General features: G+C 42.9%; 41 protein-coding genes. 25 read left to right on the top strand and 16 right to left on the bottom strand.

Annotation, left to right across the window (positions count from 1 at the left end; genetic code table 11):
- Positions 1-176: 176 nt before the first annotated feature.
- The gene (locus A7D14_RS02640) at positions 177-1,328 is read right to left on the bottom strand and encodes a Gfo/Idh/MocA family protein (protein WP_067029646.1); all 1,152 of its coding nucleotides are present in this window, start codon (positions 1,326-1,328) and stop codon (positions 177-179) included.
- A gap of 143 nt (positions 1,329-1,471) precedes the next feature.
- Between A7D14_RS02640 and A7D14_RS02635 the strand changes: the two genes are divergently transcribed.
- The 12 genes from A7D14_RS02635 to A7D14_RS02580 all read left to right on the top strand — a co-directional run bounded on the left by A7D14_RS02635 (position 1,472) and on the right by A7D14_RS02580 (position 16,037).
- Positions 1,472-2,959 carry a S10 family peptidase gene (locus A7D14_RS02635; RefSeq protein ID WP_067029644.1) on the top strand — a complete coding sequence of 496 codons (1,488 nt, stop codon included), beginning with the start codon at positions 1,472-1,474 and terminating at the stop codon, positions 2,957-2,959.
- 348 nt (positions 2,960-3,307) lie between these two features.
- Entirely contained in the window at positions 3,308-3,940 is a 633-nt protein-coding gene (locus A7D14_RS02630; RefSeq protein WP_313790796.1) for an SGNH/GDSL hydrolase family protein, read from the top strand.
- The gene (locus A7D14_RS02625) at positions 3,930-4,868 is read left to right on the top strand and encodes a PD40 domain-containing protein (protein ID WP_067029641.1); all 939 of its coding nucleotides are present in this window, start codon (positions 3,930-3,932) and stop codon (positions 4,866-4,868) included. Before A7D14_RS02630 ends, A7D14_RS02625 begins: the two co-directional genes overlap by 11 nt.
- 125 nt (positions 4,869-4,993) lie before the next feature.
- Complete coding sequence (locus tag A7D14_RS02620; protein ID WP_067029639.1) at positions 4,994-6,778, top strand: tetratricopeptide repeat protein; 1,785 nt, start codon at positions 4,994-4,996, stop codon at positions 6,776-6,778.
- 82 nt (positions 6,779-6,860) lie between these two features.
- Positions 6,861-7,640 carry a sterol desaturase family protein gene (locus tag A7D14_RS02615; protein WP_255307368.1) on the top strand — a complete coding sequence of 260 codons (780 nt, stop codon included), beginning with the start codon at positions 6,861-6,863 and terminating at the stop codon, positions 7,638-7,640.
- A gap of 11 nt (positions 7,641-7,651) precedes the next feature.
- Positions 7,652-8,104 (top strand): hypothetical protein, encoded by a 453-nt coding sequence (locus A7D14_RS02610; protein ID WP_067029637.1) that lies wholly within the window; start codon positions 7,652-7,654, stop codon positions 8,102-8,104.
- A 38-nt stretch (positions 8,105-8,142) separates the two neighbouring features.
- Entirely contained in the window at positions 8,143-9,150 is a 1,008-nt protein-coding gene (locus A7D14_RS02605) for a glycosyltransferase (RefSeq protein ID WP_067029636.1), read from the top strand.
- Between the two features lie 138 nt (positions 9,151-9,288).
- Entirely contained in the window at positions 9,289-11,211 is a 1,923-nt protein-coding gene (locus A7D14_RS02600) for a BatA domain-containing protein (RefSeq protein ID WP_067029633.1), read from the top strand.
- Positions 11,208-12,461 (top strand): dihydroorotase, encoded by a 1,254-nt coding sequence (locus tag A7D14_RS02595; RefSeq protein WP_067029631.1) that lies wholly within the window; start codon positions 11,208-11,210, stop codon positions 12,459-12,461. Before A7D14_RS02600 ends, A7D14_RS02595 begins: the two co-directional genes overlap by 4 nt.
- A gap of 4 nt (positions 12,462-12,465) precedes the next feature.
- Positions 12,466-12,789 (top strand): hypothetical protein, encoded by a 324-nt coding sequence (locus tag A7D14_RS02590; RefSeq protein ID WP_067029629.1) that lies wholly within the window; start codon positions 12,466-12,468, stop codon positions 12,787-12,789.
- Positions 12,790-12,798: 9 nt separating this feature from the next.
- Positions 12,799-13,458 carry an alpha/beta hydrolase gene (locus tag A7D14_RS02585; protein WP_067029627.1) on the top strand — a complete coding sequence of 220 codons (660 nt, stop codon included), beginning with the start codon at positions 12,799-12,801 and terminating at the stop codon, positions 13,456-13,458.
- A gap of 734 nt (positions 13,459-14,192) precedes the next feature.
- Positions 14,193-16,037, top strand: a complete 1,845-nt coding sequence (locus tag A7D14_RS02580) for a BspA family leucine-rich repeat surface protein (RefSeq protein ID WP_067029625.1) — start codon at positions 14,193-14,195, stop codon at positions 16,035-16,037.
- Positions 16,038-16,398: 361 nt separating this feature from the next.
- On the opposite strand, the gene A7D14_RS02575 is transcribed toward A7D14_RS02580, so the two are convergent.
- The 4 genes from A7D14_RS02575 to A7D14_RS02555 form a co-directional block, all read right to left on the bottom strand.
- Positions 16,399-16,701 (bottom strand): HigA family addiction module antitoxin, encoded by a 303-nt coding sequence (locus A7D14_RS02575; RefSeq protein ID WP_067029623.1) that lies wholly within the window; start codon positions 16,699-16,701, stop codon positions 16,399-16,401.
- Between the two features lie 11 nt (positions 16,702-16,712).
- The gene (locus tag A7D14_RS02570) at positions 16,713-16,994 is read right to left on the bottom strand and encodes a type II toxin-antitoxin system RelE/ParE family toxin (protein WP_067029621.1); all 282 of its coding nucleotides are present in this window, start codon (positions 16,992-16,994) and stop codon (positions 16,713-16,715) included.
- A 350-nt stretch (positions 16,995-17,344) separates the two neighbouring features.
- Positions 17,345-17,839 carry a hydrolase gene (locus A7D14_RS02560; RefSeq protein ID WP_067029617.1) on the bottom strand — a complete coding sequence of 165 codons (495 nt, stop codon included), beginning with the start codon at positions 17,837-17,839 and terminating at the stop codon, positions 17,345-17,347.
- A 5-nt stretch (positions 17,840-17,844) separates the two neighbouring features.
- Positions 17,845-18,621: an MBL fold metallo-hydrolase gene (locus A7D14_RS02555; RefSeq protein WP_255307367.1), complete on the bottom strand. Its 777-nt coding sequence runs from the start codon at positions 18,619-18,621 to the stop codon at positions 17,845-17,847.
- A gap of 77 nt (positions 18,622-18,698) precedes the next feature.
- On the opposite strand from A7D14_RS02555, the gene A7D14_RS02550 reads away from it, so the two are divergent.
- Positions 18,699-20,150: a nicotinate-nucleotide adenylyltransferase gene (locus tag A7D14_RS02550; RefSeq protein ID WP_067029615.1), complete on the top strand. Its 1,452-nt coding sequence runs from the start codon at positions 18,699-18,701 to the stop codon at positions 20,148-20,150.
- Between the two features lie 409 nt (positions 20,151-20,559).
- Here the strand turns inward: A7D14_RS02550 and bcp are convergent, their stop codons facing one another.
- Positions 20,560-21,018 (bottom strand): thioredoxin-dependent thiol peroxidase, encoded by a 459-nt coding sequence (gene bcp / locus A7D14_RS02545; RefSeq protein ID WP_067029613.1) that lies wholly within the window; start codon positions 21,016-21,018, stop codon positions 20,560-20,562.
- A gap of 55 nt (positions 21,019-21,073) precedes the next feature.
- Between bcp and nth the strand changes: the two genes are divergently transcribed.
- Positions 21,074-21,736: an endonuclease III gene (nth, locus tag A7D14_RS02540; RefSeq protein WP_067029611.1), complete on the top strand. Its 663-nt coding sequence runs from the start codon at positions 21,074-21,076 to the stop codon at positions 21,734-21,736.
- A gap of 249 nt (positions 21,737-21,985) precedes the next feature.
- Here the strand turns inward: nth and A7D14_RS02535 are convergent, their stop codons facing one another.
- Positions 21,986-22,567 carry an RNA polymerase sigma factor gene (locus A7D14_RS02535; RefSeq protein WP_067029648.1) on the bottom strand — a complete coding sequence of 194 codons (582 nt, stop codon included), beginning with the start codon at positions 22,565-22,567 and terminating at the stop codon, positions 21,986-21,988.
- A gap of 250 nt (positions 22,568-22,817) precedes the next feature.
- On the opposite strand from A7D14_RS02535, the gene uvrA reads away from it, so the two are divergent.
- The 8 genes from uvrA to A7D14_RS02495 all read left to right on the top strand — a co-directional run bounded on the left by uvrA (position 22,818) and on the right by A7D14_RS02495 (position 40,272).
- Complete coding sequence (gene uvrA / locus A7D14_RS02530; RefSeq protein WP_067029608.1) at positions 22,818-25,595, top strand: excinuclease ABC subunit UvrA; 2,778 nt, start codon at positions 22,818-22,820, stop codon at positions 25,593-25,595.
- 310 nt (positions 25,596-25,905) lie between these two features.
- On the top strand, positions 25,906-28,767 hold the full coding sequence (locus A7D14_RS02525; protein ID WP_067029606.1) for a gliding motility-associated C-terminal domain-containing protein: 2,862 nt from the start codon (positions 25,906-25,908) through the stop codon (positions 28,765-28,767).
- Between the two features lie 40 nt (positions 28,768-28,807).
- Positions 28,808-29,761, top strand: a complete 954-nt coding sequence (locus A7D14_RS02520; protein ID WP_067029604.1) for a type IX secretion system membrane protein PorP/SprF — start codon at positions 28,808-28,810, stop codon at positions 29,759-29,761.
- Positions 29,762-29,771: 10 nt separating this feature from the next.
- Complete coding sequence (locus A7D14_RS20480; RefSeq protein WP_067029602.1) at positions 29,772-31,697, top strand: OmpA family protein; 1,926 nt, start codon at positions 29,772-29,774, stop codon at positions 31,695-31,697.
- 289 nt (positions 31,698-31,986) lie between these two features.
- Positions 31,987-36,030, top strand: a complete 4,044-nt coding sequence (locus tag A7D14_RS02510) for a gliding motility-associated C-terminal domain-containing protein (RefSeq protein WP_067029600.1) — start codon at positions 31,987-31,989, stop codon at positions 36,028-36,030.
- A 38-nt stretch (positions 36,031-36,068) separates the two neighbouring features.
- Positions 36,069-37,028 (top strand): type IX secretion system membrane protein PorP/SprF, encoded by a 960-nt coding sequence (locus tag A7D14_RS02505; RefSeq protein ID WP_067029598.1) that lies wholly within the window; start codon positions 36,069-36,071, stop codon positions 37,026-37,028.
- Between the two features lie 13 nt (positions 37,029-37,041).
- Entirely contained in the window at positions 37,042-38,985 is a 1,944-nt protein-coding gene (locus tag A7D14_RS02500; protein ID WP_067029592.1) for an OmpA family protein, read from the top strand.
- A gap of 117 nt (positions 38,986-39,102) precedes the next feature.
- The gene (locus A7D14_RS02495) at positions 39,103-40,272 is read left to right on the top strand and encodes a hypothetical protein (RefSeq protein WP_067029591.1); all 1,170 of its coding nucleotides are present in this window, start codon (positions 39,103-39,105) and stop codon (positions 40,270-40,272) included.
- Positions 40,273-40,324: 52 nt separating this feature from the next.
- On the opposite strand, the gene A7D14_RS02490 is transcribed toward A7D14_RS02495, so the two are convergent.
- The 4 genes from A7D14_RS02490 to A7D14_RS02475 are packed head-to-tail and all read right to left on the bottom strand — an operon-like array spanning position 40,325 to position 45,770.
- A complete protein-coding gene (locus A7D14_RS02490) occupies positions 40,325-41,785 on the bottom strand; it encodes a lipopolysaccharide biosynthesis protein (RefSeq protein ID WP_067029589.1) in 1,461 nt (486 codons plus the stop codon).
- Positions 41,785-43,053, bottom strand: coding sequence for a glycosyltransferase (locus A7D14_RS02485; RefSeq protein ID WP_067029587.1), 1,269 nt, complete (start codon positions 43,051-43,053; stop codon positions 41,785-41,787). The genes A7D14_RS02490 and A7D14_RS02485 overlap by 1 nt, the downstream gene beginning before the upstream one ends.
- Positions 43,053-45,485 (bottom strand): YfhO family protein, encoded by a 2,433-nt coding sequence (locus A7D14_RS02480; RefSeq protein ID WP_067029585.1) that lies wholly within the window; start codon positions 45,483-45,485, stop codon positions 43,053-43,055. The genes A7D14_RS02485 and A7D14_RS02480 overlap by 1 nt, the downstream gene beginning before the upstream one ends.
- Before the next feature lie 24 nt (positions 45,486-45,509).
- The gene (locus A7D14_RS02475; RefSeq protein WP_067029581.1) at positions 45,510-45,770 is read right to left on the bottom strand and encodes a DUF4834 family protein; all 261 of its coding nucleotides are present in this window, start codon (positions 45,768-45,770) and stop codon (positions 45,510-45,512) included.
- Between the two features lie 86 nt (positions 45,771-45,856).
- Between A7D14_RS02475 and A7D14_RS02470 the strand changes: the two genes are divergently transcribed.
- Together A7D14_RS02470 and A7D14_RS02465 are read left to right on the top strand one after the other, a co-directional pair.
- A complete protein-coding gene (locus A7D14_RS02470) occupies positions 45,857-46,840 on the top strand; it encodes a transporter (protein WP_067029579.1) in 984 nt (327 codons plus the stop codon).
- Between the two features lie 66 nt (positions 46,841-46,906).
- Entirely contained in the window at positions 46,907-48,025 is a 1,119-nt protein-coding gene (locus tag A7D14_RS02465; protein ID WP_067029577.1) for a GTP cyclohydrolase, read from the top strand.
- A 91-nt stretch (positions 48,026-48,116) separates the two neighbouring features.
- On the opposite strand, the gene A7D14_RS02460 is transcribed toward A7D14_RS02465, so the two are convergent.
- The 3 genes from A7D14_RS02460 to A7D14_RS02450 form a co-directional block, all read right to left on the bottom strand.
- Positions 48,117-49,376, bottom strand: coding sequence for an aminotransferase class I/II-fold pyridoxal phosphate-dependent enzyme (locus tag A7D14_RS02460; protein ID WP_067029575.1), 1,260 nt, complete (start codon positions 49,374-49,376; stop codon positions 48,117-48,119).
- Positions 49,377-49,497: 121 nt separating this feature from the next.
- Positions 49,498-50,538 carry a PLP-dependent cysteine synthase family protein gene (locus tag A7D14_RS02455; protein WP_067029573.1) on the bottom strand — a complete coding sequence of 347 codons (1,041 nt, stop codon included), beginning with the start codon at positions 50,536-50,538 and terminating at the stop codon, positions 49,498-49,500.
- A gap of 72 nt (positions 50,539-50,610) precedes the next feature.
- Complete coding sequence (locus tag A7D14_RS02450) at positions 50,611-52,746, bottom strand: S9 family peptidase (RefSeq protein ID WP_067029571.1); 2,136 nt, start codon at positions 52,744-52,746, stop codon at positions 50,611-50,613.
- Between the two features lie 61 nt (positions 52,747-52,807).
- Between A7D14_RS02450 and A7D14_RS02445 the strand changes: the two genes are divergently transcribed.
- Entirely contained in the window at positions 52,808-53,134 is a 327-nt protein-coding gene (locus A7D14_RS02445; protein ID WP_067029569.1) for a YbaB/EbfC family nucleoid-associated protein, read from the top strand.
- Between the two features lie 53 nt (positions 53,135-53,187).
- Here A7D14_RS02445 and A7D14_RS02440 read toward each other — a convergent pair whose 3' ends face one another.
- Together A7D14_RS02440 and A7D14_RS02435 are read right to left on the bottom strand one after the other, a co-directional pair.
- Positions 53,188-54,213, bottom strand: a complete 1,026-nt coding sequence (locus tag A7D14_RS02440; protein ID WP_067029567.1) for a threonine aldolase family protein — start codon at positions 54,211-54,213, stop codon at positions 53,188-53,190.
- A gap of 184 nt (positions 54,214-54,397) precedes the next feature.
- Positions 54,398-56,763, bottom strand: a 2,366-nt coding sequence (locus A7D14_RS02435) for a zinc-dependent metalloprotease (RefSeq protein ID WP_067029565.1), incomplete at its 5' end; no start/stop codon positions are given.

Raw genomic sequence — 56,763 nt, 5'->3', positions numbered from 1 at the left:
AAGAAACAGCACGACCAACGTAGGAATTATAAGTTTTTTCATATTACATAAGATTTGTTAGTACAAAAAAACTTAAAATTTTCAGAATTTACATGCTTACAATGCTATTTTTTTAAATGGTAAGTTTTGGTTTTGAGCATTTTAGAGAACACTTTATCGCCAACGCCCTAAAATTTTCACGATGTTGGCAATCCCCCAAAGCCGTATCCGGGTGCCAAGTCGAGTGCTATTTTTTGACCGCCTTTGGCGATGGATTCATAGATGGCTTCACAAATGATCATATCACGCTTGCCCATTTCACCGGGGGCAATATTGGGTGCATCAAAAAGTACATGTTTGGCAAAATCATCCATCTGTAATTTTTGCTGACGCTCGTGTGGAAACTCAATCACATCTCCTTTTGAGGTTTTTCCACTCAATGGGCCGTAACTATTGGCAGGTTGCAATTGAAACCACCCCGATTCGGCGGACACATACATGCTGTTGGCATTGATATTATGTGATGTCATGATGTTCCCCACAGCTCCGTTGGGAAACTCAAATTGGGCCGTAATGGTCTCATCGGTGTCCTTAAAATATTCTGGACGCGTGCTGTATTCCTGCGCAGTGACCGAAATGGGATTCTGTCCTGAACCATAAATGGTACTTTGGATGGCATAAACGCCCATGTTGAGCAAAGCACCTCCTCCGGAAAGTTCCTTGTTCAAACGCCACTGATCAGGATTTCCACCTGAATGATACCCAGCATCCGCCGAAACATACCTGATATTGCCAAACGTTTTCTCACGCACAAAACGTTTCACCTCATTGGTGTAGGGCTCAGACTGTAATCGATATCCAACACCCAGTTTCACACCAGCTTCTTTGCAGGCATTGATGATGGCATCACACTCCTCAACACTTACTGCCATAGGTTTTTCACAAATCACGTGCTTTCCAGCCTTGGCGGCACGTATGCAAAACTCGGCATGCATACTGTTGGGAAGCACCACATAGACCACATCAATGTCATCATTATTGGCGATATCATCAAAATTCTGGTAGTTGTAGATATTTTTCTTTGGGATGTTGTATTTGTCGGCCCATATTTTTTCCTTTTCCGGGGTTCCCGTTACAATTCCCGATAGATAACAATGTTCGGTATCTTGCAAGGCCGGAGCCAATTGATAGGTACTATAGCTGCCGAGGCCCACCAATGCGATTCCCAATTTCTTTTTGTCCTGTCCGCTTCCCATGGCGCAGGCCAATGGTGTGGTTGCCATAATGGCGGCAGTTCCCATGCCTTTGGCCATTAAGGTATTGAAATTTCTTCTAGATAAGTTTTTCATTGATCATGTGTTTAGTCAGTGTATCATAAAGTTAAAAATAATGCTTGTATGGACAGGATTTTCTACGTTTTTACAATTCTTTTAACAAAAAAAGAAATTTCAAAATACTTACTTTTAGCCTTAGACTAATTCAACTTGATACTATGAGAAAAATTTATCTTGCTTTAGGCATAGTTTTATGCGCTTCCCTAACCATTGCCCAAAACCGAAAACTACCTGTGGATACCACAGTGACCACAAAGCACTCGGTCACTATAAAAGGTGTCAACATTAACTACACGGCCACAACGGGAACCCAACCTGTATGGGATGAAATGGGAGAACCCATTGCTTCGCTCCATTATACCTATTATACAAGGGACAATGTGAAGAACAGGGCCGAACGTCCTCTATTGATTTCCTTCAACGGCGGTCCAGGTTCCGGTTCAGTTTGGATGCACTTGGCCTATACCGGCCCCAGAATCCTTAAAATTGATGAGGAGGGCTATCCTGTCCAACCTTATGGAGTGGACCACAACCCCTATTCCGTATTGGATGTGACCGATATTGTTTACGTGAACCCTGCCAATACCGGATATTCCCGTACCATCCCAGAGACAGGTGAAAAAGTACAACGGGAAAAGTTTTTTGGAATCAATGCCGATACTGAATATTTGGCCGAATGGCTGAATACTTTCGTTACCCGAAACAACCGGTGGAGGTCACCCAAGTACATTGTTGGTGAAAGTTATGGAGGAACCCGTGTGATGGGACTTTCCTTGGCACTTCAGAACCAGCAATGGATGTACCTGAACGGCGTTATTATGGTATCCCCAGCCGATTATAAGGTGTTCCGCGACAACGACCCTGTTTCCAGCGCATTGAATCTTCCCTATTTTGCTGCTGCTGCTTGGCATCACAAGGCTTTGCCATCAGCATTACAGAGCAAGGATTTGCTTGAGGTCCTCCCAGAAGTGGAAGAATATACCATCAACACCTTATTGCCTGCCATTGCCAAAGGTGGGTTCATTCCTGAGGCAGAACGTAATGAGGTTGCCAAACAAATGGCCTACTATACGGGACTGAAAGAAAAGGACATCGTAGACCATAATTTGGTTGTGCCCACCCAATTTTTCTGGAAAGCACTTTTAAAAGACAAAGGTGGGTATACCATTGGGCGATTGGACAGTCGCTATTTGGGAATTGACAGACAACTATTTGGTGATAGCCCCGACTATGCCCCTGAGTTGACGTCTTGGTTGCACAGTTTTACTCCTGCTATAAATTATTATTTGCAGGAAGAACTAGGGTTCAAAACGGATATAAAATACAATATGTTCGGTCCGGTACATCCTTGGAACAACGATGATGACAATGTTAGGGAAAACCTTCGCCAAGCTATGGCCCAAAACCCGTATTTGAATGTTTTGGTCCAGTCTGGATACTATGATGGAGCCTGCACCTATTTTGCGGCCAAATATACCATGTCGCAAGTAGATCCCAGCGGACGTATGAAAGACCGTTTTGATTTTAAGGGCTACCGCTCTGGACACATGATGTATTTGAGAAGGGAAGACCTTCAAAAAGCCAATGATGATATCCGGGATTTTATCATAAGAACCCAAACCAATGGGAAAAGTGCGAAATATTAAATTGATTTAGAACAAAATCTGAGAGGTCTAAAAAGCTCGTTAGCTGTCAGGTTGAGCGCAGACGAAACCCATTGATTACCAACATGTTTTAGGTTCTCGACTGCGCTCGAACTGACAAGTTCAAACTTTTGTTGCTTTTTAGACACCCTCTTTTTTGTTTTCAGCATTCCCTAACCACCTTTTAAAAACATTCTAACAAAATTGGGATGGGATTTCGTTATCATTTCTTATTCACTTTATGATAAGGGTACAATTTCTTATTTTTAACAAAAACAGCACATGTTAAAAAAACAAACGATACTCTGGCTTATGCTTTCTTTTTTAGGATTGTCGACCTCTACAAAAATTATGGCCCAAGACTGGCCCAATTTGGAAAAATATAAGAAAGCCAATACTGCGTTGTCTACTCCTACGGAAAACGAAAACCGAGTGGTGTTCATGGGCAACTCCATTACCGAAGGTTGGTCCAACGCCAATCAGGATTTCTTCACGGACAACCCCTACATCAATCGAGGAATCAGCGGGCAGACCACACCACAAATGCTGTTGCGGTTCCGACAAGATGTTATCGACTTAAATCCAAAAATTGTGGTCATTTTGGCGGGAACCAACGATATTGCGGGCAATACTGGCCCCATGACCTTGGAACAGATCAGGGACAACATCCTTTCCATGGTGGAGCTGGCAAAGGCCAACAATATATCTCCCATTGTTTGCTCAGTACTTCCGGCATATGACTACCCTTGGCGACCGGGTCTTCAGCCCAATATTAAGATTCCCAAGCTCAATACGCTGCTCAAAAACATGGCCAGTGAACAGGGGGTGATGTATTTGGATTATTTCTCGGCAATGGCCGATGACCGCAACGGACTTCCCAAAGCATTGACCACGGATGAAGTCCATCTGACCAAGGCTGGCTATGCCGAAATGGAAAGATTGGTCCAAAAAGCTATCGCCCAAGTCATCAAAAATGAAAAATAGGCTGTTCCTTATATTTTTTACTTGCACACTGATTGCTTTTGGGCAAAATGAAATTACCGTGCATCCTGCAATGGAGGTTTTAAAGGAATTTGACAAGGTCAGGGATTTTACCATGGATGCTTCGGGTTCTGAAGCCTATTTTACCATTCAGTCCCAAACCGAGGAGGTTTCGGTGATTTCCACCTCATCCAAAAATGGTGATGCGTGGGGAACTCCAATGGTTGCTCCCTTTTCGGGAACCTATAAAGACATGGAACCGTTTTTGTCCCCAGATGGGCTGCGGCTCTATTTCGTATCAAATCGCCCGTTGCATGATTCCATTTCAGGAACCAAGGATTATGATATTTGGTATGTGGAGCGGTTATCAAAAACATCGGCTTGGTCCCAACCCATTAATATGGGAAAACCCATTAATTCTGAACATAACGAGTTTTATCCCACCGTAGCCCAAAATGGCAATTTCTATTACACGGCTGACCGACCTGAGTCCAAAGGTGAGGATGACATTTTTTTCAGCGAATTCAAGAATGGAACCTACTCAGAACCCATTTCTTTGGATGAAAACATCAATTCCAAAGGGTACGAATACAATGCCTACATCTCAAAAGAGGATACGTACTTGATTTTTGGTGGATATAACCGTGAAGATGGACAAGGAAGTGGCGATTTGTACATCAGTTTCAAGAATGCATCAGGAGAATGGTCCAAGGCCCGGCCTCTTCCCCAGCCCATTAATTCAAAACAAATGGATTATTGCCCTTTTGTGGATGAAACCAACAACATACTGTATTTTACAAGCCGAAGAACCTCAAATCCCGATGGCCCGATTCTAACTATGGAATCGTTGGTGCAATTTCTCAATTCCTATGAGAATGGAAACAGCAGGTTGTACAAGACCGGAATAAAACCTATGCAACTTCAACCATAATTACAGGATTGCAGACCATATATATGCCCATATCACCAAAGCATACAAAAACAGCAAAGGCATGCACCATGTTTTATCCATCATAGGTGATCTTTTGTATCTTTGACATTCAATTGTATTTTTAGGTGGAACTGGTTGGTAATAAGGAGACTACAATTGCTGTATTGCCCTTTCAAATTATTGGGGCAGAGAATTCCATGAGCCCTATCATAAAGGGTTTCACCGAAGACCTCATCATTAATTTCTCAAAGTTTATTGGCCTATCGGTCATTTCCCAATATTCTACCTTGGGTATTTCAGATATTGCAGATACCGAATCTATTGGCAAATTAGGGGCCGACTACATCATTACAGGAAGTTTTAGACCCATTACCGAAGGGTATAGAATTGGAATTCAGCTCATCAGGACCAAGGATAACAGAGTGGTTTTTGCCGGAAATCATGATGAGGCAATGGAAACCATCCTAAATGCACAGGATACCATTACCCAACAAATGGTGAACGTGCTGCAACAACAGATAGAACATGACCTGCTCTCCTACTCCTATAAAAAAGAATCCGTTGAGCTTGCGGCCTATGAAAATTGGCTTTTGGGGATAAAAGAGTTGAAAAAAGGCACGGTTGAGAGCGATTTGGCCGCTCGGGAATATTTTAAGGCCGCCCTAAAAATCGATCCTTTGTTCGCAAGGGCATACACGGGTATTTCCCTTTCCTATTTTAACGAATGGAGCTGCCAGTTGTGGGATCGGTGGGAAGTAAGCCAAAAAGGAGCGCACGATTATGCCCTCAAGGCCATAGAATTGGATGAAAACGATTATATTTCATTGGCCGTTCTGGGAAGAACTTTTCTTTATTTGGGAGATTATGACAAATCCGAACATTTGCTCAGAAAGTCATTGCGGATGAATCCCAATGATGCCGGAAATTTGATCCTGATCTCCAACTGTTTTGTTTGGTTGGGATATTTAGAGGAAGCCGAAAATTGGTACATCAAGGCACGTAATCTAAATCCGTTGCACCCCGAACCCTATCTGCCCATCGGCATGTTGGTATATTTTGAAAAGGGAGATTACAAAAAGGCGATTGAATTGGGTGAAAAGGTGGCCAACCTTTCCATTTGGACCGATTTTACAGCATATTTGGCCGCGGCCTATTACCATCTTTCCCAGTATGGGCAGATGAATGCGTACTGGAAGAAATATCTGGAACTATTCAAAAGAAACATCAATGAAGGAAAAGAGGCGACCAACCAAGAGGCCGTGGATTGGCAAAAAGTGGTCAATCCCTATAAGGTAAAAAGCAACTTGGAACCCTTTTGGAATTTTATGTTGGGTGATTCCCCAAAGAAAACCGTTCAATCCATTGTTCCACGCGCAGAGGCCGTTACAAAGGGAAAATTTATTCATAACGGGGATTTATGGGAACTCTCCTATTTGAATCTATCTGTGGCCATAAAAGACTGCAAAGGCCTACATGACATAGCCAAATTGTTGGAACAGCCTGAAAAACAACTGAATTGCTCCGAACTCATGGGCGTTGTCCTGGAAACTTCGGGAACTTCAATGATCGATGATCAGGCCATGAAGGAGTACAAAAATAAGATTAGGGCATTGAAGATTGATATTGATGATGCCCAAGAAATGGGAATGCACCAAAAGGCCGACCAGTTAAGGGGCGAATACGAGACATTGGTGGAACACTTGTCAAAAGTTATGGGACTGTCCAATAAGATCCGGAAAACAGGATCATCAATGGAAAAAGCCAGGGCGGCAGTAACATGGCGTATTCGGAATGCCATCAAAAAAATTGAGAAAGTACATCCCCAACTGGCCAAACATTTGGCCAACTCCATCAAGACAGGAACCCATTGCAGCTATGAGCCCGAAATTCCACATGAGTGGACCGTTTAATACGACTTACACCACTTTCCTTACAATGTAAGGCGAAAACTTTAGCCTATACGATTGAACAACAATCAAAAACAATATAGAAATGCTAGAGATTATTCAAAATTTGCCAAACCCTTGGGCGGTACTTACCGACCCAATTTCTCTCATTGTGCTGGGAATGTATGGGGCATTGATGATTTGGGAAGCCCTTTTTCCAGCCAGGGAATTGCCAAAAGTTAAGAATTGGAAACTACGGGGGCTGGTTTCCTTTGGAGTGTTTTTTTATCTGTCCACCTATTTCCCATTGATTTGGGACACCTATTTGGTGGATTACCAAATTTTTGACCTGACCGCACTAGGAGCGGGTTGGGGAGCCTTTGTAGCTGTCATGATCTATGAGTTTGCCCTATATGGTTGGCATTATACCATGCACAAAAACGATAAGCTATGGAAAGTATTCCATCAAATGCACCACAGTGCGGAACGCATGGACAGCTACGGTGCCTTTTATTTCAGTCCCATGGACATGATCGGGTTTTCGTTATTGGGAAGCCTTTGTTTGGTGGTCGTTGCAGGATTCACTCCCGAAGCCGCTACGCTCTTTATTTTGATCACCACGTTTTTGGGCATCTTTCAACATGCCAATATAAAAACACCAAGGTGGATTGGTTACATCATTCAACGCCCTGAAGCGCATACCGTCCACCATGCCAAGGGAATCCATGCCTATAATTATTCAGACATCTCTCTTTTTGATATCATTTTCGGAACCTTCAATAACCCAAAGGGTTATACACACGAAACTGGATTTTACAACGGTGCCTCAAGAAGGGTTTGGGATATGTTGACCTTCAAGGACATCAGCAAGGATCAAGCATTATAAAATTCGAGTTTATGTCCTGCACCAATCCAAATCTATGGTATGGTAAAAATCATACCCATCACTCACAATTCAGTGACTCAGAATTTGTGGAAGCTTTTGAAAACGGAAATCTAAATCCCAAGCTGTTTGACCATGAAGCCCATTTAAGAATGGCTTGGGTCTACATTCAAAACCATGGGGAACAAAAAGCAGTGGAAAAGGCATGTTCCGGCATCAAACATTTTGATGTTGTACATGGCAAAGGGAATAAATTCCATACCACGATCACTGTGGCAGCGGTAAAAGTGGTACATCATTTTGTCAAAAAATCTTCTTCATCCACCTTTTCTGATTTTATTGAGGAGTTTCCCCGATTGAAGGTTGCTTTCAAAGAACTGTTGGACCAACATTATGGATTCAATATTTTTTCTGACGAAAAGGCGAAGGCAAGCTATGTACCACCAGATTTACTGTCTTTTGACTAAGATCATGTATTTGCCTTGGGATTTAGTTTCTTTGTACCATGCAAAATCCCAAGGTCAGTATTTGTATTCCCTTCAAGGATACCGCGCATTTTCTTCCCGAATGTCTGGACTCCATCCTGAATCAAACCTATCAGAATTGGGAAATTCTTGCCGTGAACGACCACTCCAGTGACCATAGTTTTGAAGTGCTCAACTCATACACTGAAAAAGATTCGCGCATAAAAGTGTTCAACAATGTTGGCGTGGGCATCATTCCCGCTTTGCGAACTGCTTATGCCCAAAGTTCCGGGGAGTTCATCACACGAATGGATTCAGATGACATCATGAAGCCGAATCGGCTGGAGGTCATGGTAAACTCACTTTTGGCCTCTGGGAAATGGCATGTCGCGGTGGGACAAGTTCATTATTTTTCGGACCGAGGCATCAGCAATGGTTACGAACGCTACGAAGCTTGGCTGAACCAGTTGACGGCCACGGGAGACAATTACAGTGAAATTTACAAGGAATGTGTCATTCCCTCTCCCTGTTGGATGGTATATCGGGAAGACTTTGAAGCATGTGGTGCATTTCGTCCTGACAAATATCCTGAAGATTATGACCTGACTTTTCGGTTCTATGAGAAGGGATTGAAAATAATTCCCTGTGATGAAGTCTTGCATTTATGGCGCGATTATGACACCAGAACCTCCCGCACCCATGAGCACTATGCGCAAAATTATTTCTTGGACATCAAACTCCATTATTTTTTAAAACTTGATTTTGATGAAAATCGACCTTTGGCCATTTGGGGGGCGGGTTTTAAAGGAAAAACCATTGCACAGAAACTTTTGGAACAACAAATCGATTTTACGTGGCTGTGCGACAACCCTAAAAAAATTGGAAAGAAAATATATGGTGTGGAACTCGTTCATTTTAAAGCATTGAAGGATTTGGACAACCCACAGAGCATTATAACCGTGGCCAACGAGGACGCCCAAAAAGAAATCAGGGCCCATTTTAAAGGATTGAAGCAACAACCCATGCACGATTATTTTTTCTTTTGCTAAATCCCCATCACCCTTCACCCTTTACCCCTCACCCATCACCCTTCACCCATCCTCTTTTTACTTTTACCACTCCCTTAACTATGAAATTGATAGCCCTGCACTATTTTAATCGCTATATTTGTTCAATCAAAGTTGGGAATGCAGTTTAAACATCCGGAAATTCTTTGGGCCCTCGCACTACTCGTCATTCCTGTCCTCATTCATCTTTTTCAATTACGTCGGTATAAGAAAACGCCCTTTACCAATGTGGCCATGCTGCAAAAGGTGGTTTCCGAATCCCGAAAGAGCAATACGTTGAAGAAATGGTTGTTGCTGTTGACACGATTGTTATTGATGGCCGCCCTCATCATTGCCTTTGCACAGCCCTTTTCTTCCACCGAAACCGCCCTAAAAGAAAAAGAGACGGTGGTGTATTTGGACAATTCGTTCAGTATGCAGGCCAAGAACAACGGACTTTCCTTGTTGGAAAAAGCGGTGCAAGACCTTATTCGGAATGTGGAAGGCGAAACGGTTTTTAGCTTGTTTACCAATGAAAGTACCTACAATGGCGTTACTATAAAAGACATCCAAAATGTGCTGCTGTCACTCCCCTATTCCCACAAACAACTGAATCTTGATGAAATCCGACTAAAAGCTGGTACGCTCTTTTCCAAATCGAACAGCAGCGTAAAGAATTTGATCATCATATCAGATTTTCAACAACAAATCGCCTCAAACAATACTGTATTGGATTCCATTTTCACTCCATATCTGGTGTCCATCCAGCCAAGGGAGGCACAAAATGTGGCCATAGATTCGGTTTACCTTCAGGATGAATTGGCGGAGCAGCCGACCCTTACCGTTTTGCTTTCTGGAGGTTCAGAAGAACAAAATCTGCCCATTTCCTTATTCAACAATGACACGCTCATTGCCAAATCTGCTGCCAAGTTCACCTCCAACGGCACTGCCGAAGTGGTCTTTTCCATTCCGGGAAATCAAAAAATCAATGGAAGACTGAGCATTACCGAAAATGGATTGGGGTACGATAATCGATTCTATTTCAACATCAATGAAAGGGAAAAAATAAAGGTCCTTGCCATCAGTAACTCAGAAAATGACTATTTGGAACGATTGTATCCGGATAGTGAGTTCGCATTCCAAAAATTTTCTTTGAACCAATTGGATTATAGCGCTTTGGATGAGCAAAATGTAGTGGTATTGGACAATCTCCAATCCATTCCCAATAGTTTGCAACATGTGCTTCGCACCTTCAAGGACAATGGAGGCACCATCATTGTGGTACCTTCAAACGAGAGCGATGTAACCTCCTATAATTCATTTCTGTCCAACTTTTCGGCAGGCCAGCTAACAGAAAAAGTGGCCAACAGCACCAAAGTGACTTCCATATCCTTTGATCATCCGTTGTACAAAAATGTGTTTGAAAAAGAAGTCACCAATTTTCAATACCCCACCGTAAAAGAATATTTCAAGGTGCAGTCGCGACTGTCCAAAATTCTTGCTTTGGAGGGAAATGATGCCTTTTTGGTCGGGAATGATGGGTTTTACCTTTTTACCGCCTCCCTGGAAACGGACAATTCAAACTTTAAGAACTCCCCTTTGATCGTGCCTACGTTCTACAATATGGCCATTTCCAGTCTCCAAAGTCCAGATATTTACCATTCACTAGGAGAAATCAGTGCAGTTGATATTTCCACAAATTTGGGAAGTGATGATATTTTAAATGTTTCAAAGGCGGATTACAATTTCATTCCGTTGCAACAGACCTTTCCAAACCGTGTGCGATTGACTTTTGATCAAAATCCAACTTTGGATGGCATTTACACCATCAATCAACAGGGGCGGCCTTTGCAAAACATCAGTTTTAATTATCCCAGAACCGAAAGCAAACTTAATTATCTGGATGTTGAAAGCTTGCCAAATGCCAATACCCAAGATACCATTGCATCGCTTTTTGAATACTTGGAAGCCGAAAGCAATATTACCGCATATTGGAAATGGTTTGTTATTTTAGCGTTGCTTTTGGCGTTGACCGAGGTAATCATCCAAAAATTCATTACATGAACATTCTGCTGAAGTCTGCAAAAATCGTGTGCCCAGGGAATAAGGAGCTGCACTTGAAAAAGCGGGACATCCTTATTAAAAAAGGGATTATTGAAAAGATTGCCACCTCCATTGAAGCACCTTCCAACACGAAACTGGTCGACCTAAAAAACCTACATGTCTCCTTAGGCTGGTTTGATAGTGGTGTGAGTTTTGGCGAACCCGGCCATGAAGAACGGGAAACCATTTCCAATGGACTTTATGTGGCCAGCAAAAGCGGATTCACGGACATTGTGCTGTACCCCAACACCTATCCTGTTCCGGATACCAGCTCTGATGTGGTGTTTTTGAAAGAGCGCAGTTTGGGGAAACCGACCAACCTACACCCGTTGGGAACGCTGACCAAAAATGCTGAGGGTATTGACCTGGCCGAGTTGTACGACATGAAAAATGCGGGGGCTGTGGCCTTTTACGATTTCAAACAACAGATTACCAATCCCAATCTCTTAAAAATTGCCTTGCTGTATGCCCAAAATTTTGATGGATTGGTATTTTCCCATCCGCAGGATGTCCATATAAAAGGAAAGGGCATTGTACATGAAGGAGAGGTTTCTACCCGATTGGGACTTAAAGGGATTCCCGCTTTGGCCGAAGAGCTTCAAATTGCAAGGGATTTGTTTATCCTTGAATACACGGGCGGAAAATTGCATATCCCTACCATTTCTACTGCAGAATCCGTGAAACTGATTGCCAATGCCAAGAAAAAAGGCTTGGATGTAAGTTGCAGTGTGGCCATCCATAATTTGGTCTTTACAGATGACTCATTGGAAGATTTTGATTCGAGTTTTAAGGTATCCCCTCCCCTTCGGACCAGACAGGATGTCAAGGCGCTGATCAAAGGATTAAAGGATGGCACCATAGATTTTGTGACCAGTGACCACATCCCAATCGATGTTGAAGGAAAACGGGTGGAGTTTGACAACGCCCTGGATGGCACCCTTGGTCTGGAAACGGCCTTCGGCAGCCTAAACCCCATTTTTGGTGTGGAACAAACCATTTCACTTTTAACGAAAGGCAGGGAGCGTTTTAGTCTGAAAACCCCAATTTTAAAAGAAGGTGAGAAAGCATGCTTGACCCTATTTGATCCAGACGAAGAACGTAACTTTACGCTGGAAAATATTTTGTCCACGTCCAAAAACAGTATGTTCTTGGGAGCGCCGCTCAAGGGTAATGCATATGGTGTAATCAATAATAACAAAACTTCAATCTAATATTTTGAGCCAATCCAATCCCGGAAGAACAACAGCCATTGTAGCCTACATCACCATTGTGGGGTGTTTGATCGCCATTACCATGAACATGGAACCCAAAAATGCCTTTGCCCGCTTTCACATTCGGCAAGCTTTTGGCATTCACCTTTTGTTCCATGCGTTGGCCATAGTGCTCACCTTTATGGGAATTGTTTATCTATCCATCCCGCTGTACCTTTTTTATCTTGTGCTTTGGGGCTATGGATTCATGCAAGCACTCAATGAAAAGACCAAGCCCTTGCCTGTTTTGGGCATGTATTTTCAAAAATGGTTTACCTTTATTTCTTAAAATTCTATAATGTCCCCAACCTCATTGTCTTTGGAATACCTTGTACGCCCATCATCCCTAACATCTGGAAAAAAACCGGCCCTGTTTATGTTTCATGGGTATGGAAGCAATGAAGAAGACCTTTTTTCCTTTGCTTCTGAACTTCCTGAAGAGTTAGAGGTGATTTCGGTTAGGGCTCCCTATGATCTGGATCCTTTTGGATATGCTTGGTATGCCATAAATTTTGATGCCGAGTATGGGAAATGGAGCGATGACGTGCAAGCCAAGAAATCCCGGGACAAAATTGCGGATTTTATGGATGAAGCCATTGAAACCTTTAATTTGGATGAAGAAAACATCACCCTTTTGGGGTTCAGCCAAGGGACCATATTGAGCTATGCCGTTGCCCTTTCCTTTCCTGAAAAAGTGAAGAATGTTGTAGCATTGAGCGGTTATATCAATGAAGGCATTTTGCGGAAGGACTATGCCAAAAAAGACCACAGCAAACTCCATATTTATGCATCACACGGGCAGGTAGACCAAGTAATTCCGGTGGAATGGGCCCAAAAAACCCCGGATTTCCTAAAAAAGTTGAACATCAATTTTACCTATGAGGAATTCCCCGTTGGCCATGGCGTATCCCAGCAAAACTTCTATTCCTTCCGAAAGTGGCTGGTGGAGCATCTTTGATTTTACAGTGGGGCAATGGGCAGTAATCCAAGAGACTAGAGAAAAGAGAAAAGAGAAAAGACACAAGACACAAGACAAAATCAAGAGCAAGAGCAAGTTCCAATAACCCAGTAATTCAGTATGCAGTATGCAGTATGCAGTAACCCAATACTGGTACCAATGTCATTTCTGTAAAGGATAGCGCGCAACGTCATGCCGAACTAGTTTCGGCATCCCACCCCTGCAACATGAGACCTTGAAACCTCCCTAAAGGCGGCAGGCAGGCGAGTTCAAAAAAAAATCGTCATGGAGTTGTTTTTTGGTGGTTGAGCCCTTCGTCTATGCTCAGGATAAACTAAAGTCGAAACCAAAGAAAAATTGCCTGCCTGCGGCAAAGGCGGGTATCGAGAAATCAAATTTTCAGCATAGCTAATCGGTTTTTTGCATACCGCCAAAGCAGGTCTCGATACATTCCAAACTCCGTTTGCAACACTCGACCTGACAAAATCAAGAGCAAGAGCAAGTACAAGTTCAAACTCCCGACTTCCCCGCCTGCGGCGGGCAGGCGACTTCCAATAACTGAATAACCAATAACAAAATAACTGAATAACTGAATAATCCCTGCCTACGGCAGGCAGGCAGTAACAATACAAAAGCGGCCTACATCAACCCAAAAACACCATCCGTCAGATCGCACCCAAAAGTTTGCCCGGGTTTTGGGAAATTGTGGATTTAATGATAAAACTTTAGAAATTATGTCACAAAAAAAATTGTTTTTCCTGGCCCTTCTCGCTTTGGGCCTTGTAATTTCATGTAGCAAGGACGACGGGCCAAGCACCCCGCCGAACACCGCACCCGTGATCAAGGCGCAGACCTTCAATGCCGCAGAGAACATATCCGATGCAACCATCATCGGAACGGTCACCGCCACCGATGCCGACAAGGGCGATAAGCTCACCTTCAGCATCGCCACCAACAGCGGCGACCTGTTCGAGATCACCAATGCCGGAGCCCTGAGCCTGGCCACCGGCAAGACACTGGACTTTGACACCAAAAAACAGCATGTGCTCAGCGTGAGCGTGAGCGACGGGAAGGCCACCGCAAAGGCCGATGTCACCATTAAGGTAACCGAGGTCGTTGCACAGAACCAGCCCCCCGTGATCGAGGCCCAGGGCTTTGAGGCGGCAGAGGACATTGCCGACACCGATGTGATCGGCACCGTTGTGGCCTCGGACCCGGAACAGGATGCCCTTACCTTCTCCATAAGCACAAACGACAACGATATTTTTGAGATCGACGCATCCTCGGGCGAGCTGAGCCTTGCTGAGGGCAAGACCCTGGACTTTGAGACTGCCGAAGGGCACACCATTACCGTTGCGGTGACCGACGGTGTAAACGACCCTGTCTCCGCAGAGATCACCATTACCGTGACCGCTGTCTACGAGAGCCTGGCCGATGACCCCGCCTCCTTTGTCACAACATGGGTGACCACGGTTAACAATGAGACCATTAAGATCGGGATGAATCCGGACTATGATGAGTACGACTATACCATAGACTGGGGCGATGGCACGGTGGAGGACATCACCAATGCTGATTTCATTAATTACACAGTTCAGCACGAGTACGCCGAGGCGGGCACTTATACCGTGGCCATAAAGGGCACCTTTCCGGCAATATTTATGGATGTTAATGCTGGCATTGTCACTCAAGCTGATGCGCTTAAATTGGCAAGCATAGAACAATGGGGCTCTAATCCCTGGGCCAACATGTATGGTGCCTTCGCAGGTTGTGGGAACATGGTGTACAACGCCACGGACGTTCCGGATCTCTCCCAGGTGACCCATATGGGTTCTATGTTCAGTGGTGCCGAAGCCTTTAACGGTGACCTCAGCGGGTGGGATGTGAGCAATGTCACCGATATGAGTTCTATGTTCAATGATGCTGTTGCCTTTGAGGGGATCGGTCTCAGCGGCTGGGATGTGAGCAGTGTCACCGATATGAGCTATATGTTCGCTTATACCGATACCTTCAACGGGGACATCAGTGGCTGGGATGTGAGCAGTGTCACCGATATGAGCTATATGTTCGCTTATACCAATGCCTTCAACGGGGATCTCAGTGGCTGGGATGTGAGCAATGTCACCAATATGAGTTATATGTTCTCTGATGCCGATGCCTTCAACGGGAACATCAGTAGCTGGGATGTGAGCAGTGTCACCAATATGAGTTATATGTTTTTAGATGCTGACAGCTTCAACGGGGATATCAGTGGCTGGGACACAAGAAGTGTCACCGATATGAATACTATGTTTGCTTTTGCCATTGCCTTTAACAGGGACCTTGGGGCCTGGGACATCGGCAGTGTTACCGATATGGCTAGTATGTTGAGTGGATCGGGGCTTAGCTCTGAGAACTATAGCAATACATTGACAGGTTGGGCCAACTATGTGGACACCAACAATGGCCCCTCAAATATTAACTTGGGTGCAACTGATCTTCAGTATTGTAATACTAGTGCGGGTGGTTCCAGGATCTTTCTAGAAAGTGTCTATGACTGGAACATTATCGGTGATAGCATTGACCCAAATTGCAATTGATCAATACGGCCAAAGGCCGCCCAAATACCTATTTATCAATAAAGAACGCCGGGAGATTTTGTCTTCCGGTGTTTTTGGTTTATTCAGACAGGAGAAAAGAGAGGAGAGATAAGAATTAAGAGTTATGAGTTATGAGTTATGAGTTATGAGTTATGAACAAACAAGCCTTCGTGAAAATTCCTGCCTAAAGGCGGCAGGCAGGCGAGTTCAAGGTGAAGGAAAAACAAAAAAATCGTCAAGGAGTGGTTTTTTGGTGGTTGAGCGTTGATCCCTGAACATTCTAAGGGCACGGTGGTCATGCCTTCGGCAGATAAATGTGAGGGGTGCACTCCGTCATTTAATGGCGGGGCCATCCATTCGATTAGGCAACGTTTTTATTTTCGTAATGCTTGATTTCATTCAGTTCCGATTCTTTGGTTTCCTTTTCCTCTTCGATGTCAAAATCATCTTGAAGTCCAAGCCAAAATTTAGCTGAATTTCCAAAATACTTACTTAATCTCAAAGCTGTGTCCGCCGTAATTCTACGTCGTCCTTTTATAATTTCAGAAATTCTTGTTTGTGGTATTTTCAAATCTTTTGAAAGTCTGTAAGCTGTGATTTTCAAAGGCTCAAGGAATTCAAAGTTTAAAACTTCTCCAGGATGTACATTTGCTAACTTTTCCATAATTTTCTTTTTTAGTGATAATCAACTATTTCAACTTCACTTGCGTTTCCATTTTTCCATTGAAATATAATTCTCCATTGTTTATTAATTCGGATGCTGTAAAATTCGTTCAGTTTTCCAGTCAGTTTTTCAAGTCGATTAGAAGGTGGAATTCTCAAATCCATTATATCTTGTGAATTATTCAGCATTCTTAATTTCCGACGTCCGACATTTTGAATTTCAATCGGCATTTTTTTGACTCGGATACCGTTCCAAATCATTTCGGTTTCTTTCGAGCCAAACGAAATTATCATAATTCCATTTTACGTTACTAACGCCAAATGTAAGTAATGTTTTTGGTTTTTCCAAATGTTGCCTACGGCAGGCTTTCTCCAGTATGCAATGGGCAGTGGGCAATGGGCAATGGTTCAGTACGCAGTTTGCAGTAAATCAAGAGATAAGAGACAAGACAAAACCAAGAGCAAGTTCCTGCCTACGGCAGGCGGGCAAGCTCAAAACCAAAAACAGGAATTACTGCTGACTGTGCACTGCATACTGACTTCCGACTTCTGACTTCCGACTCCCGACTTCCGACTTCCCCGCCTGCGGCGGGCAGGCAATAACTCAGTAACTCAACAACAAAATAACTGAATAACCCCCTCTATTAATTGCTCCGAGTGTAAAGCAAGTGGTCCATTGGGGTAAAGCTAACACTTAGGTCGTCCTTCAATTCATACTGTACCAATAATTCGCCCCAATATTTTCCGTCCGAAAAATCAGCTATGATCCATTTATGGTTCAGCACCTTAATCTTATTGATCTTAAAATCGCTTTCCATTCCTTCGTAGGGAATCAACGGATTATCCCCGGATTGTTCATTGGTTTCCAAGAGCTTGTCCTCAATGTACCGTGTGGGGCTTTCAAGATTGAGATGGTCGTAATAGACCAGGGCATCATCATTGTTTTCAAGTGAAAAATACTGCATATCCAACAGTCTCAGCTGCGTGCGTTGCACAGAATCTTGCAGTTCCTGCACCTCGGTTTGCAATCGTTCCACATCGGAGGTCATGGCTTTTTGCATATTGCTGGTACTCACAAATTGGTACAGCACCACCAAAGCGGCAAATACAAACAGATAGAGAAAAATTTTGTTTTTCATGGTCTTTAAATCTTCAATTGTAGGTTATCGTAGGCCAAATGTATGTTTTTGGGCAGTGTTTTTTCCACTTCTTCGTGAAAACCCATAATATGGCTGATGTGCGTAAAATAGGTTTTTTCTGCTCCCACCCGTTTGGCGAAAGCAATGGCCTCTTCCAAATTAAAATGGGAATGGTGGGGCTCTTGGCGAAGGGCATTGACCACCAGCACTTTTGCTCCTTTTATCTTTTTGATTTGATCCTCTTCCACCCGCTTCACATCGGTGAGGTACACGAATTCCCCAAACCGATAGCCAAAAACCTGCAAGCGGTTGTGATAGGCTTCAATGGGAATGACCTCTAAATCTCCCAAATCAATGGAAACATCCTTTTTAACTTGGACCACTTGGACCGCCGGGGCTCCGGGATACCGGTTTTCACCAGCAAAAATATAGTCAAATCGTCTTTTTAGGGAGGTGATCACGCGCTCATGGGCATAAATGGGGATATCGCCCTGACGAAAGAAAAATGGTCTAATGTCATCAATGCCCGCGGTATGATCGGCATGCTCGTGGGTAAACAAAATTCCATCCAGTTTGTCGATTGGATTCGTCAACATCTGCTGCCTAAAATCAGGGCCGCAATCAATCACATAATTAAAATCCTTCCACGAAACCAAAACGGAGACCCGCAATCTTTTATCCTTGGGGTCCTTGCTCAGACAAACTGGATGATCACTTCCGATAACAGGTATTCCCTGGGAGGTTCCCGTGCCCAAAAAGGTAATGGTCATTTTATCATCCATTAAAATCAAAATTATAACTTATTTATTTAATAGATTGGATGAAGAGTGTAACTTTGTTCCTCACAAATATATCGGATATGCCTACCGTACCAAGCAAAGAGAATGCTTTTGAAAACATCCCTTCCATAAAGGCAAAGACCCTTAGAATAAATTTGAATCCGAATATTTACGGAACATTTGCAGAAATTGGCGCCGGACAGGAAACGGCCAGACATTTTTTTAGGGCCGGTGGCGCTTCGGGCACCATTGCAAAGGCGATGAGCGCTTATGATAAATCCTTCAGTGATGCCATTTATGGTATTGAGGAAGATGGACGGTACGTGACCCAGTCGCGCTTGAAGAAAATGCTGGACCACGAAATGAAGTTGGTGGAGGAACGGATCAGCCGCGAGAGCAATCCCGATTATTTGTTCTTTACCTATGCCAACACCGTTGCAACCATAGATTTTTCCAAGCGATACAAGGGTCATGGATGGGTTGGAATCCGATTTCAATTGGATCCTGACCAAAAGGAATACGATGAAATTGTCCTGCATATCCGTTTTAAGCAAAATGAGGCCCGGTTGCAACAGGAAACATTGGGCATTTTGGGCGTTAATCTTATGTATGGGGCATTTTTTAAGTTCCACAAGCCCAAAAAACTACTGAAGTATTTATATGACCATATTGATAAGGACACCTTGGAAATTGATATGGTCAATTTTATCGGTCCCAACTTTAAGGAGGTGGACAACAGACTGATGAGCTTACAGTTGATCAAGAACGACATGACCGATGCGGTGATGTTCGGACCTGATGGGAACAACCTCTTACCGGCTGCGGTGCTGTACAAGAAAAACATTTTGGCGCTCAGGGGAAGTTTTAGGCCCGTGACCAAGGTGAACATGGATATGTTCAAGAAATCGTATGATATTTTTGTACGGGAACAGACCGTGGAATATGAAAATACGATTGTGGTCTTTGAGATAACCCTTTCCAACCTAAAGGCTTCCGGGGAAATTGATGAACAGGATTTTATGGACCGTGCGGAGTTGTTATGTTCGCTGGGACACACCGTGTTGATATCCAAGTTCCAGGAATATTACAAGCTGGTGGAATATTTCAACAACTACACCAAATCCAAAATTGGACTTACCATGGGCGTGAACAACCTCGTTGATATTTTTGATGAGAAATATTACCGTCATTTAAGTGGTGGTATCCTTGAGGCTTTTGGAAAATTGTTCTTTAAAGACCTAAAAGTGTACCTCTACCCCATGAAGGACCCAGAAACTGGTCAAATTATGACCAGCAACAATATTAAGGTGCACCCCAGGATGAAAGAGTTGTACAAGTTCTTTAAATACAATGGGAAAGTGATGGACATTATTGATTATGATCCTGACATCATGCACATTTTCTCTAGGGATGTATTGAAAAAAATCATCAATGGTGAGGACGGATGGGAAGAAGAACTACCGGAAGGTATTGCTGATATAATCAAGGAAAAGCACCTCTTTACCCGAAAAGTGCTTGAGGAAAGGGAGTGAAATAGTTATTGCCCTTCAGTACGGTGAGTTAGGAGTTTCGAGTTAAGGGTTATGAGTTTTGGAGCCTCATTTCTCTCTCTCTCTCTCTCTTCCATTGTCTCACGTTCCTTTTGACACGCCCGCCTGGGCTCGGAAAGGGATTGTACCGATCTTCACGAATACAAAACCTAGTGATCGATACAGAAGGGTTCGTTCTTGATACTTTTTCCTTTGGAAAAAACTCGAACTGACATCTCAATTTAGCTTGTAACCCAATCCGAAATTCCAATGTCCCAAACAGTTTGCAGTGTACAATAACTCAATAACCAAAGTCTATTTTCCATGGTCTATTGTCCATCCTCTCTTTTGACACGAATCACTTCTAACCTTTCACATCTACCCACAATAACTTAATAACACAGTACCCCAATTACCCAACATCAAGAATCTGGGCAGCGTGGTCTTTGGTCTTTACTTTTTCTATGACCTCATCCACAACGCCATCACCATTGATTACAAAAGTGGTGCGGTGGATTCCATCAAACTCCCTGCCCATAAACTTTTTTGGTCCCCAAACCCCAAAAATCCCAAGGACGGTATGGTCTTCATCGGCCAACAATGGAAATGGAAAATTGTATTTTTTCTTAAAGTTGGCCTGTTTCTTTTGGGAATCGGCACTTACGCCCAATAGCTCATAACCAGCCTCTTGTAGCGCTTCGTAATTATCCCTAAGGTTACAGGCTTCCAGGGTACAGCCTGGGGTATTGGCCCTTGGATAGAAAAAGACAACAAGTTTCTTTCCTTTGAAATCACTGAGATTAATTGTGTTTCCATCTTGGTCTTTTGCAGAAAATTCAGGTACTTTATCCCCTACTTTTAACATATTCATATGCGTATGGTCTCTATTTTGTTGTTTAATTATTTTTATTCAAAATTAAACAAAAATGACTAAACAGGAAAAGGTTGACTTTGTTATTAAAACTTTGGATGAAATTTACCCGTCCATTCCCATACCCTTAGACCATAAAGACCCCTATACCCTACTGATTGCAGTCTTGTTATCTGCCCAAAGCACGGATGTGCGGGTAAATCAAATCACCCCTATTCTTTTTGCCAAAGCTGACAATCCGTATGATATGGTAAAACTTTCGGTGGAGGAGATACGGGAAATCATAAAGCCTGTGGGGCTTTCCCCAATGAAATCAAAAGGAATTCATGGGCTTTCCCAAATCCTGATTGAAAAATACAAGGGTGAGGTTCCAAAAGATATGGAACTTCTTGAAGAATTGCCCGGTGTTGGTCACAAGACCGCGAGCGTAGTGGTCTCGCAGGCTTTTGGCATTCCTGCTTTTCCTGTGGATACCCATATTCATAGACTCATGTACCGATGGGGGTTCAGCAATGGAAAAAATGTGGTTCAGACCGAAAAGGATGCGAAACGCTTGTTTCCCAAAGAAATCTGGAACCGACTTCATTTGCAGATCATCTGGTACGGAAGGGAATATTGCCCGGCACGGGGCTGGAACTTGGAAAAAGATGTGATCACCAAGACCATTGGGCGAAAATCGGTCATCAACGAACATCTTAAAAACAAAAAGAGCCGCTAATTGCGGCTCTTTTTGCATCTGATTTTCAGGAACTTAATTCAAAGTTACTTCAAATGGATGCTTTTTGTAGTTGACTACATGAATCGATTTTGAATAGCTAAGCAAGAAATCAATAGTTTTCTGACTTGCTTTTACCGCTTTTACGGCTTTTTGTTCTTCAGAGTAAATGTTTTCCATATTCTAGCATTAATGTTTCAAATAGATAACGCCGCTAAAATGGAAATATTGCAGGGTTCGACGAAACGCCGATTAATTCGTTAAAACGATGTTCTTGCGATCAACGATTTTTCTGAGGTTAATCAGTGCATAACGCATTCTTCCCAAGGCTGTATTGATGCTTACTCCAGTATTTTCGGATATTTCCTTGAAACTCATATCCTTGTAGATTCGCATGATCAAGACTTCTCTCTGATCTTCGGGCAATTCGTCTATCAACATGGTAAGATCACTGTCAATTTGATCTTTGATGATCTGTTTTTCGGCATTCAGCTTATCGTCCTTGATCACGGAGAAGATGTTGAAGTCATCGCTGCCTTCAAACTTGGGCATCCTCTTGTTTTTCCGAAAGTGGTCAATGATAAGGTTATGGGCAATACGCATCACCCAAGGCAAAAATTTACCTTCCTCGCTGTACGAGCCCTTTTTCAAGGTCTTGATAACCTTGATAAAAGTGTCTTGGAAGATGTCCTCTGCCACATCCCTATCCAAAACTTTGGAATAAATAAAACTGGAAATTCGTTGGTTGTGCCTGTTGATGAGTGCCTCAAGGGCTTTTTCATCACCAGCAATGTAGTTTTTAACTAGAATCGAGTCATTAATCTGTAGTTCCATACAAATTACTTTTTTTTGGTTAATATCACGGTCTTTCCTTTCCAAGAAAGACTTTAGGTATTTAGTTGAAATTTTAAAAAAGTAATTATTTCTGTATAGGCCTATCAGTATTTTAATTACAACTCAAATATAGAAAATTAGGTAGGCGACCTAAAAACTATGTTGTGATTTGCTGTTTTTTATATGTTAACTGGTGCAATATACGTATTAAGTGTCCTGTATCGTATCTTTGAGGCCCTAATTTTAACAAATGGCAGCGATTACCAACGTAGATCCCAAGCAGAACATCATCATAAAAGGTGCCAAGCTCCACAACCTTAAAAATATAGATGTTGTCATTCCCCGTAACAAGCTGGTGGTGATTACCGGATTATCGGGTTCCGGGAAGTCCAGTTTGGCTTTTGATACGCTTTATGCCGAGGGGCAACGTCGCTATGTGGAAAGTCTTTCCTCCTATGCGCGTCAGTTTTTGGGGAAATTGGACAAGCCCAAAGTGGATTATATAAAAGGTATAGCCCCGGCCATTGCCATTGAGCAAAAAGTGAATTCCACCAACCCTAGATCAACTGTGGGAACCACCACCGAAATCTACGACTATCTTAAACTATTGTATGCCCGCGTTGGAAAGACCATCTCCCCTGTTTCTGGGAAGGAAGTAAAAAAGCATACCGTTTCCGATGTCATTACTTATATAAAACCACTTTCTGAAGGCACCAAGTTGTTATTGCTGGCTCCTATTATAATTAAGGAAGAGCGCGACCCCTTAAAATCGTTGCAGCTATTTTCCAAACAGGGGTACGCTCGAATAAAATATAAAGGAGAAGTCCTTCGTATTGATCAAGCTCCTGAAGATGTTGGACGGGAATTTGATCTGGTCGTGGACAGGGTCATTGTAAAGGACGATGAGGATTTCTACAACCGATTGGCCAATGCGGTGGACAATGCCTTTTTTGAAGGAAAGGGTCAATGTGCCATTGAAAATCTGGAAGATGGTAAAACCAGAGTCTTTAGCAATCAGTTTGAATTGGATGGCATGAAGTTCTTGGAGCCCAATGTACACCTTTTCAGTTTCAACAATCCCTACGGTGCCTGTCCCAAATGTGAAGGCTATGGCGATGTCATCGGCATTGATGAAGATCTCGTAATACCCAACACGGCACTTTCCGTTTATGAAAATGCGGTTTTCCCCTGGCGAGGTGAAAGCATGGGCTGGTATCGGGACCAATTGGTGAACTCGGCCTACAAATTTGATTTTCCCATCCACAAACCTTGGTTTGAATTGTCCGATGAGCAAAAACAATTGGTCTGGGACGGGAATGAACACTTTATGGGTATCCACAAGTTTTTTGAACAGCTCGAAGAAAAAAGCTATAAAATCCAGAATAGGGTAATGCTCTCCCGTTATCGGGGCAAGACCAGATGCTCCGTTTGTAAAGGAAAACGGCTTCGGAAAGAGGCCAATTATGTGAAAGTAGATGGAAAATCCATTTCAGATTTGATAGAACTCCCCATAAAACGTTTGATTCCTTTCTTTGATGCACTTCAACTTTCGAAACATGATACCACCATCGCCAAACGATTGATAAAGGAGATAACCACCCGGTTGGACTTTTTGGATAAAGTGGGGTTGAGTTATCTCACTCTAAACCGAAAATCGAACAGCCTCTCTGGTGGGGAAAGCCAACGTATCAACTTGGCCACGTCACTGGGCAGCAGTTTGGTGGGTTCCATGTATATTTTGGATGAACCCAGCATTGGCCTTCACCCTAAGGACACGGAAAATTTAATTGAAGTTCTAAAATCTCTTCGGGATTTGGGCAATACCGTTATTGTGGTGGAACACGATGAAGACATCATGAAAGCTGCTGATGAGGTCATAGACATTGGCCCTGAAGCAGGAACCCTTGGCGGTGAAGTGGTGGCCACGGGAAGTTTAAGTGCTATTTTACAAGCCAATTCCCTCACCGCGGATTATCTAACGGGTAGAAAGGAAATCCAAGTTCCTGCAGAACGGAGGAATTCCAAACATTACATCCAAATCAAAGGCGCTCGGGAAAACAACCTAAAAAATATTGATGTCACCTTTCCCTTAAATATGTTGACGGTGGTCACCGGGGTTTCCGGGAGCGGAAAAAGCACCTTGGTAAGGAAGATCCTGTATCCTACCATATTAAAGGAAGTGGGCGGTTACGGAGAAAAGGCAGGGCAGTTCAGTGCTATGGAAGGCAAATATTCGCACATAAAACATGTGGAATTTGTGGACCAGAACCCCATTGGTCGGTCTTCCCGTTCCAATCCTGTTACCTATATCAAGGCTTATGACGACATCCGCAGTTTGTTCGCTTCCCAAAAATTGAGCAAATTACGCGGGTACCAGGCCAAACACTTTTCTTTTAATGTAGATGGAGGTCGTTGTGAAAAATGTAAAGGTGAAGGTGAAATTACTGTAGAAATGCAGTTTATGGCCGATGTGCATTTGGAGTGTGATGTTTGTGATGGCAAACGCTTCAAAAAAGAAATTTTGGAGGTGCAGTTTGAGGGAAAAAACATTGACAACATCCTCAATATGACCATTGATGATGCTATTGCACACTTCAAAACACACAAACAAGAGAAGATTGTAAACAAATTACAGCCCTTGCAGGATGTAGGCTTGGGCTATGTGACTTTGGGACAGTCCTCCTCTACCCTTTCCGGTGGTGAGGCCCAACGGATAAAGCTCGCCTCCTTTTTGGTAAAGGGAAATACCAAGGAGAAAGCCCTGTTCATCTTTGATGAACCCACTACGGGACTCCATTTTCATGACATCAAAAAATTGCTGCAATCCTTTGATGAATTGATTGCCAAGGGCCATTCCGTTATTGTCATCGAACACAATATTGAACTTATTAAATGTGCAGATTATATCATTGACCTAGGCCCAGAAGGTGGTGAAAATGGAGGGCATTTGGTCGTGGAGGGCACTCCAGAGGAAGTTGCTCAAAACCAGAAATCCCATACCGCTAAATATCTGAAAGAGAAGATTTAATCAGCATCAAATATCCATAATAAGGCTTTCAACGGTTGTTAAATGGATTCTTCCAAACCGTTGGATGGATACATTGCTGTTTCTGATTTATTTACCATTCGCTAAAAAATGCGTCAATTCAAATGGCATTTTTATCAAGCCTACCCCCCTTTACACAAATTGACCTCTCTGTAAAACAAAATATGGTCATAACATCGCAGTGCTAATCATTTGTCTATTTGGGTTCCTGACCTATTCATGTAGTCGCCCTATATGAAAGAATTTGGGAAATCTATGTAAAAAACAAATGATAACAACCAATACTTAAATTATGTTTCTCTCCATTTCCAAATCAAAATGGCAGAAAGGGTTTCGTTTGGGACTTTGCTTTGCTCTATTCCATGTTGTCTTGAGTAATTTGGATGACATTTCCTTACCAAATTTCAAAAAAAGTCCTGAGACGACCCAGCCCGAACTTTCATACTTAAACGCCTTTGAAAACAAAGACATGGTTTCCAGTGCCTATGCTCCGGCTATCGCCATAATCAAAACAGGAGTCCCAGACCTTTTGGCGCCATGTAGACAAATAAACTATACCTATACGGTCACAAACGAGAGCACCAACGGGGAAATCTTGGATAATGTGGAGGTTATTGACCCCCTTTTCGGTATGAACCCTTTACCTGGTCCACCTTCCGGTGATATAGGAAATGATGGTTTATTGGGTCAGAATGAAATATGGGAATATAATCTCTCCTATTCCATTACTAATCAGGATAAGATCAATGGACAGGTTGGGGGCAATGCCACTGTCACGGCAGTTGTGCAAGGGCAAGGTATTTCCGTGAACGACCAATCTGATGACGACAGCGTTCTGGGAAATGACCCTACCATTATAGATATAAGTAATTGTCGAATCGCCATTGCATTGGTCAAAACAAGCATGCTAAACGCCTGCGATAATATTCGTTATCGGTTTGATGTCACCAACGTTAGCCTGGATGGAGATAATTTGGAAAATATTCAAATAGAAGATCCACTCTTAGGGCCAAATCCAATAATGTATGGCCCTCCACCAAGTGACAATGGAGATGGATTTTTGAATCCTAATGAAACTTGGACGTATTTCGAATCCTACATTGTTCTTCAATCTGACAAAAACAATGGGGAGGTGGTAAATCAAGCAGAAGTAACTGCCAATGTGGTTGGATCCCCAAATGACTTTGTAACCGATCTTTCTGATGACAACAGCGTATTGGAAAATGACTCCACTGTCACTGATCTATCCGCCTGCCAACCAAGAGTGGCTATGGTAAAGACGGGTACCATAATTAACAATTGTTCCCAAATAGAATATGAATTTTATGTTTCCAATACAGGTGCCCAGGTTTTAACGAATGTTGAGATAATAGACCCACTATTCGGAAATCTTCCATTGCCCGGTCCTGATCCCCTTACCGATTTAAACAGTGATGGAAACTTAGATCTAAATGAAGTATGGGAGTATAGCATAACATACGATATTGACCAGGCCGATCTAAACGCGGCCCAAGTTGTAAACCAAGCAACCGTAACGGCCGAAATTCTAGTTGCACCCAATAATTTTGTAAATGACCTCTCCGATGACAACATAATTTTTGAGGATCATCCTACAGTGACAGACCTCACGCCCTGCATCAATCCAGAAATAGCCGTCATAAAACAAGGACAAGTATTTGATATGGATGCCGATGGCTGTGATGACCATATCCTGTACGAGTTTACCGTGGCCAACTTGGGAGATGTGGATTTGGCTGCTGTTACGCTTGATGATGTGTTCTTGGGCGGAGTCATTCCCGGCCCTATTTCTGGAGATGTCGGAAACGATAACATTTTGGGTATTAGCGAAGAATGGATCTATAATTTCATTTATGACATTACCCAAGCTGATATTGACCAAGGCAACGTTGAAAACCAAGCCGAAGTAAAAGCAAATTTGAGCAACAACGTCAATATCCAAGTTGCTGATTTTTCAGATAATGATAGTTACAACGAAGATGACATCACACAAACAGATGTTGTAGGTGCCTGCGATGAACACGGTGGTCCTTTGGGCCTAATCAAAACAGGAAGCTCTATTGATAGTAATGGCGATGGCTGCGCAGATCAGATTCAATATGCATTCAGTGTAACAAATCAGAGTCCGTTGGACCTGAACCAAGTGACCCTTGAGGACAATGGTCTAGTATTGGGTGTCATTGCCGGGCCAGACTCCGGAGATACTGGCAATGACGGCATCATGGGGCCAAATGAAGTGTGGAACTATTCAGCAACATACACAATTACCCAAGCTGATATTGATGCCACTCAGGTGGTGAATCAAGCTGAAGCAAGGGCAAATTTGATACTGAGCAACAATCCGTATTCCGATTTTTCCGATGATGACAGTTATGCGGAAAATGACCCTACCATAACTTCAGTTATTGGAGCTTGTATTCCCAGCCCCGACATTGGACTTATCAAACAAGGTGAATTGGTTGATAGTAACGACAATGGTTGTAAGGAATCCATCATATATACGTTCACGGTTGCCAATTTGGGCAATGTAAACCTCGAATCTGTCACCCTACAAGACAATATATTGGGGATAACCTTGTCCGAGCCAAATTCCGGGGATACTGGAAATGATGGAATCCTAGGCCCAGATGAAGAATGGACATATACATTGGTCCATGGACTTACCGAAGCGGACATTGATGCCACCCAAGTCCAAAATCAAGCCGAGGTGACCGCTGTTCATGTTGGTACGCAAAATGTTATTTCAGATTACTCGGATGACAGCAGCTATTCCGAAGATGGATTTACGGTTATATCGGTAGTTGGGGCCTGTGTTGGCTCTGGCAATCCAAATTTTGAGATATTCAATGGCATCACGCCAAATGGGGATGGACTCAATGATCATTTCCACATTGAGGGTATCGATAACTATCCTGTCAACACCCTGAAAATATTCAACAGATGGGGTGTATTGGTCTATGAAATCAGTGAATATGGCCAAGCCAACAATCTGTTCAGGGGTGTCTCAGAAGGAAGGGCAAACATTGCAACGGACAGGGAACTGCCCAGTGGCACTTATTTCTACATATTGACCTTCTCTGCCGAAAATCCAGGCCAAAAAAGTTACTCAGGATACTTATACATAAATAGAGATTGATTGCAATCAGCATTGATACAAATTGAAAACAAAATCCAAAATGAAGCCAAATAAAAAAAGAATTCCATGGTTTATGGTGTTCCTGCTGTTCGCAACGGTCCATAATACTTTTGCCCAGCAAGATCCACAGTATACCCAGTACATGTACAACACCCAAATTGTGAACCCTGCTTACGCCGGCTCCCGGGAAGCTTTGAGCTTTGGCGTGTTGGGTCGTACCCAATGGGTAAACCTGGATGGTTCTCCCGCCACGGGCACCTTTACGGTAAATTCACCCATAGGGCTATACGATAATATGGGATTGGGACTGTCCATTGTGCACGACCAAATAGGCCCGGCAGTAGAATCAAACATTGTGGTGGATTTTTCGTATTCCCTGCTGCTAAAATCCCTGAACAAACTTTCCTTTGGATTAAAAGCTGGAATTGATGTATTGGACGTAGATTATGCCAAGTTGAAGATTTTTGATTTTGGTGATCCGTTTTTCCAAAACAATATTGACAATCAGCTCCAACCCCAGGTCGGTGCCGGAATCTATTACAACACCGATAAATTCTACGCAGGTTTTTCGGTTCCCAATTTTTTGAACACCAAACATTTTGATGAAAGCTCGTTGGCCAACACAGACCCCGGAAGTATTGCCATAGAAAGATTGCATTACTTTCTTATTGCGGGATATGTTTTTGATGTAAATGACAATCTGAAATTTAAACCGGCCTCACTCGTGAAAATGGTGAGTGGTTCCCCCCTTCAATGGGACATATCGGCCAATTTTTTGATCAATGAAAAATTCACCTTGGGTGCCTCGTATAGATGGAGCGCTTCCCTGAGTGCTTTGGCTGGATTCCAAATTTCTAGATCCATTTTTGCCGGAATGGCCTATGATTATCAATCCACAGCAATAGAAAATTACAGTAACGGATCATATGAGGTCTTTTTACGATTCGACATATTCAACGGTCCGGACAGAATGATGACCCCAAGATTTTTTTAAAACCATACTCATGAAATCAAGAACTCTCATAAAAGTGGTGCTGGCTTTTTCAATTGTGGTTGGAATGCAGGGCCAAGAAATCAAAATAAAAAAGGCAAACGATGAGTTTGACAATTTCTCCTATATCGATGCCAGGAAAATTTATCTGGATGTGGTGGAAGAAGGATATGAGTCTGCCCAGATATTCCAAAAACTCGGAGATACCTATTATTTCAACAGCGAGTATGCCGAAGCCTCCAAATGGTACAAAAGGCTGATGGATCAGTATCCGGAACAAGTTGAACCGGAGTATTATTATCGTGCCTCTCAAGTTTTGAAAAGTACAGGTGAGTATGAAGAGGCCGAACGAATGATGGAAAAATTCATGGCGTCATCCAATAATTCCAATCTTGTGGAAAACTATATCCCTGTGGAAAATCTCATGGATTTTGAAAATAAGAAGTATGGTGTTACGAACGTCACTGATGGCCTTTCAAGCTCCGATTTTGGCCCTTCGTTCCATGGGAAAAAAGTTGTTTTTGCTTCCTCTTCAAGTGATCCAAAGGGAGGCAAAGTGCATGACTGGAACGGGCTTCCTTATTTAGATCTATACGAGGCCAATATTGGGGAAGATGGCAGATTGCTGGACCCCACTCCGCTAAAAGGAGACATTAATTCTCCCTATCATGAGTCTTCTGCTGTATTTTCCAAGGATGGACAGACGGTTTACTTTACGCGCAACAACTACATCGACGGAAAGAAAAAAAGAGGGAAGGACAGACTTGTGAGCCTAAAAATTTACAAAGCCCTTAAAAATGAAAATGGATCGTGGGGCAACGTGGAAGAACTGCCTTTTAACAGCGATTCGTATTCCACGGCCCATCCAGCGCTGACTCCCGATGAAAAACGTCTCTATTTTTCTTCTGACATGGAAGGTACATTGGGAAGATCGGATATATGGTATGTTGACATTTTACCAGATGGAACGTATAGCGATCCGGTAAACTTTGGGGCTAAGATAAATACGCAAGAGCGAGAGTCTTTTCCCTATATAAGCGATAAAAACAACCTTTATTTTTCAAGTGATGGACATACCGGTCTGGGCGGATTGGATGTTTTTGTCATTTCTCTGGATGCCAATGGACAATATCAAAAAGTGACCAATTTAAAAGGTCCCATAAACACCAATCAGGATGATTTTGGGTTCATTATAAATGAAGAAAAGCAAATTGCTTACGTATCATCAAATCGTGAAGGAATAGAGGGCAGTATATCTGATGACATTTACTTGATACGTGAAAATTGCAACATTATGATCAAAGGTATTGTTTCCGATGCAAAGACAGAAGACCCGCTATCCGGGGCCCAGGTCTATTTGTTGGATGACAACAATGTCGTGGTTTCCCAAACAGTGGCGGCAGTTGACGGCTCTTATATTTTTGATGGAATGGCTGATTGCGGAGCACATTATGCCGTTAGGGCCACCAATGATGAAAAAGAGTATGAGCCTTCAGAAGAAATTGTAATGACACCTGTGGGCTCACGAACAGTTGATGTAAATCTAAAATTGATGCCGCCCGATTGCCCAGTGGACGATTTAGGATGCCGACTTGCTTTGCAACCTATCTATTTTGATTTCGACAAACACCACATCAGGCCAGATGCAGAAGTGGAATTGGCCAAAATTCTGCAGGCCATGAAAGAATATCCCCAATTAACCATCCATATTGAGTCCCATACAGATTCCAGAGGAAATGACAACTACAACAGCATGCTTTCTGAAAGGCGGGCCCAATCCACCATGCAATGGTTGATACGCAAGGGAATTGACTCCGATAGACTTTCCGCAAAAGGATATGGGGAATCCCAACTTATCAATAGGTGCGCCAACGGCATTGATTGCTCCAAGGAAGAACATCAACTCAACAGAAGATCTGTGTTTATTATTAAAAATTAATACTGTTCCCTTTGTTGAAGTTCCCTAGATTGATAAAGGCAAAAAAACCGGATTTATGGGGTGAACCGCAAAATTTAATCAATCTAAATGGCTTTTCCGTCAAATCATACCCCCCATTTGTAAAGTTGTAGGTCTCAAATACCCATAAAAAATACATATTTAGAGATTGAACAGCTTACACTATTGCCCCTTTTCTGGGCAAGAGGCACTGTTTTAAAAAAGCATAAAATCAAAATGGTTCAGCATCAATTCAAAAAATTGCAGTCACCCCCAATTAATGCAACTAACTATGCTCTTTGACTCAATTAACAAAAAAAAATGGAAAACCGGGTGGGCGACCATCCTTTCCGTATTAGCGCTATGTCTATTGATTTCAACTCGTTTTGACAGCGAATCCAATCTAAACCTAAGTCACTTTGCCAACAACAATGATGGGATCAGTGCCGCCAACTCCCAAGCTGACATGGAAGCCAATTTCAATATGTATGTTCCTGGAATTTCCATTGTCAAGTCAGCCCCAGTGTTCAATGGCGGGGATTGTGCCGCAATTCCGTTTACATACACTGTTACCAACCAAGGTGATGAAGAACTTCAAAGGGTAGTAATTACAGATTTGGATTTTGGTGGCATTATAGCTGGACCGGATCCTAAAGAATTCCTTGGCGATAATGGTAATGATATCTTGGACCCTTTAGAAACATGGACATTCGAGGCTAACTACGCTATTACACAAACAGACCTAGACAATGGTCAATTTACCGGACAAATAGCAAACGTCAACGCAGAATTGGTCTCCAGTCCAAGTATCGAAGTAGGTGATATGTCACATCCTTCAGACCCTTTTGATGATGGCCCCACAATTGTAGATATTACCGCTTGCCAAAATCCTGGGATAGGACTCATCAAAGATTGGTCGTATATTGATCTGGACGGGGATAATCCACCTTGCGCAGAAAACTTTTTATATAAATTTACCGTAAGGAACACTGGCAATATTAGCCTACAGAACATTCTTTTGGAGGATAATCTGTTAGGAGGTACTGTCCCGGGGCCGGACCCGGGTTTCGATAATGGAAATGACAACATTCTGAGCCCTGGGGAAGAATGGGAATACCAAGCATTGTACTCCGCAGATCTTCAACAATCTGGAACTATAATAAACCAAGCTACCGTAACTGCTGAAACCTTGATACAGGGGGTTCAAATTTCTGATCTATCAGATGATGACAGTTTTGCACAAGACGACCCCACACCAGCCCCTTATGACGAAGTTTGCACAGGGGCTTTTGCACGTATAGGGCTTGTAATGGAGGCCAGCCCATTGGATTTGGACAGTGACGGATGCAATGATGCCATCCAATATACCTTTACCGTACAGAATGTTGCCGATACCCCCCTTGAAAATATTGTGCTGAACGATGACTTTCTGGGCGATGAAAAAGCTGACCTTACTGATAATGGCAATGGAGATGCGATTCTTGATGTTGGGGAAGCATGGGTCTATCAAGGGCAATATGACGTCACCCAAGATGATGTTGTCAACGGCTTCGTGGCCAATCAAGCTCTTGTGACTGCCAGAATATCAGGTTTTGCCATAACTTTGTTCGATTATTCCGACAACAACAGTTTTGACGAAAATGACGAAACTATTGTACAAATGGAAGGCTACTGTGGTCCGCCGGGCATAGGGCTTATAAAAAGAGCAGGGTCGGGTGATTTCTTGGTCGACACGGATGGTGACGGTTGCGCTGAAAGCATTCATTACGAATTTATAGTGGCCAATACCGGAGGTGTGGATTTGGAAGGAGTGGTCCTTACCGATGACTTGTTGGATGGAGAGGTCAATGGGCCAATTCAGGGCAGTGACATAAATAATGACGGAGTACTTTCAGTTCAAGAATCATGGACGTATGAAGCATACTATCCGCTCACCCAAAACGATATTGATGCTGGTTCGGTAACCAATCAGGCACAAGTCTACGCTTTCGATGTAAACAACAACATTCAAGTCTTTGACGACTCCGATGACGATAGTTTTACAGAAGATCAGGCAACGGTTGCATCAACACTTGGTGGGGGTATATGTGTGGCAGAATCCGCTATTGAACTCACTAAAATAGGATCACTTGTCGATGTGGATGTGGATGGCTGTTTTGAAAGCATCCGGTATGATTTCCTCATTACCAATACCGGTAGCATTACGCTTGACCAAGTAGTACTGAACGACATACTGTTCAATAATGAGATAACCGGTCCGCAACCCAATAGTGATGACAACAACGATGGGCTGTTATCCCCTCAGGAAGCGTGGTCCTACATAGCCATATATCCAATAGATCAAGATGACATCGACTCTGGTTCAGTCGCCAATCAAGCCCAAGTCACAGCTCATGAACAGATTACCAACAACCAAGTTTCGGACACGGATGAAATTACCACCGCTTTGGGCAACAATGTTTGTGTTACGGGTCCTAGAATTGAAATAACCAAGAATGTGGGCCAATCGGGCCTTCTTGATATCAATACCGATGGTTGCAACGAGACCTTGCTATACACGTTTATCGTGGGCAACACAGGTACGGCCCCGCTTGAAAATGTAGTTCTAAACGATGACAATTTAGGAGGAGTCGTAAATGTTCAGATACAGGGTGACACCAACAATGATCAAATTCTTTCCGTTGGAGAACAATGGAGCTACCAAGCTACTTATTCCCTTTCCCAAACCGATATTGATACAGGGTCGGTCACCAATCAAGCCCAAGTCACGGCTTTTGAAGAAGGAACTGCCAACCAAGTCTCGGACCAAGATGAAATAACTACGCCACTTGGAGTTGGTTTCTGTGCATCAGAGGCTGGAATTGAACTCACCAAGTTTGTTGGAAGTTCAGATTTCCTTGACCTGAACGGCGACAATTGTGTGGAAACCATCCGATACAACTTTACCATATCAAACACAGGAACTATTGACCTAGAGCAAATATCCATTCTTGATGATAAAATCAGTGGGGTATTTATGGGGCCGCAGAATGACACCGACACCGATGGCATTCTTTCCGTTGGTGAACAATGGAGCTACCAAGCTACTTATCCCCTTACCCAAACCGATATTGATACAGGGTCGGTCACCAATCAAGCCCAAGTCACGGCTTTTGAACAAGGCACGACCAACCAAGTAACCGATGTAGATGGAATTACCACGCCATTGGGCGCAAATGTTTGCATTGCACAGGCGAGCATTGGACTTATTAAAACAGCCGGTAATGACTTGGTGGATGTGGACAATGACGGTTGTCCAGAAAATATCCAATACACCTTTACCGTAAAAAACAACGGAACCATAAACTTGGAACAGATCGTACTCAGTGATATTCTGCTGGGGGGCACTCCCATTGAAGGGCCACTCCCCGGCAATGACATCAATAGTGATGAAATCCTTTCCCCCGATGAAACTTGGAGCTACCAAGCACTGTATCCCATTACGGAACAGGATAGCATAGCCGGAGTGGTCAGAAATCAAGCGCAGGTAAGTGCTGTTGAGCTAAATACCGCCAATAGCATAACAGACGATTCTGATAATAACAGTTTTGATGAAAATGATGAGACCATTACCTCAATTGCTGGCGCCTGTGTGGCACGTGCGGGCATTGAACTGATAAAAACGGGCGTTCTCGCAGATCAAGATGGAGATAATTGTGAAGAATCCATTCAGTATACCTTCACTGTCGAGAACACCGGGGCCATCAACTTGTATCAAATACTATTGGAAGATGATCTTTTGGAGGAAACCAATATTCAGGGTCCCTTGGCGGGTAGCGATATCAATACTGACGGAGTACTTTCCATAGATGAAACCTGGACATTTGAGGCATTTTATTCCATTACCCAACAAGACATTGATGAAGGGAAGGTAACCAATCAGGCAATGGTATCTGCTTTGGAACTCATCTCAAACAATCCCATTACAGATGAATCAGATGAAATTGAGACCTTGACCATAGAAGCCATTTGTGTTTATTCGGGTGATTCAGGTTTTAAAATCTATAACGGTATCTCCCCCAATGGTGATGGTGTAAACGATTACTTCGAAATAGAGGGTATAGAGAATTATCCAGACAATACTTTAAAAGTATTCAACAGATGGGGTGTGTTGGTTTTTGAGATGGATGGTTATGGCTTGGGAAATAAACTTTTCAATGGCCATTCCGATAGCAAGGTCACCATTGAAAAAAATAGAAGACTTCCAAGCGGCACCTATTTTTATACGCTCACTTTTCATGGAAATAATCCAGGAAAAGAAAGTTACTCTGGATACCTCTATATAAATCAGGATTGACCTTAAACAACTTCAAATTCAACCTATAGATTGGGAAAATGATATTTAACATTCAAAAAGCAAAATGGGCATACCTAATTCTTCTGACCATCATAATTCATACAGGATCGGCCCAACAAGACCCGCAGTATACCCAATATATGTACAATACCCAAATTGTAAACCCCGCCTATGCCGGATCTAGGGAAGTGCTCAGTTTTGGTGTTTTGGGCCGTACACAATGGGTAGGGCTGGACGGTTCTCCCCAAACGGGAACCTTCACCGTAAATTTCCCAACTGGACTCTACAAGAACATGGGGTTGGGCATGTCCATTGTCCATGACCAAATTGGGCCGGCAATCGAATCCAACGCCGTGGTGGACTATTCCTATTCCATTAATTTGGCACCTTATACCATAAGCAAGTTATCATTTGGGCTAAAAGCCGGAGTGGATATGCTGGATGTGGATTACAGCAGACTGGAACTTTCAAATCCCAATGACTTTTCTTTCCAAAACAACGTGGACCAAAAACTTTATCTACAAGTGGGCGCTGGGATCTATTATCGTACAGAAAAGTTCTATTTCGGAGTATCTGTTCCCAATTTTTTGAATTCCAAACACTTTGATGAGAGTTCATTACAAGATGAGAGTGTAAACAATATAGCCGTGGAACGTTTACACTATTTCTCCATTATGGGCTACGTTTTTGATCTTAGCCCAAACCTAAAATTTAAGCCTGCCACGCTAGTCAAGTTTGTAAGCGGGTCACCATTGCAATGGGATATGTCCGCCAACTTTCTAATTCACGAAAAATTTGCGCTTGGAGCTTCATACCGTTGGAACGCCTCCGTAAGTGCCCTGGCCGGCTTCCAAATTTCAAAATCCATTTTTGCAGGGGTGGCCTATGATTATCAATCCACAACTATTGAAGATTACAGCAATGGTTCATATGAGGTCTTTCTCCGGTTTGATGTCTTCAATAGACTGGACAGGGTACTGACCCCAAGATTCTTTTAAAAAACTGATGATGATGTCAACAAAATTTTCAATAGTATTCTTATGTCTAGGCTTGTTTGTCCTTTCGGTACGTGGACAAAAAAGCAACATAAAAAAGGGGGATGAAGTATTTGAGGCCTATGCTTACATAAATGCAAGGGAAATTTATTTGAAAGTAGTGGAAAAGGGATACGAATCCGCCCAGATATACAAGAAACTGGGAGATACCTATTATTTTAACAGTGAGTATGTTGATGCCGCCAAATGGTACAAAAAGCTGCTGGATAAGTATGCAAACCAATTGGAACCCGAATATTATTATAGAGCGGCGCAAACGTTTAAAAGTATTGGGGAATATTATTTGTCCAAAAAAATGATGGGTGAATTTGCATCTCGATCATCCACCACCAATCTGGCACAAAATTTTATGGACAACTATCCTGCCTTGGACAGTTTGGTGGACAATGAATCCAACGAGATTGATTTGGTGAATGTAACCGATGGGATGCCGAGTTCAGATTTTGGACCTACGTTCTATGGAAACAAATTGGTGTATGCGTCCTCATCCAAAAACACAGAGGGGCGCAAAATCCATACCTGGAACGGGTTAAAATATCTGGATCTTTTTGAGGCTGAATTGGATGAGAACGGAGGTTTGATCAATCCTGTTCCACTCAAAGGGGATATAAATTCTCCTTACCACGAATCCACGGCTGCATTTACAAAGGATGGAAATACCGTTTATTTTACAAGAAACAACTATCTGGACGGCAAAAAAAGGAAAAATAAAAACCGGGAAATCACCCTTAAAATATATAAGGCAACCAAGAACAATGAGGGTTCTTGGGAAAATATCAAAGAACTGCCTTTTAACAATGATGCTCATTCGGTGGCCCATCCGGCATTGAGCCCAGATGAAAAGCGATTATATTTTTCCTCCAACATGAAGGGCACCTATGGTGAATCCGATCTTTGGTATGTGGATATTGGCCCCAATGGTTCATACGGCAAGCCCGTAAACCTAGGCCCCGAAATTAATACGGAAGCCAGGGAAACTTTCCCCTACATCAGTAAAAAAAACAACCTATACTTTGCCAGCGATGGCCATTTGGGCTTGGGTGGCTTGGACATATTTGCAATATCATTGGAGGATAATGGGGATTACAAAAAAATCACCAATTTAAAAAAGCCCATTAACTCCAGTAAGGATGATTTTGGTTTTATCATAGATGAAGATAAACAGACAGGGTATCTTTCGTCCAATCGAAATGGTGATGCCGGCAGTGCCTCCGATGATATCTACAGATTCAAAAAATCATGTGGAGTGCAAACTCTGGAAGGCGTAGTCACAGATGCCAAAACCAATCTGCCCCTTCAAGGAGCACAAGTTATTTTGTTGGATGAAAACAACAACATAATTGCCCAGACTACATCAGATGCCCTAGGATCATACAAATTTGAGCATGTTTTGGACTGTAATAAACGATATGGAATCCGTGGGGAGCATACAGATTTGGAGTACGATCCAAACGAAAAAACCATCCTTGCTTCCGGTGATGGCCCAATAATGGAAGTAAACATTACCCTTACCCCTCCAGATTGCGCCGTAAATGATTTGGGATGTAGGCTCAATTTACAACCCATCTATTTTGATTATGGTAAATATGACATCAGGAGGGATGCTGAGGTGGAACTGGCCAAAATTTTGGAGGCATTGAAGAAATACCCAGAACTGAGCATTCATATCGAATCACATACCGATTCAAGGTCGAACAGCACATTCAATCTTAGACTCTCCGAAAGACGTGCACAAGCCACGCTAAATTGGTTTGTTAAAAACGGGATTGACCGAAAAAGACTATCGGCCAAAGGCTATGGAGAAACCAGATTATTGAACCATTGTTCCAACGGAATTGATTGTTCTGAAGAAGAACATCAACGTAATCGAAGGTCCATGTTCATTATTGTAGAGCCTTAAAAATAATTTTATTTAACTGTATTTCAAATACTTACGAATAATTTTAATTTTTGGCACGCTGCTTGCAACTATTTAGGTGGATGTAAATAGGTACATCTAGAACTTAAACCTTGTAGTATGAAAAAGTTAGTACTCTTTATAGCAGCGGTAGCCTTCGGTGCCATAGGTACCCAAGCAGCCAAATTGGATGATAATGTGGCCATGACCACAAGATATGGAAACTCATTCATCTTCGTAGAAGATGGTGTAACTTTTTCAGTATACCCAGATGGAGAGTTTGATTTCTATATGGATAACAGGGTTAATGTTGGTGTTGGTGCCCAAATAGGAAATGTGGGTATCACCTTTAACTCAGGATATAACTACAACCCTTATGTACAATATGATGACTACGGTGCCGTAGTCCAAGTGGAAAACACTCCCATCTTTTATGATTACTACGGCCGTGTATCACAGATTGGCAACATCAACATCTGGTACAACAATGGTAGGGTCGGTAGAATTGGTGGATTGCACGTCTACTACAATGGAGGTGCCTTCAGTCACTTTACTGGGTATATCAATATCTATAACAGGCATTATGTGTACCGTCCATTCCACAGGTATTTTATAAGACCTTCCATTGGTTTCTGTAATGTGTATGCCAGACCGTACAGAAGGTATTACAGCCCCGTTCGATATACATATTATGCCCCTTACCGATATAATCAAAGAAGGGCTTATGCCAGAATTGGAAAGGTATATCGAAACGATAACAGATATAGAAGGGAAAATATCTATAGAAACGATAAAAGAGTAAGTGTTCGTGACAACAACAGCATAAGACGTAGTGGGGATTATGGTAGGAGCAATAGAACCGTGACCCAAAATAACGATAGAAAAGGAAGCCCTAATGTGTATCGTTCCAACAGCACCGCAAAAAGACAGGCCACGCCTCAGCGGAGCGTAAGACAGGGTGATACCTATAGAAAATCGAATGGTGTTTCTAGAAGTAACAGAAGTCTGACCCAAAAAAAGGTAACACGAACTCCTGATAGGAGAACCGTTACCAAAAGACAGGTTGCTTCCACACCAAATCGTAAAACGGTGTCGCGTACCACAACCACCTACAGAAAGCCTCAGACAAGGAGCAATTCAAGTAGGCAGGTTGTTAGAAAAAGTAGCACTCCGAAGAGAACTACTGTAAATCGCAGCAGCACTAAAAGGACTGTAAAGCAAAGCACGGGAACTTCTTCCAGTAGAGGAAATAACAACGCTAGATATAGCAGAAGTTCCCGAAGAAATTAAACGAGAGTTTTTAGGTTGGTTAGTTGTTTAACCCCGTGGTTGGATTTATCCGCTACGGGGTTTTCTTTTTCAGCCATTTTGAAAGGAACCCAGAAACATCTTCTGAAATATCAAAACGATACAAAATTCCCACATACATAATTACAATCAAGGCCGATTTCAACACAATGTTCATAATGGGGTGAAACGGAAATTGCAGCATATCGAACAATACGCCCAACAACACCAAGACCGCAAATACCTTGAAGGTGGCCTTGGAAAAAGGCAGGATCCCAAATTTTTGCTTCACAAACAGCAATTTGGTCAGATTGAAAACAAAAATGGATACAAAACTGGCCAAAGCCGCTCCTTCCAATCCCAAAACGGGAATTAGCAAATAATTCAGTAAAATGGTCAGTGCGGCCAAACAGACCCCAAATACCAACACGGTTTTATAATAGGGAGAATTGTACAAAATAGAGTTGTTGTTTCCCAAGAGCGAATCGAACACCTTGGCCAACCCCACCAAAAAAACAATGGTATAGCCACTACGATAAGCTTCAGGTAGTAGTAAATACAGGTCGTTCAGATTCAATATGATCAACACAAACAAAATTCCCGAGGCAATAAAAAGCGTCAACGAAGTTTTCTGATACAATGTCTCCAATCCAGAATGATCCCCGGAATTCAACTGTTCCGCAGTCAACGGATAGGTTATCTGGTGCATGGCCCGTGATGGTACAATAATCACGGTAGCGATGTACACTGCCACCCCATAATAGGCCACATTTTCTATGCTGATGAACTGATTGAGCATGACCTTGTCTATTTCCAGCAGTATCAGTGCCGCGGACCCACCCAAAATAATCAAGAAGGAATAGGACAAGATCTCTTTGGTATTGGCCGGAAAGTGGAAATCAAGCTTTGGAAAACGCAAGGTATACGCATAAATCTTGATGATCACCGTCCGCAGAAGATACAACCCGACCAAACATTTAAAAAAGATATCCAAGGAAATGACATCAAAATATAAGAGTATCAGTAGAATGGACACGCCTATACGGCCAAAGACTTCCTTCATGAAATTTCCGAAAACCGATTTTAAATGCACCTTGCACCACGCATAGAACACCTCAAAATAGGCCATGGCCAATCCCACAAAAAAGATGTACCAAAGGTATTTTTTCACCATGGGATTGACTTGGGAGACCAAATTGCCCAAGGGTTCGTACCAAATCAACCCGATCAAAGCTACTGGAATAATCCCCAGTAACGGCACCAACAGCATCAAGGTCAAGAAGGCATCCTTTTCCTTGTCTTGATAATTGCTGTAAAATTTCACCAAGGTATTGTGCACCCCAAAGGCCATCAACGGCATTAAAATAGCACCCGACGCCAAAATAAAGGTCACCAATCCGTAATACTCGTCCTCCAAAATCTTGGTGTACAGGAATAGGGTGTTCATTGCACCGAACAAAAAGCCCAGATAAGTGACCACAACATTCTGTATGGATTGTTTTAAGACGACTCCCATTAGATGAATTTTGCCAAGCTTTCGGTCAGAGCTTTTCTGTGGAACTGTTCCACGCCCTTTGAATCACAGCGGAGCTCTCCTTTTTGATAGCTACCGAACCAATCCAAAAGTACATTTTTTAAACAAGCGGCATCATTCTGGACACAAACGCTCCCCGATTTCGTCTGTTCCACTAACCTGCCTGCCTCCCACCCTTCCGGGCCGATGGCTAAAATAGGACGCTTGGCATTAAAATATTCAAAAAGCTTTCCGGGAATGATACCCTTGGTTTCCTCCGAATCAATTTCCAGCAACAACAACACCTGCGATTTTTGCTGAACCTCCAAAACCGCGTCATGTGACAAATAGCCCAAAGGCTTTACATACGATTCCAACCCAAATTCCCTGACGGATTGCAAAACTTCCTCCCCCACTACCCCGGCCAGTTGGATTTGTAAAGCATTTTTGAAGGCCTCATTTTCTTGAATGAGTCCTTTAATGACTTTCCATAAGGCAACGGGGTTTCGTCCGGTCAGCAAAGAACCCATGTGGGAAATGGTAAATTTTGAATCCAAGGGTATGGGTGTAAGTTCATCATCATAGCCATTGGTTATCACCTTTATGGGCTTGTCGGTAATTGCTTCAAACTCTTGTTTTGTAAGATGGCTGGTCACCACAATTTTATCAGCGGAGGTCAATACTTCCGCTTCCAACTTTTTATGCTTTTTTTCAGAGGTTTTGGACAACCGTAATTTTTTGTGATAACCAATGGACGTCCAAGGATCCCTAAAATCGGCAATCCACTGGATGGAATACTTTTCTTTCAATCCCAACCCTATCAAATGCAAACTGTGTGGCGGTCCTGTAGTGATTATGGTCTCAATACCCTCATCAGCAATTACCTTGGCCAAATACCCAATGGAAGGTTTTACCCACAGCTTTCGGGCATCGGGGATAAAAAAATTACCCCGAATCCACAGCAATACCTTTTCCAAAACGGAAGGGTCCTTTTCCTGAATGATTCCTGAACTTATGGTTTTCGTTTTCTTTTTTGAGAGCAAACCAGCCCATCCATACGGTTCTTTGATGGGTTGTTTCAAAATTTGAATACCCTTTGGAACTTCTGCTTCAAGGTTTTCATCAATAATGGGATAACTGGGATTTTCAGGAATATAAACTATGGGTTGAAACCCAAACTCGGGCAGGTATTTGGTGAACTTGAGCCATCGCTGTACCCCTGGTCCCCCAGCCGGAGGCCAATAGTATGTTATGACCAAGACTTTTTGCATCAGGATTCTTTGGATTTTTTCGGAACAAAGGAATATCCAACGCCGCCAACAATAATCAATCCCAACAAAATGCAGGCCGCCAAGGTGATCTGACTGCCGGTTTCAATAACTTGGGGCTCAAACTTGAATTCTATTTCATGTTCCCCAGATGGGATTTTCATACCGCGCAGGGCATAATCCACTTTGTAATGTTGCTCTGGTTGACCATCAATGTATGCATTCCAGCCTGAGGGATAATGCATTTCGGAGAATACCGCAAACGCATCATTGCTGTTGCGTGACTCGTATTTCAGATAATCGGGTTGGTAGTCCACCAAATCAATTTGTGCCAAAGAATCGGTTTCATACCGAAGTTTGGTCAAACGGGGATAGGCCTTTGTATTGACCACAGCCTGCGACTTTGAATCAAAATCTTTCAGGCCCTCAATTTCCTCATTGGCAGAGGATACGGGCAGCAATTGCTCCACAAACCAAGCATTGCCATTGGCATCATCATTGACGGCGGGAAAACTGTTCCCCTCTTCATCTTGTTGGATGATATATTTTACATTCAGCATGTTCAATACCTGTAGGTTGTTCTGGTATAGGTGATATTCAAACAAATTTTGAAGCGCCCTGGGTTTGGCCGCATGATAGCCCCCAATGGATTTATGGAAATAGGAGGTCCGGGCTCCGTTCAATCCCTCTTGTGGGTCAAAGACCCGATAAATGGAATTGTCCTCTTGAAGGGCTTGGTCAATCTGGCTGGCTTGAAACGGGGTGTTCATCTCGCGTTGACGCACAAAATCGTCCTCATTCACATAGCGAAGGGCTACGCCCACCAAATCAAACAGCAACAAGCCCCCCATGATAAGCACCATGGCATTCTTTCCAATTTTTTCCTTTACAAAAAACCAAAGTGCCACGGCTGCCAAGGTCACATATATCAAGGAGCGAATGGTATCACTGACATAAACCGCTTCACGATCACGTTGGATCATGGTCATCAGTTCATCGCCAAAATAACCTCGGTACATTTCGTCGCGCATGCCTTCAAAATCAAACAACGCTTTTAAAATAAAAATGAATATACCCAGTCCCAAAGTGATGAAAAAGCTCAATTTTAATGCGTTGAACTTTTTTTCATCATCCACAGATTTTTTGAAGAGTTGCCGCAATCCCAAAACACCCAAAACGGGAAGACAGAGTTCCAATACCACTTGAACAGAAGATACCGCCCTGAATTTGTTGTAGAGTGGGAAGTAATCAATCATAAAATTGGTGAGGAGCGGAAAATTCTTTCCCCATGAGAGCAGCAGTGCTAAAACAGCGCCTCCCAACAGCCACCATTTTTGTTTGCCCTTTACCAAAAATAGACCCAATACAAATAGAAAAAATACAATGGCACCCACATAAGCCGGGCCTGCCACAATGGGTTGATCTCCCCAATACAAGGGCAAGCCACTGGAGAGTTGTATGGCTTTGGAAGGTGAAAGCCCCTGCCCCACCAAATAATCATAGGCTTTGGAGTTTTTGCCCAAATCCTCATTCCCTGAACCGCCAAAGAGTCGGGGAACAAACAGGTTCAAAGATTCGGCTATCCCGTAGCTATATTGGGTGATGTATTCTTTATCCAATCCATTGGAAGGCTGTTTTGGACTTCCATCCGGATTTATGGTCAATTCCGATTTCCCCCGTGTACTCCAATCCGCATACTCCTTGGTGGCCATCAATCCTGTGGCGTTTGCCGCTATGGACAAGGCAACGGCACCAATCAAAATCCCAACCGATAGAAAAAAGTGTTTGAGTTCTTTATCCTTAATGGCATAAATTAACCGTACCAATCCCAAAATCAATACCAGCAACATAAAGTAATACGTCATCTGGTAATGGTTGGCACTGATTTCCAAAGCCATGGCCAAAGCCGTCAGAATAAAACCGAGCAGGTATTTCCTTCGGAAAACCAGAATAATCCCGCCCAAAACCATGGGAATATACCCCAAAGCATGGGCCTTTGCATTGTGGCCCACCCCAAGAATTATGATGAGATAGGTGGAAAAACCAAAAGCAATGGCACCCAAAGCCGCCAACCGAAAATCAACCTTTAGGCAGAGCAATAGAATATAAAATCCAATAAAATAGAGAAAAAGATAGTCTGCCGGACGTGGTAAAAACCGAATCAAACGGTCCAGTTTTTTGACATAATCATGTGGATAGTTCGCCCCCAATTGGTAGGTGGGCATCCCACCAAAAGCACTGTTGGTCCAGTAGGATTCTTCCCCGGTAAGCTCCTTGAAATCATCCCGCTCCTTGGCCATGCCCTTATATTGGGCAATATCGGATTGAAAAATGGCCTTGCCTTGCAAAACGGGATAGAAATACACCAGAGAGGCAAGCAAAAATAAACCAATGACACAAATATGGGTGATAATGGCTTTTGGAGAAAGATTCATGGATAGATTTTGAAAAGACAAATATTAGTCAATTTCCTCAAAATCTATGTATTCTCCAACTTTTTTTGAAGGATTGGATTTTCGGGCAGGCTTCTTATAAATTGTGGTATCCCCTTCTTCCGTGGTTTTTTGTCCAAAATCTTGGTAATTGCCAAATTGTTGGCCAAAACGTTCCTCGGTCTTCTTCATGGCATAATTCAGCAATCGCGGAGCCAACCATTTCAGCAGTAATTTCGCCGCGTAGTATACTAATATGAGGATTAATATCGTTTGTAGTACAACCATATAACCTTAAACTATTGTATCAAAATTACACTGTAAGTAGCATAAAACGACCAAACGTATCTTAAAATACTATTAAAATCAGTTATATGGATTTTTCCTTTTTCAAAAAGACCCTTTATTTTTTAGTTCTCGTCCCCGTTTTTTTGAATGCCCAATACACCGATGTCATCAATTCCAACAGACCCGGCAGGGCCGTAAGTGCCTATGCGGTGGGGAAAAATGTGGTCCAGGCTGAAGTTGGACTCTTTTATGAGCAGCAAGACAATGTGGACCTGAATTCCGACTCCAATATTTTTGGGACCGATATGGCGTTACGATATGGGTTTCTTTTTGAAGAATTGGAAATCAATTGGGAAGGATCCTTTATGAAGCAGAACATCAACTATCCTGATTTTGGTATTGAAGGAAAACTGGCCAATTTCTCACGTAACCGGCTCGGTGTAAAATACCTTGTTTTTGATCCTTACAAGAATCCGGAACGCAACAAACCCAATCTGTATAGCTGGCGGGCCAATAATCTTTTTCAATGGAAAAATCTAATTCCTGCCGTTTCTTTATATGGTGGGGTCAATTTTGTTCTGGGCGACAATCCTTTTTATCCCGGGGAACCCACAACTTCCTACAGGGGTGCCATTGCCACACAAAGCAGACTGTCGCCAAGATTTGTGCTCATTTCCAATGTGGCCTATGACCGTATCGGTACCGATTTTCCCGAATGGCGCTATGCCCTTTCCATTACCCATGCGCTCAGAGATCCCAGATGGAGTATCTTTTTTGAAGGTCAAGGAATTTCTGGGGACCGCTATTCTGATATCATCCTACGAACCGGAGTGGCCCGTTTGCTTAATCCAAACTTTCAGGTTGACTTACACATGGGGTCAGGATTTAAAGATGATCCATCACGTCTTTTTGTAGTGCTAGGTTTTTCCTACCGCTTGGATTTTCATAAAGATGGTTTCAAAACCATTGATACACAAAGTAGTGCCCAGAATGGGAAAATTAAGCGCAACTCCAATTCCAAAAGATCCAAAAAGCGAAAGAAAAAAAACAAGGATGATATTGATTTCTAAGTTTTGTGCTTAACATTTTTATGATGCAGGTAATATTGTTAATATTGACCTGAAAAAAAATGAGGTATGATCACCATCAAGCAGGTCCAATCAAAGGCAGATCTTAAACGCTTTGTAAAATTTCCATTTTCCCTGTATAAAGGTTCTCCCTACTGGGTCCCCCCAATCATCAAAGATGAGATGGCATCCTTTGATGCGACCAAGAACCCTGTTTTTAAAAATGCGGAAGCCAGCTTTTTTCTGGCCTATAAAGACGGAAAAGTGGTGGGACGTGTGGCGGCCATCATCAACTGGTTGGAGGTGAACGAACAAAAGGTTCGAAAAATGCGCTTTGGTTGGTTTGATTTTGTGGATGATCTTGAGGTTTCCAAAGCGTTGTTGGACAAGGTTGCGGAAATGGGCAAAGAGAATCAGTTGGAATACATGGAAGGCCCTGTAGGTTTCTCCAATCTTGATAAAGTTGGTGTCCTTGTTGAAGGTTTTGACCATATCGGTACCATGATCACTTGGTACAACCATCCGTACTATCAATCCCATTATGAAAAACATGGGTTTGTCAAGGAAAAAGGCTATTTGGAAAATAAGTTTTTAGCTTCTGCAGCTGACCCAAAATTGTTCGGTAAAGCCAATTTGTTGGTGAAAAAGCGTTATGGACTCAGGGAAATGAATTTTGAGAAGAACAAGGACATTATGCCATGGGTGGACAAAATGTTCGACCTTTTCAATGAAAGCTATGCCAAACTATCCTCTTTTGTAAAGATTACGGATATACAAAAAGAATACTTCAAGAAAAAGTATATCAGCTTTATCAACCCGGAATACATCAAATTTGTGGTGGATTCCGAGGATAATCTGGTGGCATTTGCCATTGTGATGCCCTCTTTTTCCGAAGCACTGCAAAAAGCCAAGGGACGTTTGTTCCCTACGGGAATATTTCATCTCTTAAAAGCCAAAAAGGAAAGCAAGGATGTTATTTTCTATTTAATCGGCATCCATCCCAGCTATCAGAACAAAGGGGTAACAGCCATTATCTTTAATGAATTCCACAAGACCTTTACCGAAAAAGGGATTGTAAACTGCATACGAACACCAGAGTTGGAAGACAACTTGGCCATCCGGCAAATGTGGAAGCACTTTGATCCAGTGACACACAAACGGAGATGGACATATCGGAAGAACCTATAACTTAAAACATATATGGCTTACTCCATAAACCAAAGTTTTCTCTAAAGAAAATGGGGATTAAACAATGGGGGCACCTTTTAAACTTAAACCACTATTCCCCCATAGCTGCAGCAACAGCGGCAGAAAGTCTCTTGTAGGTACCATTTTGGAGTCGTTCCCTGATGGATGAGAAGGCATCCAAGGTTTCGGCAATATCCTCCATGGTATGGGTAGCCGTGGGAATGAGTCGCAACAAAATCAACCCCTTGGGTATTACCGGATAGACCACAATGGAACAGAAAATACCGTGATTTTCACGCAAATCCTTCACCAAGGCCATGGCCTCCGGAATACTACCGTTCAAATAGACCGGGGTAACACAGCTTGTAGTGGTTCCAATATCAAATCCACGCTCTCGAAGTCCATTTTGCAATGCATTTACATTTTCCCATAACTTGGCCTTTAGTTCGGGCATGGTGCGCAACATATCCAATCGCTTCAAGGCCCCTTTTACGTAGACCATTGGAAGCGACTTGGCAAACATCTGAGACCTCAGGTTGTATTTTAAATATTCTATGATTTCTTTGTCGGCGGCCACAAAAGCACCAATTCCCGCCATGGATTTGGCAAAAGTGGCCAAATACACATCAATCTTATCCTGAACACCTTGCTCCTCACCTGCTCCAGCACCTGTTTTTCCAAGCGTTCCAAAACCATGGGCATCATCCACCAATAACCTGAAATTGTATTTTTTCTTCAAATCCACAATTTCCTTGAGGATTCCTTGTTCGCCACGCATTCCAAAAACGCCTTCGGAAATCACCAAGATACCACCTCCGGTCTCATTGGCCATTTTGGTGGCGCGTTCCAAGTTTTTTTCCAAACTTTCCGGGTCGTTGTGCTTAAAGGTGAAGCGTTTTCCCATGTGCAGACGAACACCGTCAATGATACAGGCGTGGCAATCCACATCGTACACAATGATATCGTCCTTGGAAACCAAAGCATCAATCACCGACATGAATCCTTGGTAGCCAAAATTTAAAAGATAAGAGGCTTCTTTATGGACAAATTCGGCCAATTCCTTTTCCAATTGCTCATGGTAGTCGGTGTGACCGCTCATCATTCGGGCACCCATGGGGTAAGCGGCCCCATGCTCGTGGGCGGCATCGCCATCAACTTTTTTTACTTCGGGTAGATTGGCAAGTCCCAGATAGTCATTGATACTCCACGTGATGACATCCTTTCCTTGGAATTTCATTCTGTTGGAGATGGGTCCTTCCAGTTTCGGGAATACAAAATAGCCTTCTGCTTGTGATGCCCATTTTCCCAACGGACCTTTGTTCTCAATGATCCTATCAAATAAATCTCTCATCTACCTTAAAATTGATTCAAATGCAAAAGTATAGATTTTTGTGAAGCTCGCATAACGATTTTTTCACATAAAAAACGACAATGAAATTCATTGCCGTTCGTGTTGAATTGAATTGCATCTCTTATTTGATGTATTCTATCTTTTCGGGTATCTCAGCATTCTTAATGTCGAAAAATCCTTGATTTTCCATCCATTCGTTGCTGTAAACCTTGCTCATATACCGTGAACCGTGGTCTGGGAAAATAACAACCACATTGCTGTCTTCGTTAAATTCCCCCTCGGTATTCAGTTGATATAGGGCTTGCATGGCGGCACCACTTGTATACCCTACAAACATACCTTCGGTATGGGCAATTTTTCGGGCCATGTGGGCACTCTCACCGTCGGCGACCTTAATATAACGGTCAATACTGTTAAAATCCGTGGCCGCAGGAATCAAGTTTTTCCCCAATCCTTCAATTCGATAGGGATATACCTCATTATGGTCAAACTCCCCTGTTTCGTGGTATTTTTTAAGGATTGAGCCGTAAGCATCAACACCCAAGATTTTAACATTGGGGTTTTGCTCCTTTAAAAAGCGGGCTATTCCCGAAATAGTTCCTCCAGTTCCACTGCAAGCCACCAAATGGGTGATATTTCCATTGGTCTGCTCCCAAATCTCAGGGCCTGTGGTTTGGTAATGGGCCTCTATGTTGAGTTCGTTAAAATATTGGTTGATATAGATGGAATTTTTGGTCTCCTTGTGCAGGCGTTTGGCCACTTCATAATAAGACCTTGGGTCGTCTGCACTGACGTGGGCAGGGCAAACATATACCTTGGCACCCATGGAACGCAACATATCTATCTTATCTGGGGACGATTTTGAACTGACCGCCAAAATACATTTATACCCTTTAACAATGCTCACCATGGCCAAACTGAATCCAGTGTTACCTGAAGTGGTCTCGATGATGGTGCTCCCTGGCTTAAGAAGCCCTTTACGTTCTGCTTCCCCAATAATATAGGCCGCTATTCGGTCCTTGGAAGAATGTCCTGGGTTAAAGGATTCCAATTTGGCATAGAAGTTTCCGGTAAGGGGGGCTGCGATTTTGTTGAGCTTAACTAAGGGGGTATTTCCAATTAGGTCTAGGATATTGCTGTACGCATTTATCTGTTTTTTCATAACTGGTATTAGGTAAGGAACAAATTTCTGCGATTACAGATATAAGTTCGGCACAAAAATAGCATTTTATTTTTAATGGGTTTTCCCTTCAAGGTCTAAAATAAAGGTATATGCCTTTGCGGTTTCCTTTAAAGCCTCAAATCTACCCGAAGCACCACCATGTCCTGCATCCATATTGGTGTCCAAAAACAACAGGTGGTCATCGGTCTTAAATTCCCTGATTTTCGCCACCCATTTGGCCGGTTCCCAGTACTGTACTTGTGAATCATGCAAACCTGTGGAAACATATAAATTGGGGTATGCCTTGGCTTCTACATTGTCGTAGGGCGAATAGGATTTAATATAATCGTAATACTCCTTATCATTCGGGTTTCCCCATTCATCATATTCGCCTGTGGTGAGTGGAATGGTATCATCCAACATGGTGGTCACCACATCCACAAAAGGAACCTCCGCGATGACACCATTGTAGAGTTCTGGTGCCATATTTATGATCGCGCCCATTAAAAGTCCACCTGCAGAACCACCACTGGCGTACAAATGCTCTGGGCTGGTATATTTTTGTTCAATCAGGAACTTGGAGCAGTCAATGAAATCCGTGAATGTATTCTTTTTATTGAACAGTTTACCGTCTTCGTACCAAGGCCTTCCCAAGTACTCCCCTCCCCTTACATGGGCAATGGCATAGATAAAACCTCTATCCAGCAAACTCAACCGCACTGAGGAAAAATAGGGGTCAATGGTGCTTCCATACGATCCGTAGGCATATTGGAACAGCGGACTGGTGCCATCCAAAGGGGTGTCCTTGCGATACACCAATGAAATGGGCACTTTTTTTCCATCCTGGGCCGTGGCCCACAAACGCTCGGTTTTATAGTCGTCCTTATTGAATTTTCCGCCCAAAACCTCTTGTTCCTTCAATATTTTCTTGGTTCGGGTCTTCATATTAAAGTCTATGATGGCATAGGGTGCTCCCATCTCATTGTAATAATACCGAAGCTCATCGGTATCAAAATCCAAATTCACCGAGGCTCCCGCCACATAGGTTTCGCTATTAAAGGGCAAATAATAGCTCTCCGAGCCATCCCAACGGGATATTTTCATTTGGTTAAGCCCATTCTCCCGCTCTGATAGCACATAGTAATCCCTGAAAATTTCCACATCTTCCAACAAAACATCCCGCCTATGCGGAATAAACTCCTGCCAATGCTCAGATGATGTATTGTTTTCATCGGTTCGCATTAACTTGAAATTGGTGGCCTTGTCCCTGTTTGTCAAAATGTAGAAGTTGCCATTATAATGGGCAATGGAATACTCTACCCCTAAATCCCTTGGGGAAAACACCTTAAAACTGCCATTGGGATCATCCGCATCAAGGATTCTATATTCTGTTGTCATGGTGCTCACCGAACCAATCACAATGTATTTTCGGGATTTGGTCTTGTACACAAAGGTGTTATAGGTGGAATCCTTTTCATGGAACACCAACTCATCATCATCCGAAGATGTTCCCAAAACATGTTTGAAAATCTTATCGGAACGTAAGGTCACAGGGTCTTTTTTGGTGTAGAACAAGGTTTTGCCATCATTGGCCCATACAGAACTTCCTGTGGTATTTTCAATCTTATCTGGATAAATTTCCCCGGTTCTCAAATTCTTTACCTGAATGTTGTATTGTCTTCGCGACACCGTATCGGTCCCAAAAGAGGCCAAGGTGTTGTCCGGGCTTATGGATATGCCCTTAAGATTAAAAAAGTCATGGCCTTCGGCCATTTGGTTGCAGTCGAACATAATCTCCTCTGCTGCGTCCAACGTGTCTTTTTTGCGGGAATAAATAGGGTATTCCTTTCCTTCTTCAAACCGATTGATGTACCAATAGCCATCCAATTTATAGGGCACAGAGGAGTCCACTTCCTTGATTCTCGACTTCATTTCCAAAAAAAGGTCCTCTTGGAACTTTTTGGTGTGTGCCGTCATCTTATGGTAATAGTCGTTTTCGGCATTTAGGTAATCAATCACGGCTTGGTCTTCCCTATTGTTCATCCAATAGTAGTTGTCTATCCGTACATCACCGTGTTTTTCCAGTTTCGTTGGAATCTTTTTGGCTATCGGGGGGTGTATTCGCATCAATTCTTCACTTTTTTGGCAAGAGCCTGCAAAAATAAGGCATATTCCGAGAATACAATGGGTTGGATTGATTCGTTTCATCCCTATTGATTTACTCCAATTTAGTATTTTTGGGGTCAACTACACACAAAAAATTGCAGTTATGTTTGGAGATATCATGGGAATGATGGGTAAACTGAAGGAAACCCAGAAAAAAGTACAGGAGACCAAGGAACGATTGAATACGGTAATGATTGATGAGCAATCTTCTGACGGGTTGCTAAAAGTTACCCTTACGGCCAATCGAGAAATCAAATCCATTACCGTAGATGATTCACTTTTAGCAGACAAGGAACAACTGGAAGATTATCTTGTCCTCACCTTGAACAAGGCCATTGAAAAGGCCACCAACGTGAATGAAACCGAATTGGCCGCCGTTGCCAAAGAGGGAATGCCCAACATTCCGGGGATGGATGCTTTTATGAAGTAAAAACACCCCTAAGGTCCCCTGCCTTCGGCAGGCAGGCCTCAAGGGGACATTGGTTACCCTATACTTTTCAAAACTTTTAAGAAATGCTGGTGCATGGCATCCGTATAATCCAAATGGGTAACGATTCGCAATTTTCCCTGTCCCATTCCAATGATTGAAATCTGGTTTTCGGCCAGCTTGGCCAAAAAATCGGCTGATGTCATTTTCGCTTCATCCAATTCAAAAATGATGATATTGGTCTCAATGGGCTCCACTTTTTTGATGAAATCCAAAGTTGAGAGAATCTCTCCTATTTCAGTAGCTTTTTTGTGATCTTCAGCCAATCGTTCCACATGGTGGTCCATGGCGTAGATTCCTGCCGCGGCCAAAAATCCAGATTGTCGCATACCACCACCCAACACTTTTCGAATTCGCAAGGCTTTGTCAATCAATTCCGTACTTCCCACCAAAACAGAACCCACCGGGCACCCCATTCCTTTGCTTAAGCAGACACTGATGGTATCAAAAAGGGCACCGTAAGCTTTCGGGTCTTCTTTCTTGGCCACCAAAGCATTCCATAAACGGGCACCGTCCAAATGATACTTTAGATTGTGCTCATCACAGACTTTTCGGATTTTTTTCAACTCTTCAAAATCCCAACAAGCTCCTCCACCTTTATTCGTGGTGTTTTCTATACAGACCAAAGAGGTTAACGGGCTATGGTAAAAATCCGGAGGATTTATGGCTTCTTCCACTTGTTTTGCCGTCATCATTCCCCTGTGGCCATCCACCAACTTACAAGACACCCCACTATTGAAGCTAACCCCGCCCCCTTCATAATTGTAGACATGGGCGAATTTATCACAAATCAACTGGTCACCGGGTTGTGTATGAAGTTTAATCGCCGTTTGGTTGGTCATGGTACCACTTGGGAAGAACAAAGCTGCTTCCATCCCAAAATAATGGGCCATTTTAGCTTCAAGAGCATTAACGGTAGGGTCATTTTTAAAAACATCATCCCCAACTTTCGCGGTCATCATCGCCTCAAGCATACCAGCGGTGGGCTGAGTAACCGTATCACTGATCAAGTTAATTTCCATAAAAGTTCAAATTCAATATCAATGAACAAGTATACTATAAACAAACCAGTTTGTCGTAATAATTCTATCCCTTAACTTCCGTTTGCAATCAAAATTTTCCCTGTAGAATTCATACCATATCTTCCTTGATGCTTGCACTTGCAGTTGAGCTTGAGTTTGAACTTGAACTTGTATTTGTCCTTATCTAATCCATACAGTCCATTCCTATAGGTGAACCATCAGGAATTTTAGGGACCGGTATTACACTAAAACTGGACGGTTTTTCCAAAAAGGCATCAATTCGTTTCACCATTTCTGCGGTAATTGCCGTTTTTCCATTGCCCAATAGTGCTGCTTTAAGTTCTTTCAAGGTTTCATTGGCAATGGCATTTACCTGTGGATGTACTTCGTTGTGGGCCGCCAAATTCATGATGTGGTACAGCACCCTAAAATTGATGGTCTGTTGTACTTCATCCAGATACGGGTCTTTTTTGGTTTCCTCAATCGTGTTATTGATCAAAGTGGTCAAGACCCCTTCCAATCCCAATTGGTTTTTGTCCAAGCTCTTCTGTTGAATCAATCGAGAAGCCCGCTCTGGGTGCAACAAGAGTCCCAAAGTCATATCGGCAGCCGTTTCTGCCGTGGAAAGGGCGTCAAAACTCACCCCGGTCCTTCCCATCAATGATTCTCGGGTGCGCGGATAGCCAATGGCCCTGGGCGGGAAAAGATCCAATTTATCCTTGGGTATGGCAATGACTTCGGCATCCAAGGTTTTTAAGATGGATTCCAAGGCTTTTTCCTGAACTGCCTGATTTATGGACAGTACCACACGTTGTCCATCTCCCTTTACCGCATAATTGTAATCGAGTCCACCAACAACCTTTGAAACCGCTTCGGTCTGGTAGCGGTGGAAAAAATACAAGGGTGCAAAAACATCTTCCAAAACGGAATTGGGTTCTCCAGTGCGAATATTATCTATTGAAAAATTGGTAATGGCTGTCTTTCTAATTTCCAAAACACTTTCCAACTCCTGACTGGCACTTTTACCGTTGTCCCACAAATGGGCCAAGGCATGGGCTCCCCCGGTAGGTCTAGCATCTTGATCGGATATGTACCGTAATCCCTCATCCTGGGCCTTCTTTAGAATGGCATTCAACCCCTCTTTTTCAGAGGTTCCACTGGGAAAATCGGCATAGGAATAGGCCACAGTCACCTTATCCCATTCACCAATCCCTGTATCATACGCATTTGAAAAATCGATGGTGTTTCCTTTTAATTCAAATTGAGGGTGTGGGTAATCCATTACTGAGGCTCTATCATTGGTACTTGCGGCAAAATTGTGTGCAAAACCAAGGGTGTGCCCTATTTCGTGGGCAGATAACTGGCGGATTCGCGCCAGGGCCATATCCAACATGGGCTGGTAATTATCGTCTCGTTCCGCAAAAGGCTTGTTCATCAAGGCTTGGGCGATCAAAAAATCCTGACGGATGCGCAAACTTCCCAAGCTTACATGTCCCTTCATGATTTCTCCCGTTCGTGGGTCGGTAATGCTACTTCCGTAGCTCCATCCCCTGGTGGACCGGTGTACCCATTGGATCACATTATAACGAACGTCCAAGGGATCCGCATCATCGGGTAATATTTTAAGCTGAAAGGCATCTTTGTAGCCAATGGCCTCAAAAGCCTGGTTCCACCATTTGCCCCCTTCCAACAAGGCAGAACGAACGGGTTCCGGAGTGCCATTGTCCAAATAATAGATGATGGGCTCAACGGCTTCACTTAGTTCGGCTCCGGGATTTTTTTTCTCCAATCGGTGGCGGGTGATGAACCGCTTTAGAATCGGTTCCTGTACCGGAGTGGCATAATCGTAATACGTTATTGGGTACGAACCACATCTTGGGTCGAACACCCTTTTTTTATAATTATCGTCGGGCAATTCAATCAAGGAATGATGTTGCGCCACGGTCACCAAACTGGGGTTTGGCGTTACAGATTGAATCCAAGCTCCTTCTGGATTACCTTTAAAGGTAAGGGTCACATCAAACTCCACATTTTTTGGAAATGCCTTGGTGCGCTCAAACGCGAGGGCACTTTTGGAAGTGTCCAAACTATACGAACCTTGTTTGGAATCTTTCAATCTATTGGCTACGCCATGGGCATCACGCATCAAGAATTCAGTAAAATCAATCAAATAGCTTCCTCTAGACTCTTCCTCAATCTTAAAGCCATGCAAAATGGATTTGGCAAAGGCCTGTTCCACCGATTTTCGTTCCAATACATTATCGGTAATGGCCCTGTAGGTTAGATTGGGTTGAACCAAGAGTAACTTGTTCCCTGCCTTTTTAAAATAGACCACCTGCTCGTTTCCCAATTGGCCCCTATCCAAACCAATGTCATTGCTCCCTATCCCGCTGCTGAGGGAATAGACATACAAAAATTCCTTGTCCAATTCATCGACTTCCAGATATATCTTGTCCGTAGCATCATCATAATAAAAGTTGAAATAGCCATTGAATTTTTGAAAATCCTTGGCTTTGTCAAATGTTTGTCCGAGTACTGCTGAACTAAAAC

The organism is Allomuricauda sp. CP2A (assembly GCF_001683915.1).
Lineage (GTDB): Bacteria > Bacteroidota > Bacteroidia > Flavobacteriales > Flavobacteriaceae > Flagellimonas.
This window is presented reverse-complemented; position numbering and strand designations above follow the sequence as displayed.

Coding starts and splice junctions, on each gene's coding strand:
- A7D14_RS02445 (WP_067029569.1), top strand. CDS start 52,808: ATGTTTGGAGATATCATGGGAATGATGGGTAAACTGAAGGAAACCCAG.
- A7D14_RS02585 (WP_067029627.1), top strand. CDS start 12,799: ATGTCCCCAACCTCATTGTCTTTGGAATACCTTGTACGCCCATCATCC.
- A7D14_RS02490 (WP_067029589.1), bottom strand. CDS start 41,785: ATGGGAGTCGTCTTAAAACAATCCATACAGAATGTTGTGGTCACTTAT.
- A7D14_RS02625 (WP_067029641.1), top strand. CDS start 3,930: ATGAAAAATAGGCTGTTCCTTATATTTTTTACTTGCACACTGATTGCT.
- A7D14_RS02535 (WP_067029648.1), bottom strand. CDS start 22,567: ATGGAACTACAGATTAATGACTCGATTCTAGTTAAAAACTACATTGCT.
- A7D14_RS02555 (WP_255307367.1), bottom strand. CDS start 18,621: ATGGATGATAAAATGACCATTACCTTTTTGGGCACGGGAACCTCCCAG.
- A7D14_RS02480 (WP_067029585.1), bottom strand. CDS start 45,485: ATGAATCTTTCTCCAAAAGCCATTATCACCCATATTTGTGTCATTGGT.
- A7D14_RS02605 (WP_067029636.1), top strand. CDS start 8,143: ATGCAAAATCCCAAGGTCAGTATTTGTATTCCCTTCAAGGATACCGCG.
- A7D14_RS02550 (WP_067029615.1), top strand. CDS start 18,699: ATGCCTACCGTACCAAGCAAAGAGAATGCTTTTGAAAACATCCCTTCC.
- A7D14_RS02475 (WP_067029581.1), bottom strand. CDS start 45,770: ATGGTTGTACTACAAACGATATTAATCCTCATATTAGTATACTACGCG.
- A7D14_RS02615 (WP_255307368.1), top strand. CDS start 6,861: ATGCTAGAGATTATTCAAAATTTGCCAAACCCTTGGGCGGTACTTACC.
- A7D14_RS02460 (WP_067029575.1), bottom strand. CDS start 49,376: ATGAGAGATTTATTTGATAGGATCATTGAGAACAAAGGTCCGTTGGGA.
- A7D14_RS02505 (WP_067029598.1), top strand. CDS start 36,069: ATGATATTTAACATTCAAAAAGCAAAATGGGCATACCTAATTCTTCTG.
- A7D14_RS02595 (WP_067029631.1), top strand. CDS start 11,208: ATGAACATTCTGCTGAAGTCTGCAAAAATCGTGTGCCCAGGGAATAAG.
- A7D14_RS02640 (WP_067029646.1), bottom strand. CDS start 1,328: ATGAAAAACTTATCTAGAAGAAATTTCAATACCTTAATGGCCAAAGGC.
- A7D14_RS20480 (WP_067029602.1), top strand. CDS start 29,772: ATGAAATCAAGAACTCTCATAAAAGTGGTGCTGGCTTTTTCAATTGTG.
- A7D14_RS02520 (WP_067029604.1), top strand. CDS start 28,808: ATGAAGCCAAATAAAAAAAGAATTCCATGGTTTATGGTGTTCCTGCTG.
- A7D14_RS02630 (WP_313790796.1), top strand. CDS start 3,308: ATGGCCCAAGACTGGCCCAATTTGGAAAAATATAAGAAAGCCAATACT.
- A7D14_RS02440 (WP_067029567.1), bottom strand. CDS start 54,213: ATGGAAATTAACTTGATCAGTGATACGGTTACTCAGCCCACCGCTGGT.
- A7D14_RS02610 (WP_067029637.1), top strand. CDS start 7,652: ATGTCCTGCACCAATCCAAATCTATGGTATGGTAAAAATCATACCCAT.
- A7D14_RS02560 (WP_067029617.1), bottom strand. CDS start 17,839: ATGAAAAACAAAATTTTTCTCTATCTGTTTGTATTTGCCGCTTTGGTG.
- A7D14_RS02570 (WP_067029621.1), bottom strand. CDS start 16,994: ATGATAATTTCGTTTGGCTCGAAAGAAACCGAAATGATTTGGAACGGT.
- bcp (WP_067029613.1), bottom strand. CDS start 21,018: ATGAATATGTTAAAAGTAGGGGATAAAGTACCTGAATTTTCTGCAAAA.
- A7D14_RS02525 (WP_067029606.1), top strand. CDS start 25,906: ATGTTTCTCTCCATTTCCAAATCAAAATGGCAGAAAGGGTTTCGTTTG.
- uvrA (WP_067029608.1), top strand. CDS start 22,818: ATGGCAGCGATTACCAACGTAGATCCCAAGCAGAACATCATCATAAAA.
- A7D14_RS02465 (WP_067029577.1), top strand. CDS start 46,907: ATGATCACCATCAAGCAGGTCCAATCAAAGGCAGATCTTAAACGCTTT.
- A7D14_RS02470 (WP_067029579.1), top strand. CDS start 45,857: ATGGATTTTTCCTTTTTCAAAAAGACCCTTTATTTTTTAGTTCTCGTC.
- A7D14_RS02485 (WP_067029587.1), bottom strand. CDS start 43,053: ATGCAAAAAGTCTTGGTCATAACATACTATTGGCCTCCGGCTGGGGGA.
- A7D14_RS02575 (WP_067029623.1), bottom strand. CDS start 16,701: ATGGAAAAGTTAGCAAATGTACATCCTGGAGAAGTTTTAAACTTTGAA.
- A7D14_RS02635 (WP_067029644.1), top strand. CDS start 1,472: ATGAGAAAAATTTATCTTGCTTTAGGCATAGTTTTATGCGCTTCCCTA.
- A7D14_RS02510 (WP_067029600.1), top strand. CDS start 31,987: ATGCTCTTTGACTCAATTAACAAAAAAAAATGGAAAACCGGGTGGGCG.
- A7D14_RS02580 (WP_067029625.1), top strand. CDS start 14,193: ATGTCACAAAAAAAATTGTTTTTCCTGGCCCTTCTCGCTTTGGGCCTT.
- A7D14_RS02600 (WP_067029633.1), top strand. CDS start 9,289: ATGCAGTTTAAACATCCGGAAATTCTTTGGGCCCTCGCACTACTCGTC.
- A7D14_RS02455 (WP_067029573.1), bottom strand. CDS start 50,538: ATGAAAAAACAGATAAATGCGTACAGCAATATCCTAGACCTAATTGGA.
- A7D14_RS02495 (WP_067029591.1), top strand. CDS start 39,103: ATGAAAAAGTTAGTACTCTTTATAGCAGCGGTAGCCTTCGGTGCCATA.
- A7D14_RS02500 (WP_067029592.1), top strand. CDS start 37,042: ATGTCAACAAAATTTTCAATAGTATTCTTATGTCTAGGCTTGTTTGTC.
- nth (WP_067029611.1), top strand. CDS start 21,074: ATGACTAAACAGGAAAAGGTTGACTTTGTTATTAAAACTTTGGATGAA.
- A7D14_RS02450 (WP_067029571.1), bottom strand. CDS start 52,746: ATGAAACGAATCAATCCAACCCATTGTATTCTCGGAATATGCCTTATT.